The 46485-nt window shown below is 72.9% G+C and carries 32 protein-coding genes, 5 tRNA genes and 1 riboswitch (1 of these 38 cut by a window edge); of the genes, 19 read left to right on the top strand and 18 right to left on the bottom strand.

Features of this window, described 5'->3' with window-relative positions; genetic code table 11:
- Positions 1-237: 237 nt before the first annotated feature.
- Positions 238-798: a MarR family winged helix-turn-helix transcriptional regulator gene (locus OO62_RS16320; RefSeq protein WP_033268104.1), complete on the bottom strand. Its 561-nt coding sequence runs from the start codon at positions 796-798 to the stop codon at positions 238-240.
- Between the two features lie 198 nt (positions 799-996).
- On the opposite strand from OO62_RS16320, the gene OO62_RS16315 reads away from it, so the two are divergent.
- Positions 997-2295, top strand: coding sequence for an MFS transporter (locus OO62_RS16315; RefSeq protein ID WP_033268103.1), 1299 nt, complete (start codon positions 997-999; stop codon positions 2293-2295).
- Between the two features lie 79 nt (positions 2296-2374).
- On the opposite strand, the gene OO62_RS16310 is transcribed toward OO62_RS16315, so the two are convergent.
- Together OO62_RS16310 and OO62_RS16305 are read right to left on the bottom strand one after the other, a co-directional pair.
- Positions 2375-4195, bottom strand: a complete 1821-nt coding sequence (locus OO62_RS16310; protein WP_033268102.1) for an ATP-binding SpoIIE family protein phosphatase — start codon at positions 4193-4195, stop codon at positions 2375-2377.
- 312 nt (positions 4196-4507) lie between these two features.
- Positions 4508-5887 (bottom strand): NAD(P)/FAD-dependent oxidoreductase, encoded by a 1380-nt coding sequence (locus tag OO62_RS16305; RefSeq protein ID WP_078617194.1) that lies wholly within the window; start codon positions 5885-5887, stop codon positions 4508-4510.
- Positions 5888-6331: 444 nt separating this feature from the next.
- Here OO62_RS16305 and OO62_RS16300 point away from each other — a divergent pair, with 444 nt between their 5' ends.
- Together OO62_RS16300 and OO62_RS16295 are read left to right on the top strand one after the other, a co-directional pair.
- Positions 6332-7207, top strand: coding sequence for a TetR/AcrR family transcriptional regulator (locus OO62_RS16300; RefSeq protein WP_033268100.1), 876 nt, complete (start codon positions 6332-6334; stop codon positions 7205-7207).
- A 414-nt stretch (positions 7208-7621) separates the two neighbouring features.
- A complete protein-coding gene (locus tag OO62_RS16295) occupies positions 7622-9550 on the top strand; it encodes a sigma-70 family RNA polymerase sigma factor (RefSeq protein ID WP_051733257.1) in 1929 nt (642 codons plus the stop codon).
- A 199-nt stretch (positions 9551-9749) separates the two neighbouring features.
- Here OO62_RS16295 and OO62_RS16290 read toward each other — a convergent pair whose 3' ends face one another.
- Entirely contained in the window at positions 9750-11861 is a 2112-nt protein-coding gene (locus tag OO62_RS16290; protein WP_033268098.1) for an asparagine synthase-related protein, read from the bottom strand.
- 862 nt (positions 11862-12723) lie between these two features.
- Here OO62_RS16290 and OO62_RS16285 point away from each other — a divergent pair.
- Positions 12724-14172 carry an NsdA family TPR-like regulatory protein gene (locus OO62_RS16285; RefSeq protein ID WP_006604728.1) on the top strand — a complete coding sequence of 483 codons (1449 nt, stop codon included), beginning with the start codon at positions 12724-12726 and terminating at the stop codon, positions 14170-14172.
- A gap of 177 nt (positions 14173-14349) precedes the next feature.
- Positions 14350-15570, top strand: a complete 1221-nt coding sequence (gene lhgO, locus OO62_RS16280) for an L-2-hydroxyglutarate oxidase (RefSeq protein WP_033268097.1) — start codon at positions 14350-14352, stop codon at positions 15568-15570.
- A gap of 97 nt (positions 15571-15667) precedes the next feature.
- On the opposite strand, the gene OO62_RS16275 is transcribed toward lhgO, so the two are convergent.
- Positions 15668-17248, bottom strand: coding sequence for an outer membrane protein assembly factor BamB family protein (locus OO62_RS16275; RefSeq protein WP_099869786.1), 1581 nt, complete (start codon positions 17246-17248; stop codon positions 15668-15670).
- Positions 17249-17583: 335 nt separating this feature from the next.
- On the opposite strand from OO62_RS16275, the gene trmB reads away from it, so the two are divergent.
- The 4 genes from trmB (at position 17584) to OO62_RS16255 (ending at position 20764) form a co-directional block, all read left to right on the top strand.
- Positions 17584-18435: a tRNA (guanosine(46)-N7)-methyltransferase TrmB gene (gene trmB / locus OO62_RS16270; protein WP_033268095.1), complete on the top strand. Its 852-nt coding sequence runs from the start codon at positions 17584-17586 to the stop codon at positions 18433-18435.
- A gap of 35 nt (positions 18436-18470) precedes the next feature.
- Positions 18471-19847 carry a PrsW family intramembrane metalloprotease gene (locus OO62_RS16265; protein WP_033268094.1) on the top strand — a complete coding sequence of 459 codons (1377 nt, stop codon included), beginning with the start codon at positions 18471-18473 and terminating at the stop codon, positions 19845-19847.
- Between the two features lie 114 nt (positions 19848-19961).
- Positions 19962-20348, top strand: a complete 387-nt coding sequence (locus OO62_RS16260) for a very short patch repair endonuclease (RefSeq protein ID WP_033268093.1) — start codon at positions 19962-19964, stop codon at positions 20346-20348.
- 110 nt (positions 20349-20458) lie between these two features.
- Positions 20459-20764, top strand: a complete 306-nt coding sequence (locus OO62_RS16255; protein WP_033268092.1) for a hypothetical protein — start codon at positions 20459-20461, stop codon at positions 20762-20764.
- Positions 20765-20896: 132 nt separating this feature from the next.
- Here OO62_RS16255 and OO62_RS16250 read toward each other — a convergent pair whose 3' ends face one another.
- Positions 20897-21856, bottom strand: coding sequence for an aldo/keto reductase (locus OO62_RS16250; RefSeq protein ID WP_033268091.1), 960 nt, complete (start codon positions 21854-21856; stop codon positions 20897-20899).
- Positions 21857-21953: 97 nt separating this feature from the next.
- Positions 21954-23108, bottom strand: a complete 1155-nt coding sequence (locus OO62_RS16245; RefSeq protein ID WP_033268090.1) for a M23 family metallopeptidase — start codon at positions 23106-23108, stop codon at positions 21954-21956.
- A gap of 11 nt (positions 23109-23119) precedes the next feature.
- Positions 23120-23265, bottom strand: a riboswitch (cyclic di-AMP (ydaO/yuaA leader).
- 527 nt (positions 23266-23792) lie between these two features.
- On the opposite strand from OO62_RS16245, the gene OO62_RS16240 reads away from it, so the two are divergent.
- Entirely contained in the window at positions 23793-24818 is a 1026-nt protein-coding gene (locus tag OO62_RS16240) for a DUF2332 domain-containing protein (protein WP_033268089.1), read from the top strand.
- A 63-nt stretch (positions 24819-24881) separates the two neighbouring features.
- On the opposite strand, the gene OO62_RS16235 is transcribed toward OO62_RS16240, so the two are convergent.
- From OO62_RS16235 to OO62_RS16215, 5 genes are all read right to left on the bottom strand, one after another.
- Positions 24882-25964, bottom strand: a complete 1083-nt coding sequence (locus tag OO62_RS16235; RefSeq protein WP_033268088.1) for a PP2C family protein-serine/threonine phosphatase — start codon at positions 25962-25964, stop codon at positions 24882-24884.
- 470 nt (positions 25965-26434) lie between these two features.
- Positions 26435-26507 (bottom strand) — tRNA-Lys (locus tag OO62_RS16230).
- Between the two features lie 244 nt (positions 26508-26751).
- The gene (locus OO62_RS16225; protein WP_033268087.1) at positions 26752-28956 is read right to left on the bottom strand and encodes a DEAD/DEAH box helicase; all 2205 of its coding nucleotides are present in this window, start codon (positions 28954-28956) and stop codon (positions 26752-26754) included.
- A 238-nt stretch (positions 28957-29194) separates the two neighbouring features.
- Entirely contained in the window at positions 29195-29803 is a 609-nt protein-coding gene (locus OO62_RS16220) for a hypothetical protein (RefSeq protein ID WP_228332475.1), read from the bottom strand.
- Positions 29804-30018: 215 nt separating this feature from the next.
- Positions 30019-30369: a metallopeptidase family protein gene (locus OO62_RS16215; protein WP_033268085.1), complete on the bottom strand. Its 351-nt coding sequence runs from the start codon at positions 30367-30369 to the stop codon at positions 30019-30021.
- Positions 30370-30489: 120 nt separating this feature from the next.
- Between OO62_RS16215 and OO62_RS16210 the strand changes: the two genes are divergently transcribed.
- From OO62_RS16210 to OO62_RS16195, 4 genes are all read left to right on the top strand, one after another.
- Positions 30490-32163, top strand: a complete 1674-nt coding sequence (locus tag OO62_RS16210; RefSeq protein WP_033268084.1) for a metallophosphoesterase family protein — start codon at positions 30490-30492, stop codon at positions 32161-32163.
- Positions 32164-32245: 82 nt separating this feature from the next.
- Positions 32246-32318 (top strand) — tRNA-Glu (locus OO62_RS16205).
- A gap of 48 nt (positions 32319-32366) precedes the next feature.
- Positions 32367-32441 (top strand) — tRNA-Asp (locus OO62_RS16200).
- Positions 32442-32445: 4 nt separating this feature from the next.
- Positions 32446-32519, top strand: a tRNA-Phe gene (locus OO62_RS16195).
- A gap of 77 nt (positions 32520-32596) precedes the next feature.
- Here OO62_RS16195 and OO62_RS16190 read toward each other — a convergent pair.
- On the bottom strand, positions 32597-33733 hold the full coding sequence (locus OO62_RS16190; RefSeq protein WP_078617192.1) for an ABC-2 transporter permease: 1137 nt from the start codon (positions 33731-33733) through the stop codon (positions 32597-32599).
- A gap of 132 nt (positions 33734-33865) precedes the next feature.
- Between OO62_RS16190 and hrpA the strand changes: the two genes are divergently transcribed.
- From hrpA to OO62_RS16175, 3 genes are all read left to right on the top strand, one after another.
- A complete protein-coding gene (gene hrpA / locus OO62_RS16185) occupies positions 33866-37984 on the top strand; it encodes an ATP-dependent RNA helicase HrpA (protein WP_077192827.1) in 4119 nt (1372 codons plus the stop codon).
- A gap of 90 nt (positions 37985-38074) precedes the next feature.
- Positions 38075-38149, top strand: a tRNA-Asp gene (locus OO62_RS16180).
- A 197-nt stretch (positions 38150-38346) separates the two neighbouring features.
- A complete protein-coding gene (locus tag OO62_RS16175) occupies positions 38347-38580 on the top strand; it encodes a DUF6274 family protein (RefSeq protein ID WP_033268083.1) in 234 nt (77 codons plus the stop codon).
- Positions 38581-39111: 531 nt separating this feature from the next.
- Here OO62_RS16175 and bldC read toward each other — a convergent pair.
- Complete coding sequence (gene bldC, locus OO62_RS16170) at positions 39112-39318, bottom strand: developmental transcriptional regulator BldC (RefSeq protein WP_003949541.1); 207 nt, start codon at positions 39316-39318, stop codon at positions 39112-39114.
- 513 nt (positions 39319-39831) lie between these two features.
- Positions 39832-40668, bottom strand: a complete 837-nt coding sequence (locus OO62_RS16165; RefSeq protein WP_033268082.1) for a DUF8083 family protein — start codon at positions 40666-40668, stop codon at positions 39832-39834.
- A 205-nt stretch (positions 40669-40873) separates the two neighbouring features.
- Here OO62_RS16165 and OO62_RS16160 point away from each other — a divergent pair, with 205 nt between their 5' ends.
- A complete protein-coding gene (locus tag OO62_RS16160; protein WP_106974862.1) occupies positions 40874-41992 on the top strand; it encodes a Leu/Phe/Val dehydrogenase in 1119 nt (372 codons plus the stop codon).
- A 318-nt stretch (positions 41993-42310) separates the two neighbouring features.
- On the top strand, positions 42311-42559 hold the full coding sequence (locus tag OO62_RS16155; protein ID WP_033268080.1) for a DUF3073 domain-containing protein: 249 nt from the start codon (positions 42311-42313) through the stop codon (positions 42557-42559).
- A gap of 237 nt (positions 42560-42796) precedes the next feature.
- On the opposite strand, the gene purM is transcribed toward OO62_RS16155, so the two are convergent.
- The 3 genes from purM to OO62_RS16140 form a co-directional block, all read right to left on the bottom strand.
- Positions 42797-43867: a phosphoribosylformylglycinamidine cyclo-ligase gene (gene purM, locus OO62_RS16150; RefSeq protein WP_033268079.1), complete on the bottom strand. Its 1071-nt coding sequence runs from the start codon at positions 43865-43867 to the stop codon at positions 42797-42799.
- Between the two features lie 34 nt (positions 43868-43901).
- Complete coding sequence (purF, locus tag OO62_RS16145) at positions 43902-45461, bottom strand: amidophosphoribosyltransferase (protein WP_033268078.1); 1560 nt, start codon at positions 45459-45461, stop codon at positions 43902-43904.
- A 462-nt stretch (positions 45462-45923) separates the two neighbouring features.
- Positions 45924-46485 carry the 3' portion of a maleylpyruvate isomerase family mycothiol-dependent enzyme gene (locus tag OO62_RS16140; RefSeq protein ID WP_033268077.1) on the bottom strand. The gene runs 236 nt beyond the window's last position, so 562 of the gene's 798 nt are visible here — the last part of the coding sequence; its start codon lies off the right edge, out of view; the stop codon is at positions 45924-45926.

The following is a 46485-nucleotide window of genomic DNA, read 5'->3' as shown; positions in this document are numbered from 1 at the left end:
AGGGGGTTTGTTCGCGCCTTTCGGCGTGATCACTACGTTAGCGGAATTCCTCGTCGGCACATAATCGCGCCGCGGTCCGAATTTCGGCATGCCGAAATTGTTCCCGGTGAGGGGCCGTGCAGTAGTGGTGTGCCGCGAAGCGGCGGGATGGTTACCGCAGAACCGTTCCGGCGCTGTGGCAACTCGGAGGACACTACAGATCGGGGGAGGCGGTGTCAACCCGCCGTGTCAACCCTATTAGTCGAGGTCGCTCAGTCGCCCGCCGGCGTCCGGCTGGGCGTCCTCGACGCGGCGCAGCAGGCGGGTGAGCACCTGGCCGAGGAGCTGACGCTCGTCGCCGGAGAGGTCCTGGAGGAGGTCCTCTTCGAAGACCGTGGCCAGGCGCATCGCCTCGAGCCACTTCTCGCGGCCCTCGTCGGTCAGCTCGACGATCACGCGGACGCGGTTGTTCTCGTCGCGCTCGCGCGTCACGAGGCCCTCGTTCGCCATGCGGTCGATGCGGTGGGTCATGGCGGCCGGGGTGAGGCCGAGGCGTTTGGCGAGCTCGCCGGGGCCCAGGCGGTAGGGGGCGCCGGCGAGGACGAGGGCCTTGAGGACCTCCCATTCGGCATTGCTCATGCCGAGGGTGGCGGTCTGCCGTCCGTAGGCGACGTTCATGCGCCGGTTGAGGCGCTGAAGTGCGGAGACGACCTGCTCCACCTGGGGGTCGAGGTCCTGGAATTCGCGCTGGTAGGCCGCGATCTGTTCCTCGAGGCTCGGCTCGGCCGCGTCGGCGGCCGCATCGGAGGGCTCAGGCATGCGGCGCAGTATGACACGAAAGTGATTGGCGTTGAAGTTCTTCTCGGTGTAGTCTTTAGCTTCGAACTTTAGGGCTGAAGTCTTCAGGGTGAGACTGTCCGGACGTGAACCGTCCGGCGCGGGCTCGCCCTGATGTCTGTGCGGCTCACGGGGTTCGTCCTCCTTATTCGTCTGACGACCTGACCTAGGTAGGTGAGTGTGACCACCGCGATGGGCGCCGCGCTGCGCCGGATCCAGCTGGGGAACGCGCTGAGCGCGTTCGGCAACGGCTTCACGGTTCCGTATCTGTACGTCTACGTGGCGAAGGTGCGGGATCTCGGCGCGAGTACGGCCGGTGTGGTGCTGGCGATGCTGGCGGTGGCCGCACTGGTCGTCCTGCCGCTGACCGGTCGGGCCATTGACCGGCGCGGGCCCCTGCCGGTGGCCATCGCCGGTACGGTCTCCGCCGCCGTGGGCGCGCTGGGGATCGGCCTGTCCGCCACCGAGCCGCTGGTCATCGCGTCGGCTGTCGCGCTCGGCGCCGGTATAGCGGTCATCCAGCCGGCCCTGGCGACGATGATCGTGTGGTGCTCGACCACGCTGACCAGGTCGCGGGCGTTCGCCACCCAGTTCTTCCTGAACAACCTGGGGCTGGGTGTCGGCGGGCTGGTCGGCGGGCTGCTGGTCGACGAGTCGCACGCATCGAGCTTTGTGCGGCTGTTCGCCATCGAGGCGGTCATGTTCCTGGTCCTCGGGGCGGCGGTGGCGACCGTACGGCTGCCGAAGGTGCCGAAGGTCGAAGACGCGGTGCCGAGCGAGGAGCGGGCCAAGGGCGCCTGGCGGGCGATGTTCGCGGACCGGCGGATGGTCTGGCTGTGCGTGCTGGGGTTCGTGCTGTTCTTCGCCTGCTACGGGCAGTTCGAGTCGGGGCTCGCGGCGTATGCGACCGAGGTGACCCGGATTCCGCCGTCGAGCCTGGGTATCGCGCTCGCGGCCAACACGGCGGCGATCGTGGCGGCGCAGTTCGTGGTGCTCAAGCTGGTCGAGCGGCGGCGGCGCAGCCGGGTGATGGCGCTGGTCGGACTGATATGGACGGTGGCGTGGCTGGCCGCCGGGCTGTCCGGGCTGGTGCACGGGGCGCAGGCGATCGCGACGACGCTGCTGATCTCGACGTATGCGCTGTTCGGCATCGGGGAGTCGATGCTGTCGCCGACGGTGGCTCCGCTGGTGGCGGACCTGGCGCCGGCCTCGCTGATCGGTCAGTACAACTCGGCGTTCGCGCTGGTCAAGCAGCTGGCACTGGCGGTCGGGCCGGCCGTGGGTGCGTTGATGGTGGGGCACGGGATGTACGTGGCGTACATCGGGATGCTCGTGATCTGCGCGTTCGGCATCACGGTGCTGTCGCTGTGGCTGGGGCGGATGCTGCGGCCCGGTCAGGACAATCCGCACCGGGCCGTGGCGACGGTGCCCGCCGCGCGGGTGCCGGTCGAGGCCGAGACGGTGGCCTGCGGCGCCTGAGCCGGGGGCGTACAGGACAGCGGGCCGGGTCGGCGGGCGTTTCGCCCGCGGGCCCGGCCCGTCGTGTCAGGACCGCCGGTCATCCCCGGGGCAGGGCGAACTCGCACCACACCGCTTTTCCGCCTCCCGGGGTGCGGCGTGAGCCCCAGGCGGAGGCGATGGTGGCGACGATGGAGATGCCCCGGCCGGCCTCGTCGACCGGTTCGGCGCGGCGGCGGCGCGGGAGGTGGTCGTCGCCGTCGGTGACCTCGATGATCAGCCGGCGGTCGGTGCGGCGCAGCCGCAGCCGCATGGGCGGATGGCCGTGCTGAAGGGAATTGGCGACCAGTTCGCTGGCGGCCAGGACCCCGAGGTCGTGCAGCTCGGGTGAGAAGCGCCAGGAGGCGAGGACGCCGGAGGCGAAGGCGCGGGCGCGGGGGGCCGCTTCGGTGCCGCCGTGGAGTTCGAGGGCGGCGTTGTGGAAGAGCTCGGCGTCGTGCCCGGTGCGCTCGGGGTGCTGGAGGACGAGGATGGCGACGTCGTCGTCGTGCGTGGCCGTGATGCCCAGGGAGCGCAGCAGCCGGTCGCAGACGATGTCGGGGGCGCCTGCCGCGCCGGCGAAGGCGCGCTCCAGGGCCTCGACGCCGTCGTCGATGTCCTTGTCGCGGCGCTCGACCAGGCCGTCGGTGTAGAGGACGGCGCTGCTGCCGGGGCCGAGCGGGACGGAGCCGGAGGTGTGCAGCCAGCCGCCGGTGCCCAGGGGCGGTCCGGTGGGCTCGGCGGCGCGGCGGACCGAGCCGTCCGGGTCGCGTACGAGGATCGGCAGGTGGCCGGCCGAGGCGTAGACGAGCCGGCCCTCGTTGGGGTCGTGGACGGCGTAGACGCAGGTGGCGATCTGGCTGGCGTCGATCTCGGCGGCCAGGCCGTCCAGGAGCTGGAGGACCTCGTGGGGCGGGAGGTCGAGGCGGGCGTAGGCGCGGACCGCGGTGCGCAGCTGGCCCATGACGGCGGCGGCGCGCACCCCGCGGCCCATGACGTCGCCGATGACCAGGGCCGTACGGCCGGCGCCGAGGGTGATCACGTCGTACCAGTCGCCGCCGACCGCGGCGTCGGTGCCGCCGGGCTGGTAGGTGGCGGCGACGCGGAGGTCGTCGGGCTGCTCCAGTTCCTGGGGCAGCAGGGAGCGCTGGAGGGTGACGGCGGCCTCGCGCTGGCTGGCCTCGCTGGCGCGCAGTCGCTCGGCGGACTCGATCTGGTCGGTGACGTCGGCGCCGAAGACCAGGACGCCCTTGTGGGGCGCGACGCAGGCCACCTCGGGGTCGGGCGCCGGGCCGCTGGCGGCGACCTCGATGGGGGTGCAGGTGAAGGTGTAGTAGCCGTCGCGGGTGCGGTCGCCGCCGGCGCCGCCGGCGACCTTGCGGGACTTGACGGTGCGCGGCTTGCCGCTGCGCAGGACCTGGTCCATCAGGGGGAGCAGGCCGAGGGCGTCGAGCTCGGGGAGCGCCTCGCGGGCGGTCCGGCCGGCCGGGCGGGCGCCGAAGACGGTGGCGTAGGCGCCGTTGACGTACGCGAGGCGGTGCTCGGGGCCGTAGACGACCGCGACCAGCGCGGGGATGGTGCCGAGGATCTCGTGGACGGAGAGGGCGTCGACGGTGGGCGGCAGGGCCGCGGGCGTGGCCTCCTGGGAGGCGGCGGTGTCCTCGTGCTCGGCACGGGCCGCGGGGACGGAGCCGGTGGTGGTGGCGGCCGTCGGCGGGCTCGGCGTGCCGTCCACTGCCGCGGGCGCGGTGGCGGCTTCGGGCGCCGTCTCGGGCGGGCCGGACGGCGTGCCGGACGCGGGGCGGGGTGCGGCGCGGTCGGACCGCGCGGCGCCGCGCCGCTGCGTGCCGGGGAACTTGGCGCTCCAGCGCGTGAAGATCACGGAGGGGTACCTCTTACTTCGCGTTGTCGCGCGGGATCGGGCCGTCGGCGGGGCGGGACCTCCCGGCCGGCGGCCGGGGGAGGATCGACTGGGGGCACTCTCGGCGCCCTTTTGCGGAATGCAGCAAACGTCCTGAATCCTCGTGATTGTCACTCTTTGCAGATACGAGCCCACCCATGGTCACACGTCCAGTGTGGCCGACCGGACGGACATCCGTCAGACGCCAGGGAGCCGGCGGGGAGTTCCGCACTCCGCAAACTCCTGCCGCCACGGGGATGACGGCAGGTCAACTCCGGTGGCGGCTACGGCGCGTCAACTGGCCTCGTTGTGGCGCCCGGTGCCCGCGGCGAGTTCGAACTCGGCGCGCGGGTTCTCCAGCGATCCGAGCGAGACGATCTCGCGTTTGAACAGGCCGGCGAGGGTCCACTCGGCCAGCACCCGGGCCTTGCGGTTGAAGGTCGGCACCCGTCCGAGATGGTAGGCGCGGTGCATGAACCACGCCGGGTAGCCGCGCAGCTTGCGTCCGTAGATGTGCGCGACGCCCTTGTGGAGGCCGAGCGAGGCCACCGAACCGGCGTATTTGTGCGCGTAGTCCACGATCGGGCCGCCGCGCACCGCCGCCGCGATGTTCTCGGCGAGCACCTTGGACTGGCGTACGGCGTGCTGCGCGTTGGGCGCGCACAGGGCGCGGGGCTCGTCGGGTTTGGCGGGCGGCTCGGCCGTGACGTCGGGGACCGCCGCCGCGTCGCCCGCCGACCAGGCGTGTTCGACGCCGTCCACCTGGAGCGCGGCGGTGCACTTGAGGCGTCCGTGGCCGGTCAGCGGCAGTCCGCTCGCGGCCAGGATGGGGTGCGGTTTGACGCCGGCGGTCCACACCAGGGTGCGGGTGGGGAAGCGGGAGCCGTCGCTGAGCACCGCGACCCGCTTCTCGCAGGACTCCAGCCGGGTCTCCAGCCGTACGTCGATGTTGCGGCCGCGCAGCTCCCGTACGGCGTAGCGGCCCATGTCGGGGCCCACTTCGGGGAGGATCCGGTCGGTGGCCTCGACCAGAATCCACTTCATGTCCTCGGGTTTGACGTTGTGGTAGTAGCGGACGGCGTAGCGGGCCATGTCCTCCAGTTCGGCCAGCGCTTCCACACCGGCGTAGCCCCCGCCGACGAACACGAAGGTCAGCGCGGCGTCGCGGACCGCGGGGTCGCGGGTGGAGGAGGCGATGTCGAGCTGTTCGAGGACGTGGTTGCGCAGGCCGATGGCCTCTTCGACGGTCTTGAAGCCGATGCCGACGTCGGCGAGGCCCGGGACGGGCAGGGTGCGCGAGACCGAGCCCGGGGCGAGGACCAGTTCGTCGTAGGCCACCTCGATGGCGCCGTCGCCGGTCTCCTCGGCCGCCAGGGTGGTGATCGTCGCCCGGCGTTCGTCGTGGTCGATGGCGGTGACCTCGCCGACGACGACCTTGCACTGCGGCAGGACGCGGCGCAGCGGGACGACGACATGGCGCGGGGAGATGGAACCGGCCGCCGCCTCGGGCAGGAATGGCTGATACGTCATGTACGGCTCGGGGTCGACCACGATGACTTCGACGGTGCCCTGCCGCAGTTCCTGCTTCAGTTTCCGCTGGAGCCGCAGGGCGGTGTACATCCCCACGTAGCCACCGCCGACCACGAGAACGCGGGCCACGTTGTTCGAAGACACAGCCTTCACAGAGCTTCTCCTCGCGGTGTCGACCAGTCCCGGGACGGCACGATCCGCGGGCCGGCCGGCGGCGCGGCCACCATCGGGCGCTGCGCCCCCGGGAAAGCACAGCACTGTTCCATGACGCACCCCCGGGGCGCCTTTGTCCACAGGCTCGTCGAAAAGGATGGCCGGACGCGGCCCTGGGGACGGAACGGCACATTCCGCGTACGTCGGAGAAGCTGCGCTGGTCAGGGGCGGGCGGCCGGAGGGTGAGGGGGGCGTAATCCGGGCGGATCAGGCCGGTTGGGCCGATCGGGGGGCGCACTGTGCGGAAGGCCCCCTTCAATCTTGACCCGGGCTCAACTATGTTCGTATCTCGTTGGGGTGCACCCTCTCGTCGGTACGCCCCGACCGTCAGGGCGGGGAGTCTCCGGGGGGAGACGTCATTACCGGGGGATCAATATGCACATTCAGGGCTCTCAATGGCCGTCGGCCGTCGCTGTGGCACATGCCTCCGAAGGCAGCGGCACCAGTAACGGCAACGGCAGCAGCAACAACAGCGGAAACAGCAACGGGGGAAGTGCCGGCGGCGGTGCGGGCGCGGGCGGCCGGAGCACGCCGCTGCGGGTCGACGCACAGCGCAATCTGGAGCATGTGCTGCGGGCCGCGCGCGAGGTGTTCGGCGAGCTGGGCTACGGCGCGCCGATGGAGGACGTGGCCCGTCGGGCCCGGGTCGGGGTCGGCACGGTCTACCGCCGCTTCCCGAGCAAGGACATCCTGGTCCGCCGGATAGCGGAGGAGGAGACCTCGCGGCTGACGGACCAGGCGCGTACGGCGCTGGGCCAGGAGGACGACCCGTGGTCGGCGCTGTCGCGCTTCCTGCGGACGTCGGTGGCCTCGGGTGCCGGGCGGCTGCTGCCGCCGGGCATCCTGCGGGTGAGCGCGGGCACCGACCGGCCCGCACAGCCCGTGGCAGACGGACCGGAGCCGCCCCGGATACCGGAGGGCCTGGGCGAGGCCGCCCGGGTCCCGCAGCAGCGGGTGGCGCACGCCGATCTCCGGCTGGTCGACCGGCGGGACGAGCCGGCCGCCGACGGGGATCCGCAGGGCTCCGCCGAGGAGACGGCCGGCGCCGAGGCGCTGCTGGACGTCGTGGGGCGGCTGGTGGAGCGCGCCAGGGCGGCCGGTGCGCTGCGGCCCGATGTGACGGTCGCCGACGTCCTGTTGGTGATCGCCACGGGCGCGCCCGCGCTGCCCGACCCCACGCATCAGCAGGCGGCTTCCGCCCGGCTGCTGGAGATCCTGCTGGAGGGGCTGCGCTCGCGCCCGGCCCGGTGAGATCCGCCGGCCGGCGGCGTCCGGAGGGGCCCGGTCACCGGGTCCGCCGGACGGGCCGCGCGGGGCGGTGCGTTGCCGTGCCGCGTTCCGGCGCGGGGCGGTGCGTTGCCGTGCCGCGTTCCGGCGCGGGGCGGTGCGTTGCCGTGCCGCGGGTGGACGTCGAAAGGTGCCACCGGGCGTTTCGAGCGGGTGCCGAACGGTGCGGCCGGGAGCTGCGGGCGAGGTGGCCCGTACGGGTCGCGCGCGGCGTGTGGCCCGTTTGCGCATCATGGCCCGTACGGGTGAACGTCCGTGCGGCCGTCCACGGTTCCGCCTCGGATGAGTGGTTGACCGCAAGGCCCCTGAGGCGCCGCGGCCCCTTGTGGCACGCTGGCGCGATGTTCCGGTGTGACGGCGGCTTCGGGGGCCTCTGCGATGGGTGTTGACGGGCGGGACGAGCGGCACGAGCCACGCGAGCGCGACGGAGCGGGCGGGTCGGCCGGGTCGGCCGGGTCCGACGGGCGCGGCCCGCAGGGGCGCACCGGCGGTGGGCCCGCACAGGACAGGCACAGCGTGCCGCCGCAGCGCGCGTACGGCGCCGGCGCCCCGCCCACCGACTCCGGTGGTGGTGAACTCCCGCCGTCCGACGCCCAGTTGATCGCCGCACTGCGGGCCGGTGACGACACCGCGTACGAGGAGATGTACCGCCGGCACGCCGACGCGGTCCGGCGCTACGCCCGGCGCTGCTGCTGGGACGGGCACACCGCCGAGGACCTGACCGGTGAGGTCTTCGCCCGTACGCTCCAGGCGGTGCGCGGCGGCGCGGGCCCGGACACCGCGGTCCGCGCGTATCTGCTGACGACCGTCCGGCGGGTGGCCGCCTCCTGGGCGAGGACCGCGCGGCGCGAGCAACTGGTCGAGGACTTCGCGGTGTTCGCGCTGAACGCGGCCGGTGCTGCGCGGGACGACGACACCCTGGAGCTGGGCGCGGAGATCCGCGCCATGCACGAGGCCGAGCAGTCGATGGCCGTCCAGGCGTTCCGCAGCCTGCCGGAGCGGTATCAGACGGTGCTGTGGCACACCACCGTCGAGGACGAGTCGCCGAGTCAGGTCGCCCCGCTGCTGGGGCTGACCGCGAACGCCACCGCCGTCCTGGCGCACCGCGCCCGGGAGGGGCTCAAGCAGGCGTACCTGCAGGCTCACGTCAGCCAGGCGCTGACCGCCGGCGGGGACTGCGCCCGCTACGCCGACCGGCTCGGTGCGTATGCCCGGGGCGGGCTGCGGATGCGGGCCGAGCGGGGGCTGCGCAAGCATCTCGACGGGTGCGCCCGGTGCCGGACCGCCGCGCTGGAGGTCGAGGACGTCAATCAGCGGATCGGTGCGCTGCTGCCGGTCGCGGTCATCGGCTGGTTGGCCGCCGGGTACGCCGTCAAGACGGCCGCCGCGGTGGCCGGTGCGGCGGGTGCGGGTGCGGCGGCCGGTGCCGCGGCGGCCGCGGGAAGTGGCGGCGCCGGTGCGTCGGGCGGCAGCGGTGGTGCGCTCGTGGGCGAGGGGCTCGCCGCGCCGGTGAAGGTCGGTCTCGGCGTCGGGGCGGCGGTGGCGGCCGGCGCGGCGCTCGCGCTGGCCCTCACCGGCAGCCCCGGCCCGGCGCCGAAGCCGCAGGCCCGGCCCGCGCAGTCGGCGCCGCCGGCGCCGCGGAGTCCGTCGCGCGGCCCGGCGAAGCCGCTGCCGCCGGCGTCCGGTGCGGCGCCGGCCCCGAAGCCGACGCACACGCCGCGGCCGACGTCGACGCCCGCCCCGCCGGAGCCCGCGCCCAGGCCGAAGCCGAAGCCGACCCCGTCGCCCGCTCGCCCGACGCCGACGCCCACGCCGACGCCCACGCCGACGCCCCGGCCGCCCGAGCCCTCCCCGAGGCCGCCGCGGCCCGCTCCGACCACGTACCGGGTCGACGCACTCGACCACGACGTGACGGGCGACGGCAGCAAACCGGAGGTGCGGACCGCCGGGAGCAGCTGGCTGTGGCAGCGGCAGTCTCCGGAGATCGCCGGGACGACGTATGCGCACGGGGTGAGCGTGCACGCCCCGTCGTCCGTGCTCATCGATCTCAACCGGACGTGCACCGCGTACGACGCGCAAGCCGGCGTGGACGATCTCACCCTGGGGCTGGGTGCGCTGCGCTTCTCCGTCTACGCGGACGGGCAGCGGCTGTGGCGCTCGGGGGTGCTGCACGGCGGGGAGCGGGCGGCGCCGGTGCACGTCCCGTTGGCGGGACGCACGACGCTGCGGCTGGTGGTCGAGCCGGTCTCGCCGGTCGATGTGGTCGCGGTCGGGGACTGGGCGCAGGCGCGGATCAGCTGTCGGTGAGGGGCACCCCGGGCACCGAGGCACCGGCGGGCCCGGCGGGTGCGTGGCGTGCGGCGGCGTTCCCTGGGGGCGTGCGGTGTGTGCCCTCGGCGTGCGGGGCCGCGGAGTCGCCGTCGGATGCGCCGTTCAGCTGGGCGCGCGGCTCACCCGCCGTGCGCCGTCCTCCGCCCCCCGTCACACGACAGCTGCCGCGTCCCGCTCACGACAAGCGCGCCCGGGGGACCACTCCCGCGGCGACCGCCCGTTGGCGCGGTGCCTCGGCACCCGTCCAGCAGGTGCCGCGCCGCGCCACCAGGCGCCGCAACCACAGCTCCGTGGAGACCAGTTCGGCGAGCCCGTCCAACGGGAGCGGGGCGCCCTCGGCCGCGGCGCGCAGCGCCTTGCGGACCACCCGCGCCTCGATCAGCCCGGCGTCCGCCAGCAGCGGCGCGTCGAAGAGCCGCACCAGGTCGCCGACGGCGCCGCGCAGCCCGGCCCGTACCGCCGCGGTGTGGGTGAGGTGCGAGGTGGCGCCCCACCCGGGCGGCAGGTCCCGTACGCCCGCCCCGGCCAGTACGGAGCGCAGGACGGCGGCCCGTGCGCCCGGCTGCACCCGCAGGGTGTCCGGCAGCGCCCGGCAGGCCAGCACCACCTGGTTGTCGAGGAAGGGCGCGTGCAGCCGCTGGTTGCGGACCTCGGCGGCCTGCTCGAAGACGCGGTGGTCGGCGGCCTGCCGGGCCAGCGCCGCACGAGCCCGGCGCTCCCCGGGGCGGCCCCCCGCGGGCGAGCGGGTGGCGGCCTCGCCGAGCCGCACCGACACCTCGGCCAGCGCCTCCCCCGTGAGCCAGCGGGCCGCCGGCCCCGGCCGGCACCAGGCGAGCGCGGCCAGCGAGGCGTCCACGGCACCCCCGGTCGCCGGTTCGTCGGTGAACTGCCGCTCCAGCAGGCGCCGGGCCGCGTCGGCGATGCCCTCCGGGTACGGCGTACGGGCGAGTTTGCGGGCCGCGCGGTAGACCGTGAACGGCACCAGGACCGAGTGGGCGGACGGGCCGTCGGCCTTCGCCAACGCGGTGACCGGGCGCAGCAGATGGCGCCGGCGGCGGTCCATGAGGAGGTCGGCGAGCCGGGCCGGGTGGGCATCGAGGACCTGGCGGGCGCCGTGCCCGACGAAGTGGTCCGCGCTGCCGGCCAGCAGCCGCCGGCGGTGGCGGCCCGCCGTGGTGAGCGAGGGGCCCGGCTCGTCCGTGAGCGGGCCGCTGTCGAGGTCGGCGTACGGGAGGGCCTCCTCGCCGGCCGCGACGACGACGTGGTGCAGCCGCGGGTTGTCGGCGATGCTGCGGGCGCGCTCCAATTCGGCGTCGCGGTGGGCCTGCACACCGGCGGTGGCACGGTCGTTGAAGGTGACCGCCAGCAGGCGCTCGCCGTGGCCGCCCAGCCTTCCGGGCTGGCCGGGGAGACCGGCGGCCAGGAGGGCGAGGGTTCCCGAGGCGCTGCCTCCGGAGAGGTCGGCGCCGACGCCGGGGGCCGGCCCGCCCCGCGCGGCGCGCCGTTCGGCCGGCCCCATCCCGGGCACCGGGCCCGGGTCGAGACCGTCGAGCCCGTCCGGGTCGGGGGCGTGCCGGGGCCCGGCCAGCCGGGCGCGGACCGCCTCGACCAGGGCGTCGCGGACGCCGTCCACGGCTTGTTCCGGGGCGAGTTGGGGCGCGGCGACGGCGAGCGAGGTGGTCGGCTCGTAGGAGGTGACGTCGCGGGTGCCGCCGCGCAGCACCAGGGCGTGGCCGGGCGGGATCCGGCGGACGCCCTCGTACGGGGTGCCGGCGCCGAGTGCCTCGGGGACGTCCGGGCAGGCCAGCAGCGCGGCCAGGTGGCCGACGTCGAGGCTGGCCTCGATCAGGTCGGCCAGCGGGAGGGCGGCGGTGGCGTAGGCGGTGCCGCCGGCCCAGGGGGTGTGGAAGACGGGACGGGCGCCGGCCAGGTCTCCGGTGACGGTGATCCGGCGCCCCACCTGGACGACGGCGGTGTAGCTGCCCGGCCAGGCGGTGAGGTGGCGCAGGGCGCCGCCACGCGCCGCGAACAGCCCGACCCGCAGCTGGTCGTCGGTGGCCCCGCAGACCCCGAAGACGGCGAGCCGGGTCTCGGGGTCGGCCTGGACGACGCGGACCTCGTCCGGCCGCCAGTCGCCGACCGCCCACAGCGGATCCGGGTCGCCCCACAGGAGTTGGGCGCCCACGGGGAGCACGGCGCGGGCCTGTGCACCGGCCGCCGGCCCGGTGGCGGACGAGCCGGTAGCGACCCCTGTGGCGGCACTGCTCCACCCCACCAACCAGCGCATCGCCGCCTCCACCCGATTCCCCGCAGGGGCCAACGGCCGCCCCGTACAACGGATTGCCAAGCCGCCGCCAAGCTGTTGTGGCGACCATGCTGCCATGACCGTGGCGCGGCGGAGGCGTCGGAGCGGGCCTGTATACGGGCACTTCGCGGCGGGGACCGGTCCGGTAGGTGCCGCTGCCGGGCCGCGGGGCGTACCACGGGTGCGCCCTGAGGGCCCGCGAAGGCGGACCGGGTGCGGCGGCGGCGACCACGGTGCGGCGGCGAAGCGGGGCGGGCGCGGCACGGCGGACCACGGTGAATCCGGGCGGGCGCGGCACGGGGTGCCACGGCGGCGGGCCCTCGTCCCGTGCCGCGGGCCGGACGCGCCTCAGCCCCGGAAGGCCCCCCGTGTGGCCCCCGGGGCAGCTCCGGCTGCGCGGCGGCGGGAAATCATCACCCATCGATTTTCGGCCAAAGTCCGTGCCCTACAGTCGAGTTGACACATCCGGGCGTCACGTCAACCGGCGGGCACGACCGGTCCGCGACCGGCTCGCGCGACGGTCCGGGAGACGGGCTACGCCTCCCGGACCGGACCGTCACCCGCGGGGAATGAGGTGACGGTGTCCCCCAGCCCACTGGATCCAGTGCAGCGGGCCGACCCACGCAGAAGCCATGGAAGCGCTCCCCGTAGTGAGCGGCCAGCGCGCACGGACGGGCGCACGGGCACACGTACCCGGAGCACATGCCAACCCCCGCACCCCTGTTTGAACATGAATCCCGCCATCCGGGACACCGACCCTTAACGGTCGGGATCCGGCGAACTACTCTGGGTGGACGCATGCCCCGGGGTAGCGGGGCGGCTGTCGCTGTGTCGAGGGGTGCGCATGTCCAGGGATATACGCGGGCCGAACGAGAAGCTCGGCACCGTACTCGCCCTCGCGGGTATCAGCAATGCCGGACTGGCACGCCGGGTCAACGACCTCGGTGCGCAGCGCGGCCTGACGCTTCGCTATGACAAGACGTCGGTGGCGCGCTGGGTCTCCAAGGGCATGGTGCCCCAGGGCGCCGCGCCCCATCTGATCGCGTCCGCGATCGGCAGCAAACTGGGCCGGCCGGTGCCGCTGCACGAGATCGGGCTGGCCGACGCGGACCCGGCACCCGAGGTCGGCCTGGCGTTTCCCCGCGATGTGGGGGCCGCGGTGCGCTCGGCGACCGAGTTGTACCGGCTCGATCTGGCCGGACGGCGGGCCGGCGGGGGCGGCATCTGGCAGAGCCTGGCCGGATCCTTCGCCGTCAGCGCGTACGCCACTCCAGCCTCGCGCTGGCTGATATCCCCGGCCGACAGCTCGGTGGCGCGGGAGGCGGCCGAGGCCCGCGACAAGGACGCCGCGGCGGCCGGCGACGCCGGGATCCCGCAGCACGTCGGGCACAGCGACGTGAGCAAGCTGCGCGAGGCCGCGGAGGACGCCCGCCGATGGGACTCCAAGTACGGCGGCGGGGACTGGCGTTCATCGATGGTGCCGGAGTGCCTGCGGGTGGACGCGGCGCCGTTACTTCTCGCCTCGTACAGCGACGAGGTGGGGCGGGCGCTCTTCGGGGCGACGTCCGAACTCACCCGGCTGGCCGGGTGGATGGCCTTCGACACCGGCCAGCAGGAGGCGGCCCAGCGGTACTACATCCAGGCGCTGCGGCTCGCCCGTGCGGCCGCCGACGTCCCCCTGGGCGGGTACGTCCTCGCCTCGATGTCCCTCCAGGCCACCTACCGCGGCTTCGCCGACGAGGGCGTCGACCTCGCGCAGGCCGCCCTGGAGCGCAACCGCGGTCTCGCCACCGCCCGCACGATGAGCTTCTTCCGCCTGGTGGAGGCGCGGGCACAGGCCAAGGCCGGCGAGGCACGCGCCTGCGAGGTGGCGCTGAAGGCGTCCGAGGGCTGGCTGGAGCGCTCGCGCAGCGGCGATCCGGACCCGTCATGGCTGGACTTCTACTCCTACGAGCGGTTCGCCGCCGACGCCGCCGAGTGCTACCGGGACCTGCGGCTGCCGCGCCAGGTCCGCCGCTTCACCGAGCAGGCGCTGTCCCGCCCGACGGAGGAGTTCGTACGGTCCCACGGGCTGCGCCTGGTGGTGTCCGCGGTGGCCGAACTGGAGTCCGGCAATCTGGACGCGGCCTGCGCGGCGGGCACCCGCGCGGTCGAGGTGGCCGGCCGCATCTCCTCGGCCCGTACGACGGAGTACGTCCGCGATCTGCTGCACCGCCTGGAGCCGTACGGCGACGAGCCCCGGGTCGTGGAGCTGCGGGAGCGGGCGAGACCCTTGCTGGCGGCGCCGGCGTAGGGGCGCGGGGGCCGGGGGCGGCCGGGGCGGAGCCAAGGCCGCCCGGGCCACCTTGTCGTGCCGCCCTCGCCGGATTGTCAGTGCCGGCCGTCATGATGGGATACGTCGTCGGGATTCGGGATGATGCGCAGGTCCGCGCGACGGTCGGGCCTGCGGTCATGCGGTTGGGGAGGTGCAGTGGCGGCGTACGACTGCGACGTTCTGGTGATCGGTGCCGGCATCGTCGGGCTCTCCACGGCCCATGCGATCACGCGTGCCGCGCCGGGGACCCGCGTCGTGGTCCTGGAGAAGGAGTCCGGTCCGGCCCGCCATCAGACCGGGCGCAACAGCGGCGTGATCCACAGCGGCATCTACTACCCGCCCGGCTCGCTCAAGGCCCGCTTCGCCCTCCAGGGCTCGGCGGAAATGGTGAAGTTCTGCACCGAGCACGACATTCCCCATGAGGTCACCGGCAAGCTGATCGTCGCCACCGACCGCAGTGAGCTGCCGCGGCTGCACGGACTGATCCAGCGCGGCCGCGAGCACGGCCTGCCGGTCCGCGAGCTCGGCCCGGCCCAGATAGCCGAGTACGAACCCGAGGTGCGCGGCCTGGCCGCCATCCATGTCGGCACGACCGGCATCTGCGACTTCACCGCGGTCGCCCGCCAGTACGCCCGCCTCGCGCAGGACGCCGGCGCCCGGATCGTCCACGACGCCGAGGTGACCACGATCGGCCGCCGCCCCGGCCGGGTCGCGGTCCGTACCGCCGACGGCACGGTCCACCGCGCCCGCGCCCTGGTCAACTGCGCCGGCCTGCACTGCGACCGGATCGCCCGGCTGGCCGGCGACGCGCCGGGCATGCGCATCGTCCCGTTCCGCGGCGAGTACTTCACCCTCACCCCGGAGCGCGCCTCCCTCGTCCGCGGCCTGGTCTACCCGGTCCCCGACCCGGCCTTCCCGTTCCTCGGCGTCCATCTGACCCGCGGCATCGACGGCGCCGTCCACATCGGCCCCAACGCCGTCCCCGCGCTGGCCCGCGAGGGCTACGACTGGCGCACGGTCCACCCCGCCGAGCTGGCCGGCACCCTGGCCTACCCCGGCTCGTGGCGGATAGCCCGCCGCCACTGGCGCTACGGCGCCGGCGAACTCCACCGCTCCCTGTCCCGGCGGGCCTTCGCCGACGCGGTCCGCCGCCTCCTGCCCGCCGCCCGCGAGGAGGACCTCGTCCCCGCCCCGGCCGGTGTCCGCGCCCAGGCCGTCCTGCCCGACGGCACCCTCGTCGACGACTTCCTGATCGCCGACTCCCCCGGCATGATCCACGTCCTCAACGCCCCGTCCCCCGCAGCCACGGCCTCCCTGCCGATCGGCCGCGAGGTGGCCCGCAGGGTGCTCGGCATCCTGGGCCCGGGCCGCGCATGACCTCACGCGCCGGGGCCCTCACACGGGTGTGAGGGCCCCGGGACGGCGCCTGAAGGGGTCACCCCCCGGACGGCACGAACAGCCGTCGGCGCGGACGTCAGCCGACCGGCGCCTTGAATGCCTGCACGCTCGGCCGGTCGTCGCTCAGCCGCTCACCCTGGACGTAGAGGACGTTGTCGTTGCCGTTCCAGGCGAGCGACATGGCGTCGGGGGCGGGCAGGGAGTGCTGGGGGTCGTAGACCGCGCCCTTCACCTTCTCCTTGCCGTCCCGCACGCCGATCGAGAGCAGCAGCGGGTCGCGGGCGCTGGCGCCGCTGTCGGGGGAGTTGGTGACCGCGATCAGGCCGTCGGAGTCCACGCCGGCCGTGGCCACCGAGCCGCGCTTCTTCCACAGCAGCTTGCCGGTCCGCAGGTCCACGGCCGCCAGGCCCTTGTTGGCGCCGTACTGGGCCACCAGCACCTGCTCGTCCTCGTCGACGTAGGTGCTCCGCGAATCGAAGTCCAGGTCCTTCAGCTCCCCGTCGAGCTTGAACGAGTGATCCGGCCGCCCCTCCTTCGTATAGGTCTGGAGGAAGCGGCCGGGGTCGACCGAGCTGCCGTCCTGCATGACGAGCGTCAGCGGCAGGTCCGAGAGGATCTGCTCGATGGGGCGCTTCTCGCCCGTGACCTTGGAATGGATGCCGGGGTACTCCAGGTCCTGGAGCGCCAGCTGCGCCTTCGGCTTCTCGTCGGGGCAGTTGCTCATCACGGCCAGGTACTGGGGGCTCAGACCGACCGAGTTGGTGCACAGGTGCCCGCGCGACGTCAGCCGCCAGGCGGTGGCGCCGCCGGAGACGGAGAAGCCCGCGTAGGTCGTCCCGATCGTGACGGCGACGACCTTCTGGTTCACCACGACCCGCGGCCGGTGCTCGGCACCGCTGTCGTCCTGGAGGTTCTTCGACCAGAGCGTGCGGCCCGTGTCGGTGTCGACGACGGAGAGGTAGGAGCAGTCGTCGCCGCCCGCGTCGAAGACCACGGCGCCCACGCCGTCCTGACTGGGCTGCTTGGACATCGCGCAGACCTCGCCCGCGCCCTTGGGTGTCCTGACCGTCCACTTCTTCTTGCCGGTCTTGCGGTCGTAGGCCCGTACGCCCTCGCCGTCGCCGTAGATGACGTCGTCGTTGTTGAACCACATCGAGCGCAGACCGTTCTCGTCCTGGCCCTCGCGCTGGGACAGCGGTGACGGCGCCTCCCACAGACGCGGCATGGCGTTCGCGGGCCGGTCGGCGGCCGGGGCGGACGAGTCGTCGCCGGTGAGGACGAAGTACCCGCCCACACCGGTCGCGATCAGCACGACCAGCACGATCACGAGGATGAGCGGCACCGGAAGTCCGCCGCGTGCCGAGCCGGCGGGCTGCCCGGGGCCTCCGGCGTACGGGGGCACCACGGGTCCGCCGGGGAACGGCGGCTGCCCGGGGACCTGACCCGGCGCAGGGGCCTGCTGCTGGCCGAACGGCGGAGGCTGCTGGCCGAAGGCCGGGGGCTGCTGGCCGTAGGGCGGAGGCTGCTGGCCTCCCTGCGGTGCGGCGGGGTGGGCGTACCCCTGCTGGGGCGGCTGCTGCGGCCGGCCGCCGGGGGGCGGGTACGGTGCCGCGCCGGGCCCGGGCTGGGGGTGCTGCGGCGGAGCGGGCGGCGGCACGGCCTGCCCCGGGACCGTCGGGCCTCCGGGCGGCGGCACGGCGTGCCCCGGCGCAGGCGGGCCGCTGGGCGGCACCCCCGCGTCTCCCGGACCGACCGGCTGCGGCCCCTGCGGGTTCCCGGCGCTTCCCTCGCCACCCTGCGACACGATGAAACAGACCCCCTGGTTTGGTGTAGCCATGTCAAACCCGCATCGTATGCAGGCGGCTACACACCGCGCCAACCGAGCCTCCGAGCAGGGCTGACCGCGCCACCCCCCGGGCGCGGCCCGAGGTCCCGCGGGCCTCTCGCCGGTCCACGCGGCCCGGACCGCCGCCCCCGTAGAATCGACGCACTGTGTCCGAGAACTCCACCACCCCCGCCACCGCCACCGCGGAACCAGACGCTCCGGAAGCCGTCGCCTCGGTGGCTGCCCAGCCCGCCGACTCGTCCCAGCGGCGCGGCGGGCCCATGTTCCCCGACGGAACGGGGCCCGCGGCCGACCCTGCCGGGTCGCACCACGAGCGGCGGATCCGGTCCTTCCAGCCCCGCCGCAGCCGGGTCTCGCCCAGCCAGGCCGACGCCCTGCGGCGGCTCTGGCCGACGTGGGGGCGGGACATCGACGGGCTGTCCCGCATCGACCTCGACGCGTTCTTCGACGGGCTGCCGGTCGTCCTGGAGATCGGCTTCGGCATGGGCGAGGCCACCGCGCAGATGGCGGCGGCCGATCCGGCCACCGGCATCCTGGCCTGCGACGTCCACACCCCGGGCCAGGGCAATCTGCTCGGTCTCGCGGAGCGGAACGGCCTGTCCAACGTCCGGGTGGTCAACGGCGACGCGATCATCCTGCTGCGCGAGATGCTCGCTCCCGCGTCCCTGGCCGGCCTGCGCGTCTTCTTCCCGGACCCGTGGCCCAAGAAGCGGCACCACAAGCGGCGCCTCATCCAGCCGGAGTTCCTCACGCTGGCGACCAGCCGGCTCGCGCCCGGCGCGCTCGTCCACTGCGCGACCGACTGGGAGCCGTACGCCGAGCAGATGCTGGAGGTTCTCTCCGCCGAGCCGACCCTGGAGAACCTCCACTCCGGCTACGCGCCGCGTCCGGACTTCCGGCCCCTGACCAAGTTCGAGGGCCAGGGTCTGGAGAAGGGGCATGTCGTGCATGACCTGCTCTTCCGCCGCCGCGAGGAGCCGGGCGCCCCGGCCGCGTGACGCCCGGGGTGCCGGGGCCTCGTTAGGGTCGAGGGGTGTACCCGTCCGACCCGTCCCCGCACCCCTCCGCGCCCGCCCCTCCCCCGTACACACCCCCCGCGGACGCAGTCCCCCCGTACGGGCACGACGCCCACGGCACCTGCTGCCGCGGGCCTGAGCACGCCGCCGACCAGGGAATCTGCGCCCGCCGCCGGCACGCCGCCTCCCGGCGCCGTACGCTCCCCTGGCACAGCAGGACGGTCCGCGCCGTCGCGCTGATAAGCCTGCTGGCGCTCTCCGGCGTCGTCCTCATCGGCCTGATGCGCCGGGAGACCGGCACCGAGGGGCTCCTCGTCGGGCTCGGCCTGGCGGTCTTCCCGTTGCCGCTGCTCATCGCCGCGTTCTGCTGGCTGGACCGCATCGAGCCCGAGCCCTGGCGCAACCTCGCGTTCGCCTTCACCTGGGGCGCCTGTGCCGCGACCCTGGTCGCGCTGCTGGCCAACGGCTTCGCCACCGACTGGCTGGCCGCCAACATCGCCTCGCGCTCCCCCTCGGAGGCCGAGGCGTGGGGCGCGACCGCGATCGCCCCGGTCGTCGAGGAGACGGTCAAGGCCGCCGCCGTCCTGCTCCTCTACCGCTTCCGCCGGCGCGACTTCGACGGCATCACGGATGGCATCGTGGTCGCCGGGATCACCGCCACCGGTTTCGCCTTCACCGAGAACATCCTCTATCTGGGCAACGCCTTCGGCGAGGACCAGTCCCTGGGCCACTCCGGCCTGGACTCGCGCACCGCGGGCACCTTCTTCGTCCGCATCGTCGTGTCCCCCTTCGCGCACCCGCTCTTCACGATCCTCACCGGCCTCGCGATCGGCATCGTCGCCACCCGCTACCCGCGCCGCCGCCGCGCCCGGCTCGCCCTGGCCGCCCTGGGCCTGCTGACGGCGATCCTCCTGCACGCCATCTGGAACGCCGCCTCCTCCCTCGGCGACCCCGGCTTCCTCCTCGTCTACGGCCTCTTCATGGTCCCCGTCCTGCTCACCCTGACCTGGCTGGCGATCTGGGCCCGCAACCAGGAGCTCCTCTCCGTACGCGGCTACCTCGCCCCGTACGTCGCCACCGGCTGGCTCCACCCCACCGAGCCCACCGCGCTGTCCTCCCTCAAGACCCGCGCCCTGGCCCGCGACATGGCCCACCGCGCCCAGGGCCCCACCGCCGCCCGCGCCGTCGCCGAATACTCCGCCCTCGCCACCACCCTCTCCTTCCACCGCCGCCGCGCCCACCTCACCGGCCCCACCCCGGACTTCGCCACCCGAGAGCACCACCTGCTCCAACACCTGCGGCACTACCAGGCATGGGGCCGACCGGCGTTGGAGCGGGCGTTGGAGGCGGACGGCCAGACATCCGGGACGTCGGCGCCGCCTCCTCCGGCGTAAGGCGCCGGCAGCACGGCGCCTCGACCGGCTCGGCATGCCCTGACACCCCGCGAGGCCCTCCGGCACAATGGGTACGTGCCTGTCACACCCTCGTCCCCCGGTGTCTCCGCCCGTATGAGCGTCCAGGCCCGTCGGGACACCGTCCCCGAAGTGGCTGTCCGGCGCCTCCTGTACGCCTCAGGGCACCGCTACCGACTCCAGCGCCGCGTCCCCGGTTTCGCCCGCCGCACCATCGACATCGCCTTCCCGGGCCCCAAGGTCGCGGTCTTCCTCGACGGCTGCTTCTGGCACGGCTGCCCCGAACACGCCACCCGTCCCAAGGCCAATGCCGACTGGTGGCGCGCGAAGCTCGACGGCAACATCGCCCGCGACCGGGAGACGACCGCACACCTCGTGGAGCTCGGTTGGACGGTGCTGCGCTTCTGGGAGCACGAGGACCCGGTGGCCGTGGCGGACCGCATCGCGACGGTCGTCTCCTCCACCGCACGCCGCCGCCGCTGAGAACCTCACCTTCCGCCAGGACGACTCCGGCTCGCGGCCGTCGGCCGCGCCGACACCCGTGCCGAAAGCGTAGCCTCGGGGCAGTTGTCTCAGATGCGGAGGTTTCACTGATGGCCGGCGTACCGACAAGTGTGGTGGCGGCGACGGGGTTGCTGGGGGGCTACGGCGTGGCTCGTTGGACCAAGAAGCGGCCGTTGGGTGGGGTGGCGCTGGCGGCGGCGGGGGCTGTGGCGGCCAAGGGGTGGCAGAAGAAGGCCGGTACGAAGACGGCGGCGGCGTTGAGCGGGGTGTATGTGGCGGCGTTCGCGGGGTCGCATCCGCTGGCGAAGAAGATCGGGGCCTGGCCCTCGGTGTTCGCGGTGGCGAGCGGGGTCGCGCTGGCGTCCTGGGCGGCGGCTGATCGTCGGGGGAAGTGAGCCCGGCAGCGGTCCGAACGGCGGCTGGTCGTCGGCGGCCGGGGAAGTGAGGCCGGCTGCGGTCCGCGGCATTTGGTGCAGTAGGGCGGGGCACCCTCAGGGGTGCCCCGCCCTGTTGGTGTGCGGGTGCGGTCAGGCCGATGCCTCGGTCAGGAGGGCCAGTTCGGCGTCCGTGAGGGTCAGGTCGCCGAGGGCCAGGAGGGCCGGGAGCTGCGCCGTCGTGCGGGCGCTGGCGATGGGGGCGGCGACCGTGGGCCGGGCGGCCAGCCAGGCAAGGGCCACGGTGGCCGGCTCGGCCCCGTGGGCGGTGGCGACGGTGTCGAGGGCCTGGAGCACCCGGCGGCCGCGCTCGGTTTCCAGGTGCTTGGCGGCGGCCCCGGAGCGGACGCTGTCGACCGTGCTGTCCGGGCGGTACTTGCCGGTCAGGAAACCGGACGCGAGGGCGTAGTACGGCACCGCCACGACGCCGTGACGGGCGGCGACATCGGCGAGTTCGCCCTCGTAGGTGTCGCGGGAGACCAGGTTGTAGTGCGGCTGGAGGGCGACGTAGCGGGCCACGCCCTCGCGGGCGGAGAAGGCCAGCGACTCCTCCAGGCGCTGCGCGGAGATGTTGGAGGCGGCGATCTCGCGGACCTTGCCCGCCTTCACGAGGTCGTCGAGGGCGGTGAGGAACTCCGAGACCTCGACCGACTCGTCGTCGTAGTGGGTGTAGTAGAGGTCGATGTAGTCGGTGCGGAGGCGGGTGAGGGACTCGTCGACCGCGGACTTGATGGTGGCGGCGCTCAGACCCTTGTAGTCGGGGTGGGCACCGACCTTGGTGGCGATGACGACGTCGGCCCGGTTGCCCCGCGAGGCCAGCCAGTTGCCGATGACGGTCTCGGATTCGCCGCCCTTGTTGCCCGGGACCCAGGCCGAGTAGACGTCCGCGGTGTCGATGAAGTTGCCGCCGCCGGCGACGTACGCATCGAGCACGGCGAAGGACTCCGCCTCGTCAGCCGACCAGCCGAAGACGTTGCCCCCGAGGCAGAGCGGGGAGACGGAGAGCGAGCCGAGGGCGCGGTGGCCTTGTGGGGTGTGGTGTGTCGCGGTCATGCGTAGATGCAGCGTTGGGGGAGGGCGGGTTATTCCCCGGAGGGGTTCCCGGGAGCCCTCCCCCAGGCGGCGCGGCAGTTGCCCGTGCGCCGGTGTCTCAGACGTTGACGCCGTGGTCGCGCAGCCACGGCATCGGGTCTATCGGGGAGCCGGCGTCCGGGCGTACCTCCAGGTGGAGGTGGGGGCCGGTGACGTTGCCGGTGGCGCCGACGCGGCCGATGACGTCGCCGGTGCTGACCTTGCCGGAGGTCTTCACCATCGACGACAGGTGGCAGAACCAGAGCTCGGTGCCGTCGTCGAGGGTCAGGACGATGCGGTAGCCGTACGAGCCGGCCCAGCCGGCCTGGGTGATGGTGCCGGAGTGCACCGCCTTGACGGGCGTGCCGGTCGGCGCGGCGAAGTCCTGTCCGGTGTGGTCCGCCGCCCAGCGGTCGCCGGCCTGGCCGAAGCTGGCGGTGAGCGTGTAGGACGAGACCGGGGCGAGGAAGCTCTTCGCCAGTTCGGCGAGGCGTGCGGCCTCCGCCTTCTGACGGGCCGCCTCCTCGGCCTTCCGCTTGGCCTCCTGCTCCGCCGCCTTCTTGGCGGTCTCGGCCTGCTCCGCGGTCTTCTGGGCGGCCGCGGCCTCCACCGCGGCCTGCTTGACGGCGGCGCCCTCGGCGGCCTCGCGGGCCTCCTCCTCGGCGGCGCCCTGCTGGGCGTCGGCCTGCTGGAGGATGCGGCTGCGCAGCGCCTCGCCGGCGCCGTCGCCCGAACCGGAGGCGTCCGTGTGGGCAGTGCTGCGGCTGAGGGGCCCCGACTCGTCGGCGGCGGAGGGAGCGGCGGCCGACGTGGCGGAGTCGGCAGAGGTGGCGGAATGGCCACCGGAGTCGGATATGAGCGCGTCGACGCCCGGGAGGGACGCCGCGTCCGGCAGGCTGTCGGCGAGGTCGTGCACCATCCCGCCGACGTCCGGCATCGAGATCGGGACCGGCGGGCGGTCCTCGGCGCTGGCCATGCCTCCCGCGCCGACCGCCGCGATGACGCCGACGCCCAGGACCGTGCCGCTGCGGGCGAGTCCGCCGCCGCGCTGCTTGGCCACCCGGTGCTTACCGCGGACGGGCCGGACGGACCCCTCTGTGGGATCCCATTCCTCCCAGGGGCCGTCGCCGTCGAATTCCGCGTCCCCGCCCGCATAACCGGGGCCGGCAAAGGCTCCTCGGTCGTCGAGTTCGTACGCGGACGGAGCCTCAGGGGCAGGCTTGTTGGACGCCACGGAGGCGCACTCCTTTCCTTCCTTCTCGCCTACCGGGTTAGCTGACGGGTTCGGAGCAGGAAGGTCTCCTACGGGCGCCTTCTGGCGGAGGCGTCCGATTCACCCCAAGGTGGTGGTTCCCCGGTTCCCTTGGTGCAGTTCGAGGTGCTGGAAGTGCGTGAAGTGCGCGTGCGGGATTCGGCGTCGGCGCGCGGTGCCGCCACTACGGCGGCTGGGACGACCGCGCTGCGTTATCGGACAGTAATAGAGATCGTGGCTGTTTTCCAAGCCTTCCTGGGAATCCTTATGCGCTGCGCACAACGTTTGGCATGGACTTTTTCGGCCACCGTGGCCGTAATCCGGGCGAGTTGGCCGCCCGTCGCTAAACGATCTCCCGTTGATTGTGCGTCAGTTGTTATGCGGAGGGGTGCCCGCCGATTACGGAACGTGAGAGCGTAACGTCGGATCATGGTCGTCAACGCCGAGAGCACCGGAAACGTCGAGAGCCTCGCGAACGCCGGGCGCCACCGCACCGGAAGCGGAAGCGACGCCGGACGGGGCAGCGGCCCCGGACACGGACATGGCCCAGGACACGGATACGGCCCAGGACACGGCTACGGCCCCGGACACGGACGCGGGCACGGCGGCGGACCCGGCAGCGGTGGAGGGGCCCGCAGCGGTGGTGGGGCCGGCAGCGCGTGGGACGTGGCGCGGCGGTACCAGGAGTTCTCATGGCGGGAGGCCCGCGGACGGTCCGACGCCCACGAGGAGTTGAGCGCGCGCATCGGCGCGGACGCGGAGCTGTGCGATCTGCTGTCGGGCTCACTGCCGGCCGGCACCAAGCAGCAGCCGAACCTCCTGCTCGCCGCCGTCCGCTACCTCGACGGCCCGCACGCGGAGCTGGGTCCACGCGGCGAGTCGGCCTACGGGCGCTGGCGCGAGTGGACGATCCGGCACTGGGACGAGGTGCGCGCGGTGATCATGCAGCGCGCCACCCGGACCAATGAGCCCGGCCGCTGCGCCGCGTTGCTGCCGCTGCTCGCCCGGCTGCCGCAGCCGCTGGCCCTGCTGGAGGTCGGTGCCTCCGCCGGCCTGTGCCTGCACCCCGACCGCTACCGCTACGAGTACGAATACGGCAACGAGAGCGCGTACTGCCACGAGGTGGGCGAGCCCGGGAGCCCGGTGGTCCTCGGGTGCCGTACGGACTGGGCCGCAGGGGAACTTCCCGACCGGCTGCCCGAGGTGGTCTGGCGGGCCGGGATCGATCTCGACCCGCTCGATCCGGTCGGCGAGCCCGCGGACCTGCGGTGGCTGCGGGCGCTGGTCTGGCCGGGCGAGGAGGAGCGTGCGGCACGGCTGTCCGCGGCCGTCGACGCCGTACGGGCGGTGCCGCGGCCGCGGATCGTACGCGGCGATCTGGTCGAGGAGCTGCCGGCGCTGGCTGCCGAGGCGCCGCCCGGGGCGACCCTGGTCATCTTCCACAGCGCGGTGCTGACCTACCTTCCGCCCGCCCGCCGCGAGGAGTTCGCGCATCTCGTGCGGGGACTGCTCGGCGGACGGGCCGGCGGCGGGCACTGGATCGCGAACGAGCACCACTCCGCCCTGCCGTGGATCACCGTGCCGGAACCCCGCTCGCCACAGCCCGACGACACCCTTCAGCTGACCCTCGCCCTGGACGGCCGCCCGGTCGCCCGCACCGGCCCGCACGGGCAGAGCCTGCACCGGCTGTAGGAGGGCCCCGGGGGGCAAGGGAAAGAACGCCGGCCCGCCCACCGCGGCGGCACACCCGCGCCGCTACGCCCCCATCGGCCGCTGCACCGCCAGCAGGGCCATGTCATCCGCCGGCGCCCTGCCCGTATGCCGGCCGACCTCCTCGACGAGCGTGTCCAGGAGGCTGTCCGGCCCGGGGAAACGGCGTCCGCGCAGCCGGGCGGACGCGTCGTAGAAACGGCCGCGGAGGTCGCGCGCCTCGGTCACCCCGTCGGTGAAGAGGAGCAGCAGCGAGCCGGCCGGGAAGAACGTCTCGTCCGCCCGGTCCGGCCAGCTCGCCACCTCGCTCATCCCCAGGGGCAGCGACGGTGACGCGGGGGCCAGCTCGCGCAGCCCGCCGTCCGGGGTGAGCATCAGGGGCGCCGGATGGCCGCGGTTGAGCACCCGCAGCACGGACTGTCCGTCGGACGGGATCTCGGCCAGTACGGCCGTGGTGAACCCCTCGTACTGATCGAGTCCCTCGCGCCGCCCGCCCTCCCGCTGCAACGCCCGCTCCAGCCGGGCCGCCACGCCCTCCAGGCCGGCCTCCTGCTCCGCCGCCTCACGAAAGGCGCCGATGACGACGACCGCGGCCTCCACCGCTTCCAGGCCCTTGCCGCGCACGTCGCCCACGAGCAGCCGGACGCCGTGCGGGGTGTCCTGCACCGCGTAGAGGTCGCCGCCGATCCGGGCGTCCGCCCGCGCGCCGACGTAGCGGGCGGCGACCGCCAGCCCCGCGACCCGCCCGGGCGGCAGCGGCAGCAGGGCGCGCTGGGCAGCCTCCGACACATCCCGTACGGACGCCAGACGGTCATCGCTCAGCCGGACGACCCGGTTGATGCCGAGGGCGAGCAGCGCGACGACGAAGACGGTGGCGACCTCGGTCACCGACTCGTGGTAGTCCAGGGCCGCGCTGCGATAGGCGACCACCCAGATCTCACCGACCATCGCCGCCAGCGCGGTGAGCACGGTGACCCGCAGCGTGCAGAGCGGCGCGGCGACCAGCGGGGCGGCGGAGAAGAAGGGGGCGGCGGTGTAGCTGGGCGGTGTCCCGATGTCGAAGGCGAGGCCGCCGACGATCAGTACGGCGGGCAGCCAGCGGGCCAGGCGCCGTGCCACCGGGGGCATCCGGGCACGGCGCGCCCGTCGCTCCCCGTCGCCCGTAGGGGGCCCCTCGCCGCCTTGCCGCATCCGCTCCGGCCTCTCCCGCTCCACCCGTCGGACGAACACGTCGGCGGACACACACCTCGACGGACACACACCGTCGGCCGACGCGTACCGCCGCCTGCCGCACACCGTCGTGCCGGCCGCACCGACGTCCCCAGGCTTTCGGCTGCCGGATTCCCCGGCGACTCTTCAGGGGCCGGACGGGTCACGACGGAGACGCGCGGGCCGGCAGCCGGGACACGGCCCGGCAGCGGTGGAGACCGCCGCGCCACTCAATTCCCGCGCCCGCCCGGCATCTGACCCGGCGAAGGCCGGGCGTCCGCCGCACGGGCCCGGCGTGCAGCGGCCCGGAACGACGAAGCGCCCCGGCCGGTGCGTACCGGTCGAGGCGCCGCTCCGCAGGCCAAGGATCTGTCCTGCGAAGGATTCGGTGGGCCATCAGGGGCTCGAACCCTGAACCAATGGATTAAAAGTCCACTGCTCTGCCAATTGAGCTAATGGCCCGCACCGAGCAGCATAGCCGGAGGATCGGCCGCAGCCCGAAGGCATTAGGGATCGGGCCGGTCGGAAGGGTCGCGCACGGCCGCCGGCAGGCGTTGCGGCGGGGTTGCGCGCCCCTGCCACTCCGGCTGCCGCCGCCCCCAACGCACAGGGCCCGTACGGCACTTGCGTGCGTACGGGCCCTGGAGTCAGCCCTTCGGATCAGGGCTGCGGATCAGCTTGTGGCTGCCGCGGACGGTGCCGGCGGTCAGCCGTTGCGCTTCCAGCGGGGCTTGTCGTCGCGGCGGCCGTAGGAGCCGGCCGGAGCGCCACGGTGGTCGTCGCGGCGGCCGTACGGGCGGTCGCCGCCACCGGAGCGGTGACCACCGGAGGCCGGACGGCCACCGGAGCGGTCGTCACGGTTGAACGGACGGTCGCCGCCACCGGAGCGGTAGCCACCGGAGGCCGGACGGCCACCGCGGTCGTCACGGTTGAACGGACGGCTGGGGCGGTCACCGCGGTCGCGGTTGAAGCCACCACCGGCACCGCGGTCGTCACGACGGTCACGGTTGAAGCCACCACCGGCACCACGGTCGTCCCGGCGGTCACGGTTGAAACCGCCACCGGCACCACGGTCGTCACGACGGTCACGGCTGAAGCCGCCACGGTCGTCACGACGGTCGCGGTTGAAACCGCCACGGTCGTCACGGCGGTCACGGTTGAAGCCACCGCGGTCGCCACGGTCACCGCGGTCGTCCCGACGGTCGCGGTTGAAGCCACCCCGGTCATCACGGCGGTCACGGTTGAAGCCACCACGGTCGCCACGGTCACGATTGAAGCCACCGCGGTCGCCACGGTCACCGCGGTCGTCGCGGTCGTCGCGGCGGTCCCGGCGCTCGAAGTTGCCCCGGTCGTCACGGCGGTCGTCGGAGGCGGCGGCCTGCGCCGGCACCGAGGCTTCCGCGGCGGTCTCCGCCTCGGTGGCCTCGGCCGCGGCGGCGATCGCCTCGTCCGGGTCCTCGCCGCGCTCGCGGGCGGCGCGGGCGGTCAGCCGGTCGGCCTCCTCGCGCAGCTCGGTGGCGCGGCGCTGCAGCCGCTCCAGCTCACGGGTGAGCTCGGCCACCTCGCGCTCGGCCTGCTTGGCGGCGTTGTTGGCGCCGTCGGCCTGGACCTCGGTGAGCGAACGGGCGCCGGTGATCCGGGCCACGTCCTCATCGAACGCGCCGGAGCCGCCGACGATGTGCCGCGAGGCGTCCACGCCGGCGTCCTCCATCAGGCGGAAGATCTGGCGGCGCTGGTGCGGCAGCGAGAGCGAGACGACGGTGCCGGACTGGCCGGCGCGGGCGGTACGGCCGGAACGGTGCAGGTAGTCCTTGTGGTCACCGGCCGGGTCGACGTTCAGGACCAGGTCGATGCCGTCGACGTGGATACCGCGGGCGGCGACGTCGGTGGCGACCAGCGCGTTGACGTAGCCGTCCTTGAAGTCGGCGAGGACGCGGGTGCGGGCGCCCTGGGTCATGCCGCCGTGCAGCGCGTCGGCCTTCACGCCGGACTCGACCAGCTGCTCGGCGATGCGGTCCGCGCCCAGCTGGGTGCGGACGAAGATGATCGTGCGGCCCTTGCGGGCGGCGATGGCGGCGGTAACCGGCGCCTTGTCCTTCGGCTTCACGACCAGCACGTGGTGGGTCATGGTGGTGACGTTGCCCTGGGCGCTGTCGACCTCGTGGCTGACCGGGTTGGTCAGGTAGCGCTTGACCAGGGTGCCGATCTCGTTCTCCATCGTGGCGGAGAACAGCATCCGCTGACCGCCCGCGGGCACCTGGTCGAGCAGCTCGGTGACCTCGGGCAGGAAGCCCAGGTCGGACATCTGGTCGGCCTCGTCGAGGACCGCGACCTGGACGTCCTCCAGGGAGCAGGCGCCACGGTTGATGATGTCGCGCAGCCGGCCCGGGGTGGCGACGAGGACGTCGACGCCGCGCTCCAGGGCGTAGATCTGGTTGCCCATGGACGTACCGCCGCAGACGACCTTCATCTTGAGGCCGAGGACGTCGCCGTAGGGCTGGAGGGCGTCCGCGACCTGCATCGCGAGCTCACGGGTCGGGGTGAGGATGACCGCGCGCGGCTTCTTCTTGGCGGTGTGGCCGCCGGCGAGGCGGGCCAGGGTCGGCAGACCGAAGGAGAGGGTCTTGCCGGAGCCGGTGCGGCCGCGGCCGAGGATGTCCTTGCCGGCCAGCGCGTCCGGGATGGTCGCGGCCTGGATCGGGAAGGGGGTGGTGACGCCGTTCTGCGCCAGCTTGCGGACGACGCCCTCGGGCAGTCCGAGGTCGGCGAAGGTGACGGTGTCCGTCGTGGCGTCGGTGTCGGCGTCGGCGTCGGACTCGACCGCGGCTGCGGCCGAGGTCACCTCGGCGGCCGTCTGCTCGTCCTGCTCGTCGAATGCGGGCATGACGGACTGCTCAGTGGAAATGGACATGCGAAATGCGAAACCTTCCGGAGTCTCGGCACGCGCCCAAACTCCGTGTGTTTCACAACGACCGCCTCAATGCGGTCAGCCACGGCAAGGGAGAGAACGCGCCACGCGGCGCGCTTCTTTTCTGGCGCCGGGCAAATGGGATCAAACGATCTACCACCATACGCACTCGGCCCCCCGGATGGCAAATGACCTCCCGGCCACCGCGTTCCCACCCCTCCCCGACGAGCGTACGCGCCCTTCAGGCCCCGTTCTCCTCGCCGGGGTACCCGGGCTCCCCCGGCTCCATCAGCGACGCCATCGGCGAGACCGACGACGGCCCGGAGGCATGGGCGCTCGGCGGCGGCGCGGGCGTGCTCGGCGGCGGGGTCGGCGGTTCGGGCGGGGTGCTGGGCGCGGGCGAGGGGGGCGGCGGGGTCGGCCGGTCGGGGTGCGACGGCGAGGGCTTCGCGGTGCCGGGCCCGCCGCCGGAGCCGCCGTGGCCGCCCGCGCCGGGCTCCGGGCCGGACGGCTGCACCGGGCGGGTGGGCGTACCGGGCTCGGACGGCGTGGCCGAGGTCCCGGCGGACGGCGCGTCCTTCTTCCCCTTCCCGCCGGCCGGGTGCGCCCCGCCGTTGCGCCCCAGCCGGTGCGGACCGACGCCGCGGCCGTCCACGGTCACCCCGCCGGGGCCGGGCGCCGCACCCTTCCCGTCGTGCTGTGCGGCACTGCCGGGCCGCTTCGGCTGCGGCGCATCGCTGACGCTCATGCAGCCGGCCAGGGACGCGGCCAGCGCGGAGACGGTGACGGCGACGGTCAGGACCCGGGAGCGCACCGCCCCTGGCGGCGGCTGCGGCGGGGCAGCGGACACCGGGGCAGGGGGTGGCATCGGGGACGAGTGACGACAGGGGCGCGGGCGCACGGCGGGACCTCCGGATCCGGAGCGCAGGGACAGCGGCACGGACGCCTTGCCCAACTCCCGTCCACCGCTTGAGGACACGCGCCCCGCCGGGCCGATCGCGTACGCCGGGCCCGCGGCCCCGCGCGAAAACCCCGCGCCCTCGCCCACCGGCCGCGCGGCGCGCCCTACCCGTAGCCCAGCGCGTGCAGCCGCTCGTCGTCGATGCCGAAGTGGTGCGCGATCTCGTGAACGACCGTCACCTCGGTCTCCGCGACCACGTCCTCGCGCGTGGCGCACATCCGCAACGTCGGCCCCCGGTAGACGGTGATCCGGTCCGGCAGTGCGCCCGCGTACCACTCGCCGCGGTCGGTCAGCGGGGTGCCCTCGTACAGCCCGAGCAGCTCGGGGTCGGCGGCCGGGGGCTCGTCCTCGACGAAGACCGCCACGTTGTCCATCAGCCGGGTCAGCTCCGGTGGGATCCGGTCCAGCGCCTCGGCGACCAGTTCCTCGAACTCCTCGCGCGTCATTTCCAGCACACCACCATTCTCCGCTACCGGGTCCCGGATCCGATGGTCGCGGACCGGCCGCCGCCCCGCAGCGCAACCGGATCCGTTGCCCCCGGCGTAACGACCGCCCCGCCCGGGCATACGCGACCAATGGCCCGCGTCGAGCGCTCCCGGACACCACAGCCCGACATACCGCGAAGCCCCCTGCGCCAGCTGCTCCGTACCCGCCTCGACGGCGTACGCGCGCTGCCCGCGGCCGTCCGCCGCGGCTACCGCGCCCGCCGTACGCCCCCGACCGCCGTCCTCGTCGAACCGCCGCACCCCTGGGTCCGGGCGCTCGGCCTGACGGCCGTCACCCTCCTCGGCGCCTGGCTGGGCCTGCTGCTCCTCGGCACCTTCCGCGCCCCCGTCGGCCCGATGGACACCAGCATGACGCTGCGCCCCTCACTGACCGGCGGCACCAGGATCAACGTCTCGCCGCTCGGCGACCTGGAACTGCGCAGCCATGACGCGCCCGTACGGCTCGACGTGGACGTCGACCGGCTCGATCCGGTCCGCTCCCAGGCCCTGGTCGACCACCCCGAGCGGTTCGCCGGGCTGCAGGACGAGGTCACCCATGACGTCACCCGGGGCGCGCTGGGCCTGGCGCTGCAGTCCTGCGTCGCGGTGGCGTCCGGCGCCACCGCGCTGGGCCTGGCCGTCTACCGCCGCCCGCGCCGCGCGCTGGCCGCCGGCGGCCTGGCGCTCACCCTGCTCGGCGCCTCCGCGACCGCCGCGTACGCCACCTGGAACCCGAAGTCGGTCCTGGAGCCGAAGTTCTCCGGCCTGCTCTCCTCGGCCCCGTCCGTGGTCGGCAACGCCCGCAGCATCGTCAGCGAATTCAACGTCTACCAGAAGGAGTTGGCGCGCCTGGTCACCAACGTCACCAAGCTCTACGACGCCACGTCGACGCTGCCCGCGTACCAGCCCGACCCCACCACCCTGCGCGTCCTGCACGTCTCCGACATCCACCTCAACCCCGGCAGCTGGCGGATCATCGCCTCGCTGGTGAAGCAGTACCGGATCAACGTGATCATCGACACCGGCGACACCATGGACCACGGCTCGGCCGCCGAGAACCACTTCCTGGACCCGGCCTCCACCCTGGGCGCCCCCTACGTCTGGGTGCGCGGCAACCACGACTCGCGCACCACGCAGAAATACCTGACCGGCCGCAGGAACGTCACCGTCCTCGACAACGGCAGGGTCACCCGGGTCGCCGGCGTACGCATCGCGGGCATCGGCGATCCGCAGTTCACCCCGGACCGCTCGGTCGTGGCGGCCGGCGACCCGGCCGAGCGCACCGCCGGCGGGCACCTCGCCGACGTGCTGCGCACCGAGCGGCTGGCCGGGACCCCGGTCGACATCGCGCTGGCCCACAACCCGACCGCCGTGACCGAGACGGACGGCCTGGTCCCGCTGGCCCTGGCCGGCCACATCCACCACCGGGAGAACACCACGCTGCCCCGGGGCACCCGGCTGATGGTCGAGGGCTCGACCGGCGGCGGCGGGCTGCGCGCGGTGCAGAACAAGAAGCCCGCGCCGGTCCAGGCTTCGGTGCTCTATCTGGACCGCGCGACCAAGCGGCTGCAGGCGTGGGACGAGATCACCCTCGGCGGGCTGGGGCTCTCCCGGGCGGAGGTCAGCCGCCACCTCCCCCGCGAGAACCAGCCCGGCGCCACGCCGGCGCCGTCCCGTCCGCGTCACCCGTCCGCGCCGCCCTCCGGCCCCTCGTCCGGCGCGGTTTCGCCGCCTGCCAGGAGCCCTTCCGGCAGCCCCGGGTAAACCGTTTTGGCGAACGGTCCTCCCATCCCATATGCTTCTCACGTCCCCGACGGCGCCGGTAACGACGCCAAGGTGGCCACCAGCCCTCATCGTCTAGTGGCCCAGGACGCCGCCCTTTCAAGGCGGTAGCACGGGTTCGAATCCCGTTGGGGGCACGCATCACCGTGTGCGAGACTGGCTCAGGCCGCTTTCGCGCAATGCAAGGTCCTGTGGAGCAGTTTGGAGTGCTCGCCACCCTGTCAAGGTGGAGGCCGCGGGTTCAAATCCCGTCAGGACCGCTGCGGCTGGGTAGCTCAGTTGGTACGAGCGATCGCCTGAAAAGCGATAGGTCGCCGGTTCGACCCCGGCCCCAGCCACACCCATTGGGAGAAGGCCCCGATTCACTGAATCGGGGCCTTCTTCGTTGTTGATCCGCGGCTCCGGTCGGCGCGCCTCAGCCGTCCGCCGCGTGGGCCCCCGCGAGCTCGCGGCCGCCGGGGTGGCGGTGGCGCCAGCCCCAGAAGACGGCGCAGGAGACCGCCGACCAGCCGGCCAGCACCAGGAAGGGGAAGGCGTGCTGGTGGCCGCCGAAGTAGACGGCGGTGTGCTGGGCGTTGACCGAGGCGCCCGGCGGCAGCCAGCGGCCGATGTGGCCGAGTGCGGACGGCAGCAGCGGCCAGGAGACCGCGCCGCCCGAGGACGGGTTGCCCAGCAGCACCATCAGCCCCCAGGTGGGGAGCATCGCCCAGCGCCCCATCAGGGTGTTGAACATGGTGAAGACCATGCCGGAGGTGAACATGGTCAGCGCGAGGATCAGCCAGGACTCCAGGAAGGGCAGCCGCAGCGCGCCCAGCCACCAGTCGACCACCGCCGCGATGGCGAAGGCGCCGAGCAGCGCGTAGACCACGGTGAAGACGATCCGCTCGGCCGGGTTGAGGGCGCGGGCGTGCACGCTGAGCTGGATGGCGCCGACGAAGCCGATGATCACGGCGGCCAGCGAGATGTAGAACAGCGCGAGGCCGCGCGGGTCGCCCTGCTGAAGCGGCTTGATGTCCCGGAGGATGACCTCCACACCGGTCGCCTTGCCGACCTTCGCACCGGCCTCGGCCAGCAGCTGGGCCACCGTCGCCCCCGAGGCTCCGGAGACGTCCAGTTCCACGCGGTTGCCGCGGTCGCGCAGGATCGCGAACTCCTCCTGCTCGTCGACGGCCCGCCGGGCCTGGCCGTACGTGGCGTAGCCGGTCAGCCGGAGCGAGGCGTTCAGCGCCTTCTCCATCCCGAGGACGAACGCCTTCTCCTGCGGGGCGCGGGGGGAGCCGACCACGGCGGTGGGGATGTGCCGCGGGGTCGGGTTGGCCATGGCGTAGGTGTACGAGCCGGCGAACAGGCCGGCCGCCGCGGCGAGGATGAGGACCAGCACGCAGGCGGGGAAGAACGGTGACTCCTTGAAGGCCGCCCACTTCTCCGCGGTGGTCCCGGTCCGTCCGTGGGCACCGTGCGGGGCGGCGGCGCCGGGGTCGTCGCGCGGGCCGGGGTCGCCGTTCCGGCCCTGGTCGTCGCGCGGGCCGGGGTCGCCGCGATGATCAGACATACGGACACGCTAAAACACCGATGTCGGACATACCCGGGCAGGGACCCTGGCGGCGCGCCCCGGCATCCGCGGGCCGGCCGCGCGGCAAATGGTTCGCCAGTCGTTCGGCCGAGGTGAGATCCTGGGGGACGTATGTCCAGTCAGCCTGCCTCCGCCCTGCCCGACGGCACTGCTCACGCCGCGTCCGGCGCCACCGCTCCCACCCTTCCCGCCCTGCTGGAGCGCCTGCCCGAGCTGATGCTGCGCGATCAGCAGCGGCTGGGCCGGCGGCTCGACGGCGCCCGCCGGATCCGCAAGCCCGAGGCCCGGGCCGCGGTGCTCGCCGAGATCGCGCAGGGCCTCGACGAGGCCGAGCTGCGGGTGGCGCAGCGGCGCGCCGCGGTACCGGAGATCACGTATCCGGAAGAGCTGCCGGTCAGCCAGAAGAAGGACGACATCCTCGCCGCGATCCGCGACCACCAGGTCGTGATCGTCGCCGGTGAGACCGGTTCCGGGAAGACCACGCAGATCCCCAAGATCTGCCTGGAGCTCGGCCGGGGCGTGCGCGGCCTGATCGGGCACACCCAGCCGCGCCGGATCGCCGCCCGTACGGTCGCCGAGCGGGTCGCCGAGGAGCTGAGGACCCCGCTGGGCGAGGCGGTCGGCTGGAAGGTCCGCTTCACCGACCAGGTCGGCGGGGACACCCTCGTCAAGCTGATGACGGACGGCATCCTGCTCGCCGAGATCCAGACGGACCGCGAGCTGCGCCAGTACGACACGCTCATCATCGACGAGGCGCACGAGCGCAGTCTCAACATCGACTTCATCCTCGGCTACCTGGCGCAGCTGCTGCCCCGGCGCCCGGACCTGAAGATCGTGATCACCTCCGCGACCATCGACCCGGAGCGGTTCGCCCGGCACTTCGGCTCCTTCGCCACGGTCGGGGACGCCCCGGCCGCCGCGCCGGACGACGGCGACGAGCGGCCCGGCGCGCCGATCGTCGAGGTCTCCGGGCGTACGTACCCGGTCGAGGTGCGCTACCGCCCCCTGCTGGAGGAGGGCGGGCAGGACGCGGACCGCGACCAGATCACCGCGATCTGCGACGCGGTGGACGAGCTCCAGGCCGAGGGGCCCGGCGACATCCTGGTCTTTCTCTCCGGCGAGCGGGAGATCCGGGACACCGCGGACGCGCTCAACAAGAAGCAGCTGCCGCGCACCGAAGTGCTCCCGCTGTACGCCCGTCTGTCGCACGCCGAGCAGCACCGGGTCTTCCAGCGCCACACGGGCCGGCGCATCGTGCTCGCCACGAACGTCGCCGAGACCTCGCTGACCGTCCCCGGCATCCGGTACGTCATCGACCCGGGCATGGCCCGGATCTCGCGCTACAGCTACCGCACCAAGGTCCAGCGGCTGCCCATCGAGCCGATCTCGCAGGCCAGCGCCAACCAGCGCAAGGGCCGCTGCGGCCGTACGAGCGACGGCATCTGCATCCGGCTCTACTCCGAGGACGACTTCCTCTCCCGCCCCGAGTTCACCGACGCGGAGATCCTCCGTACGAACCTCGCCTCGGTCATCCTCCAGATGACCGCGGCCGGCCTCGGCGAGATCGAGAAGTTCCCGTTCATCGACCCGCCGGACCGCCGCAACATCAAGGACGGCGTCGACCTGCTCAGCGAGCTGGGCGCGCTGGACACCAAGCAGAAGGACCCCCGCAAGCGGCTGACGCCGATGGGCCGCAAGCTCTCCCAGCTGCCGGTCGACCCGCGGCTGGCGCGGATGGTGCTGGAGGCGGACCGGAACGGCTGCGTCCGTGAGGTCATGGTGATCGCGGCGGCGCTGTCCATCCAGGACCCCCGCGAGCGGCCCTCCGACAAGCAGCAGCAGGCCGATCAGCAGCACGCCCGCTTCCGCGACGAGTCCAGCGACTTCCTGGCGTTCCTGAACCTGTGGCGGTACATCCGCGAGCAGCAGAAGGAGCTGTCCTCGTCGGCCTTCCGCCGGATGTGCCGCAGCGAGTTCCTCAACTACCTCCGCATACGCGAGTGGCAGGACATCTACTCCCAGCTGCGGACGGTCGCCAAGTCCATGGGCATCCACCTCAACGAGGAGGACGCGGCGCCGGACCACGTACACACCTCCCTGCTTTCTGGTTTGCTTTCGCACATCGGACTGAAGAATGCCGGGCTGGAGGGCACGAAGGAGGGGGGCGGCAAGAACGAGTATCTCGGCGCCCGCAGCGCCAAGTTCGCGGTCTTCCCCGGCTCCGCGCTCTTCAAGAAGCCACCGCGCTGGGTGATGTCGGCGGAGCTGGTCGAGACCTCCCGCCTGTGGGCGCGGGTGAACGCCAAGATCGAGCCCGAGTGGATCGAGCCGCTCGCCCAGCACCTGGTCAAGCGGACGTACAGCGAGCCGCACTGGGAACAGAAGATGGCCGCGGTGATGGCGTACGAGCGGGTGACGCTCTACGGCGTCCCGATCGTCGCCCAGCGCAAGGTCAACTACGGCCGGATCGACCCGGAGACCTCCCGGGACCTGTTCATCCGCAACGCCCTGGTCGAGGGCGACTGGCGCACCCATCACCAGTTCTTCCATGACAACCGCAAACTCCTCGGCGAGGTCGAGGAGTTGGAGCACCGCGCCCGGCGCCGCGACATCCTCGTGGACGACGAGACGCTCTTCGACTTCTACGACCAGCGCATCCCGGCCGAGGTGGTCTCCGGGGCGCACTTCGACTCCTGGTGGAAGAAGCAGCGCCACGAGGAGCCGGAGCTGCTGAACTTCGAGCACTCCATGCTCATCAACGAGTCCGCGGAGGCTGTCACCAAGGACGACTACCCGGACTCCTGGCGGCAGGGAAAGCTGAAGTTCAAGGTCACCTACCAGTTCGAGCCGGGCGCGGACGCGGACGGCGTGACCGTCCACATCCCGCTCCAGGTGCTCAACCAGGTCTCCTCCGAGGGCTTCGACTGGCAGATCCCGGGCCTGCGCGAGCAGCTGGTGACGGAGCTGATCCGCTCGCTGCCCAAGCCGATCCGGCGCAACTACGTCCCGGCGCCGAACTTCGCGGCCCGCTTCCTGGACTCGACGGTGCCCCTGCAGGGCTCGTTGACGGCTTCGCTGGCCGCGGGACTGCAGCGGATGGTCGGCGTCCCGGTCGCGGCCGCGGACTTCGACACCGGCAGGATCCCCGACCACCTCAAGATCACCTTCCGGGTGGTCGACGAGCGGCGCCGCAAGCTCGCCGAGGCCAAGGACCTGGAGGCGCTGCGGCTCCAGCTCAAGCCGAAGACCCGGGCGGCGATCTCCAAGGCGTTCGAGGAGGCCGCCGGGCGTCCCGCCAGGGACGGCAAGGGCGGCCGGACGGGCGCCGACGACGCACAGCCGCCGGCCGGCCCGGAGCAGCGGACGGGGCTGACGTCCTGGACGATCGGCACGCTGCCGCGCACCTTCGAGACCCGCCGGGCGGGCCAGCCGCTGAAGGCGTACCCGGCGCTGGTCGACGAGGGCAGCAGCGTCGCCGTACGGCTCTTCGACACCGAGGCCGAGCAGCTGACCGCCATGTGGGCGGGCACCCGTCGCCTCATCCTGCTCAACATCCCCTCCAACCCCGCCAAGTTCGCCCAGGACAAGCTGAGCAACCAGCAGAAGCTCGCGCTGTCGCGTAATCCGCACGGCTCGATCGCGGCGCTCTTCGAGGACTGCGTGACCGCCGCCGCCGACCGACTGATCGCGGCCCGGGGCGGCCCGGCGTGGGACGAGGAGTCCTTCCGGAAGCTGTTCGACGCCGTCCGGGCCGACCTGGTGGACGTCACGCTGCGCACCATCCAGCAGGCGCAGGAGGTGCTGGCCGCCTGGCAGGCGTGCGAGCGCCGGCTGAAGGAGACCACCTTCCCCTCGCTGCTGCCGTCCCTTGCGGACGTCAAGGAGCAGCTGGCGGCGCTCATCAAGCCGGGCTTCGTGACGGCGCACGGCGCCAAGCGGCTGCCGGACCTGATGCGCTATCTGGTGGCGGCCGACCGCCGGCTCCAGCAGCTGCCCACCAACGCCGAGCGGGACCGCACCCGGATGGCGAAGGTGAAGGAGATGCAGGACGAATTCGCCTGGCTGCTGGAGCAGTTCCCGCCCGGCCGCCCGGTGCCGGCCGCGGCCCTGGACATCCGCTGGATGATCGAGGAGCTGCGGGTGAGCTACTTCGCGCACGCCCTGGGCACCGCGTATCCGGTCTCCGACAAGCGCATCGTGAAGGCGGTGGACGCCGCGGTCCCCCGGTGACGGACGGCCCCCGGCATCGAGTTCGACCGCACCCCCTGACCTGCTGTAGAGTCTTGCTCGCAGCCCGCCGCAAGCGGGAGGCAAACGCAAGGTCCTGTGGAGCAGTTTGGAGTGCTCGCCACCCTGTCAAGGTGGAGGCCGCGGGTTCAAATCCCGTCAGGACCGCTTTTTTACGGCCCGCATCGCTCGTCGATGCGGGCCGTAGTGCGTTCCGGCCCGCCGTCCGGATAGCCGCCCGGACCAGCCGCGTCCCGGCCGCCCGCCGACTGCGGGCAGTGATCGTCGCGCTGCCGGCCGTATTGACTGCGGGCTGCGCCCCCGGTACTCACATGGAAAGGCGTGGGGGCCGGGGAGGGATCGCGATGACGACTGCGGTACGGCACGAGACCAAGGCACTGCTACGGGCCCATCTGGCGGCCGCGGCGGGCTACCGCCATCTGACCCGGCACTGCCCGGTCTGCCATCAGCTGCTGCGGCTCGCCATGGAGCCGCACACGGCCCCTTCGGAAGCCCCGGCGCACGCGCCCGCTCCGGCGCCCGCTCCGGCCGCCTGTGAGCCGTCCGCGGCCGAGGACGAAAGTCCCGCCCCCAGGTGACGGAAGACGCCTGTGCCACGGCCCGCGCGGTGAAAGGCTGAGCGGTGTCAACGGGGAAAGTTCACTACCCCAGTGGACGTATCGGGTTCAAGCGGTGCGCCGTGTGACGGGAGTCACCGAACTGGTTTCCCGAAGCGGGGAACTTACACCTCCCCTACAACCAGTCAATTTAATATGTGCAATTGCACCCCCCTCGAATGACTCCGGGAGGAGACCGTCGGGTCCGCTCGGGAAGGCCCCTGCAGGCCCCCTGACGGCGCCCTGGGAGCCGCCGGGGACGCCGGCGGCGTCAGCCCGGGGCGACCGCCCTGACGAGCCCGGGAGCGGCCGCACACAAAAAGAGATCGCGCTGGACCCGGCGGAGTCCAGCGCGATCGATGACGTACCCGGGTGGAGCGGGTGTGGGGCCTGTTGGGGCAGGCGCCGCGTCGTATGAAGCTGTGTGCAGCGGGGTGGAGCAGGTCGAGCTGGTGCTGCAAAGCGGGCGTTCTCGGGTTGGGGGCCCCGAAAACAGCCTGGTTATGCGGTTGTTCAGGCCTCGCTGCGCTGCTGCGGAATGCCCGCGAGCAGTGCGCGGACCTCAGCCTCGCGGTAACGCCGGTGTCCTCCGAGCGTGCGGATGGACGTGAGCTTGCCTGCCTTGGCCCAACGGGTGACCGTCTTCGGGTCCACGCGGAACATCGTGGCAACCTCGGCAGGGGTCAGCAGCGGCTCGGCGTCAGGGGTGCGAGCGGTCATGAGCGGCCTCCTCGGGAGAACCGAACCATCACGGTTCTTTCCTCTAAATTCTGCACCTTGACCCGCGTTGCCCGAAATGGCGGACGCGGGCCGAGTCGGTTATAGGACGAACGGCTTGTCCTCGGCACTACAACTACACCATCTGTCCAGCCACGTCGGCCAAACCGATGGAATTGCCCTCTCAGGTGTTCAACCTCGGCGGAAGCCGATGGACCGTGCCATAGCGGACAGTCACTCGACCGTGACGATCAGTCACAACGCGACCAGTCCCCACGAGACCCCTCAAGGAGCGCAATACCGATCTATCCGCCCTTAGTTGGACGGAAGGAGCCCCGGTCGGGCTCCTTGTCCTATTTTGGCACGAGGGTGTGCCTTGCTAGCAAGACCCGAAGTCAGTGCTTTAGGTCACGCTTGAGGCAATCGCCCGGTTAAGGACCTACGTCCCTTACCGCCCAACCACCGGAAGGCGAACAGGACGCCACCGCGCCTCGAACCTTCGGCAACCGGGGGCCCTCAGCTGGCGAACTGCCGCTCACGCACCGCACGCCAGCGCTGCGAAAGCTTCTCGTACGCCACGCCGGCCCGCTCGCCGTCCCCGTCGCGCAGCGCCGCCAGCCCCTCCGCCACCTCGGCGGCGGAACGGTCCTCGGCGAGCTGCTCCTCGGGCACCGCGTGCACCAGCCCTCCGTAGTCCAGCTCCACGAGCGAGCGCGGATGGAATTCCTCGAGCCAGCGCCCCACATCTACCAGGCCGTCGATCAGCGGTCCCTCTTCCAGGGCGTCCCGCAGCGTGCGCAGTCCCCGCGCGACCCGGCGCCTGGCCTGGACCATCGGCGTCCGGTAACGCAGCAGAGGCCCCTGGTCACCCTTCGCGTACTCCCGCTCGTCGTCGTCGAAGAGGACGAACCAGCGGACCGGGACGTGCCAGGCCGCGCCGCGGATCCAGGGCCGGGCGTCCGGGTTGCGCTCGCGCCATTGCTCGTAATCGGTCGCCGCCTGCCGGCGCACCACCGGGGGCAGCGCCGCGTCCAGCACCGACGCCGGCAGCAGCTCCTCCAGGCCCTCCAGGGCCTGCCAGCCGCGCAGCCGGGTCCGCCACGGACAGACGCAGGTCACCTCGTTCACCACGGCGACGAAGGCGTCCGCGCTCTCGTGCACCGGAACCGGCACCGGCGGGGTCGGCAGCAGGTCGGCCAGCGCCCGGCGCTGCTCGTCCTGGGCGGTGGGGGTGTCGTCCCGTTTGGCGTAGCGGGCCCAGTGGGAGCGCTCCGGCTCGGGGAACGCTGCCAGCGGCTCATAGACCCGCAGATACGCCATGTACGGGACCCTCACCGACGACGCCACGGCCACGCCCGCTCCTCCAAAGGGAAGTCCCCTGCCGAAGGTCCCGGACGCGTTCCGGGGCCTCGGCCGGCCTGCGATACGACCAGATCGTCCCACGTCCGTCCCCCGGGAGAGGGTGATCCTCGGCACCTGCCGGATCAACCGGCCCGGCAGGTCTTACGCTCTTTTCAACCGGCCCTCCCCACCCGTAGGAGGGCATCCTTCGCGACTTATGGGAGTCACCACAGTGACTGACGTACGTCCGGCCCCCGCCGGCACCGACGGCGGCGTTCTGCACACCCTCTTCCGGTCCGAGCAGGGCGGCCATGAGCAGGTCGTTCTCTGCCAGGACCGGGCCAGTGGCCTCAAGGCGGTGATCGCCGTCCACAGCACCGCGCTGGGCCCCGCGCTGGGCGGCACCCGCTTCCACGCGTACGCCTCCGAGGAGGAGGCCGTGCTGGACGCGCTCAATCTGTCGCGCGGCATGTCCTACAAGAACGCCCTCGCGGGTCTGGAACACGGCGGCGGCAAGGCCGTGATCATCGGCGACCCCCACCTGGTCAAGACCGAGGAACTCCTGCTCGCCTACGGCCGGTTCGTGGCCTCCCTCGGGGGCCGCTACGTCACCGCCTGCGACGTCGGCACGTACGTCGCCGACATGGACGTCGTCGCCCGTACGAACAAGTGGACCACCGGCCGGTCCCCCGCGAACGGCGGCGCCGGCGACTCCTCGGTGCTGACCGCCTACGGCGTCTTCCAGGGCATGCGCGCCTCGGCCCAGCACGCCTGGGGCGACCCGACGCTGCGCGGCCGCAAGGTGGGTATCGCGGGCGTGGGCAAGGTGGGGCACCTCCTCGTCGAGCACCTCCTCAAGGACGGCGCCGAGGTCGTGATCACCGACGTCCGCACCGAGTCGGTGGCCCGGGTCGTCGCCGACCACCCGCAGGTCACCGTGGTCGCGGACACCGAGACGCTGATCCGCACCGAGGGCCTGGACGTCTACGCGCCGTGTGCGCTGGGCGGTGCGCTGAGCGACGACTCGGTGCCGGTGCTGACCGCGAAGGTGGTGTGCGGCGCGGCCAACAACCAGCTCGCGCACCCCGGCGTCGAGAAGGACCTGTCCGACCGCGGCATCCTCTACGCGCCCGACTACGTCGTGAACGCCGGTGGCGTGATCCAGGTCGCCGACGAGCTGCACGGCTTCGACTTCGACCGCTGCAAGACCAAGGCGGCGAAGATCTTCGACACCACGCTGGCGATATTCGCTCGTGCGAAGGCCGACGGCATTCCGCCTGCCGCGGCCGCCGACCGCCTGGCCGAAGCGCGCATGGCGGAGGCACGGCACGCCTGACCGAGCGCGGAGATCCGGTCTTGCCGGCCGGAAACACTGCCTTGCGCGACCCGCCACGGGCGGCGGGGGAGACATCCCTCACCACCCGTCGGCGGGTCGCCGTACAGGACAGGTTAAAATCGCAGTTGACCAGCGGGGACGGGGCGCCTTGCCGGTCGTGCCGAGCGGCGGGTGATGCGGGCGACGTACCGTATGGCCGCGGAAGCAGGTACCGTTAAAGCCCTACGGGCCGGTCTCTCTGTCGAGAGCCCGCTCTGATCCATGAACGCGTGTCAAGACTCTGGGGCCATCGGGCCCCGTCATCGAGGGGGTCGACCCATGGGGCGCGGCCGGGCCAAGGCCAAGCAGACAAAGGTCGCCCGCCAGCTGAAGTACAGCAGCGGTGGGACGGATCTCTCACGACTGGCCGACGAGCTGGGTGCAACGCAGTCGAACCAGCAGCCTCCGAACGGGGAGCCGTTCGAGGATGACGAGGACGACCCGTACGCACGGTACGCAGAGCTGTACAACAAGGACGATGACGACGAGGACGACGGCGACTCGTCCCAGCAGCGTCGTCGCGCCTGACCGTTCTGCGCGCTCACGGCACCCATAACAGCATTACGGACCCGGTCCTGGCTCTTGCCCGGACCGGGTTCTGTGCTGCCCGGAAGTCCGCACGCGTCCGGTGATCCGACGGTGGGGTGGTGATCGTCGGGACGGCGGCCGCGCCGGCGGGTGCCGGGGCGACCGCGGGTACTCCCCCGGCGGATGCCGGGGGCACGCTCACCCATGGCCCGTGCGGGGCCATGGGGGCTCGTCCGTTCAGCTCGCGTAGTCACCGGTCAGGGTCACAGCCTCGGCGTGAGCGCCGCGCTCGACGATCTCACCGCTGACCCAGGCGTCCACGCCGCGGTCCGCCAGCGTGGTCAGGGCGACCTCCACCGACTGCTGCGGGACGACGGCGACCATGCCGACCCCCATGTTCAGGGTCTTCTCCAGCTCCAGGCGCTCGACCGAGCCGGCCTTGCCGACCAGGTCGAAGACCGGGCCGGGCGTCCAGGTGGAGCGGTCGACCGTGGCGTGCAGGCCGTCCGGGACGACCCGGGCGAGGTTGTTGGCCAGACCGCCGCCGGTGATGTGCGAGAAGGCGTGCACCTCGGTCGTGCGGGTCAGCGCCAGGCAGTCCAGCGAGTAGATCTTGGTGGGCTCCAGGAGCTCCTCGCCGAGCGTGCGGCCGAACTCCGGAACCTCCTGGTCCAGGGCCATGCCGGCGCGGTCGAAGAGCACGTGGCGGACGAGTGAGTACCCGTTCGAGTGAAGTCCGGAGGACGCCATCGCGATCACCGCGTCGCCCGTTCGGATACGGTCCGCGCCCAGCACCCGGTCCGCCTCGACGACGCCCGTGCCGGCGCCGGCGACATCGAACTCGTCCGCACCCAGCAGCCCCGGGTGTTCCGCGGTCTCGCCGCCGACCAGCGCACAGCCCGCCAGCACACAGCCCTCGGCGATGCCCTTGACGATCGCGGCGACCCGCTCCGGGTAGACCTTGCCGACGCAGATGTAGTCGGTCATGAACAGCGGCTCGGCACCGCAGACGACCAGGTCGTCGACGACCATGCCGACGAGGTCGTGGCCGATGCTGTCGTAGACGCCCATCTTGCGGGCGATGTCGACCTTCGTGCCGACGCCGTCGGTGGCCGAGGCCAGCAGCGGACGCTCGTAGCGCTTGAGGGCGGAGGCGTCGAAGAGACCGGCGAAGCCGCCGAGGCCGCCGACGACCTCGGGGCGGGTGGCCTTCTTCACCCACTCCTTCATCAGGTCCACGGCGCGGTCGCCGGCTTCGATGTCGACGCCCGCGCTCGCGTAGCTGGCACCAGTGTCTGCAGTGGACATGGCAGAGAACTTTCGTGTCGTGTGTGTACGAGCTCTACGGGCGACGCAGCGCGTCGGCGCCGCCGACCCCGGCCGTGAGCGTCTGGACGCCGTCCACGTCGGACGTCGTCGGGGCCGCGGCCTCCGTCTCCAGGAGGTGCTTGCCCAGCAGCTCCGGGTCGGGCAGCTCCATCGGGTACTCGCCGTCGAAGCAGGCGCGGCAGAGATTCGGCTTGGCGATGGTGGTCGCCTCGATCATGCCGTCGATGGAGATGTACGCCAGCGAATCGGCGCCCAGCGACTTGCCGATCTCCTCCACGCTCAGCCCGTTGGCGATCAGCTCCGCGCGGGTGGCGAAGTCGATGCCGAAGAAGCACGGCCACTTGATCGGCGGCGACGAGATCCGGATGTGGACCTCGGCGGCGCCGGCCTCGCGCAGCATCCGGACCAGCGCGCGCTGGGTGTTGCCGCGGACGATCGAGTCGTCGACGACCACCAGGCGCTTGCCGCGGATGACTTCCTTGAGCGGGTTGAGCTTGAGGCGGATGCCGAGCTGGCGAATGGTCTGCGAGGGCTGGATGAAGGTCCGGCCCACGTAGGAGTTCTTGACCAGGCCCGAGCCGTAGGGGATGCCACTGGCCTCGGCGTACCCGACGGCCGCCGGGGTACCGGACTCCGGCGTCGCTATCACCAGGTCCGCGTCCGCGGGCGCCTCGGCGGCCAGCTTGCGGCCCATCTCCACGCGGGAGAGGTAGACGTTGCGGCCGGCGATGTCGGTGTCCGGGCGGGCGAGGTAGACGTACTCGAAGACGCAGCCCTTGGGGCGGGCCTCGGCGAAGCGGCTGCTGCGCAGTCCGTCCTCGTCGATGGCGACCATCTCACCGGGCTCGATCTCCCGGATGAAGCTGGCACCGCAGATGTCGAGGGCGGCGGTCTCGGAGGCGACCACCCAGCCGCGCTCCAGCCGGCCGAGGACCAGCGGGCGGATGCCCTGCGGGTCGCGGGCGGCGTAGAGCGTGTGCTCGTCCATGAAGCAGAGCGAGAAGGCGCCCTTGACCTTCGGCAGGACGCGCGGGGCGGCCTCCTCGACGGTCAGCGGCTTGCCGTCCTCGTCGACCTGCCCGGCCAGCAGGGCCGTCACCAGGTCGGTGTCGTTGGTCGCCGCGACCTGGGTCGCCCGGCCGCCCTCGCGGGGCAGCGCAGCGACCATCTCGGCCAGCTCGGCGGTGTTGACGAGGTTGCCGTTGTGGCCGAGCGCGATCGAGCCGTGCGCGGTGGCACGGAACGTCGGCTGGGCGTTCTCCCACACCGAGGCACCGGTGGTGGAGTAGCGGGCATGGCCCACGGCGATGTGGCCCTGCAGGGAGCCGAGGGAAGTCTCGTCGAAGACCTGGGAAACCAGGCCCATGTCCTTGAAGACGAGGATTTGGGAGCCGTTGCTCACTGCGATGCCCGCGGACTCCTGTCCACGGTGCTGCAGCGCGTACAGCCCGAAATAGGTGAGTTTGGCGACCTCTTCACCCGGAGCCCAGACACCGAAGACGCCGCAAGCGTCCTGGGGGCCCTTCTCACCGGGGAGCAGGTCGTGGTTGAGTCGTCCGTCACCACGTGGCACGCCCCCGAGTCTAGGGCAGGTCGCGCATTCATCCGAACCGGGGATGCCCGCGAATCTGGATGAGTGCATGAATGGCGCAGGAAGCCTGCTTGACGTGGCCACGGCTATTCGGCCGCGATGTCCGCCCCCGCAGAGCCCACATCCCTTGGCGCGCCTGGCACGTCACCGGCCGGCCCGCCTCGCCCGGCACCTCCGACGGCGCCGCGACGTCGACCGCGCCGGCCTCGCCGATGCCCTCTGCCACTGCGCATCAGCGGCGTAGCTACGGGTAACGGCGAGCCCGCCGGGATCTTGCGGCCACCCCTCTGAGCTGGCCTTTCATCGCTCCCTCGGAGCTTCCCGCCGCCCGCCCGGAATGTCGCTTCCGCGCCGTACGTGCCGAATGCCGTACGCCGGCGCCGGAGTTCCGGTGTGAGATACACGACGCCGCTCCGCGCGGCGCCGTCCCGGGGCGGCCCGGGCTCAGCTCATCACCGGGAGGTAGCCGCTGAGGTCGGCCCGCTCGCCGCCTGCCTGGACGGTCGCCGCAGCCAGCTCGGCGGCCCAGGTCGTACGGCCGGTGGCCAGCCGGATCCAGGTGAGCGGGTCGGTCTCGACGACGTTCGGCGGGGTGCCGCGGGTGTGCCTGGGGCCCTCGACGCACTGCACCACGGCGAACGGCGGGACGCGGACCTCGACCGACCCGCCGGGCGCCTTGACCGCCAGCGCGTCGGCCAGCAGCCGGGTGGTGGCGGCCAGCGCCTGGCGGTCGTACGGGATCTTCGTGCCGGTCGCCGCCGCCAGGTCGTCGCCGTGCACGACGAGTTCGAGGCAGCGGGTGACCAGATAGTCACCGAGCCGCATCGCACCGGGCCGTACGGCCAGCAGGCGGTCGTCGGGCTGCTCGGCCAGGATCCGCTCGAACTCGTCGGCGGTGCGGGTCAGCAGCTCCGCCGGATCGTCGCCGGCGGCCAGCTCACGAGTGCGCTCGTCGACCGCGGCGGCGAACGGCGCGGACGCGAACGGATACTCCTGCAGGGTGGCC

Source organism: Streptomyces lydicus, from assembly GCF_000717345.1.
In the GTDB taxonomy this organism is placed as follows: domain Bacteria; phylum Actinomycetota; class Actinomycetes; order Streptomycetales; family Streptomycetaceae; genus Streptomyces; species Streptomyces lydicus.
The sequence above is the reverse complement of the archived record's forward strand: the minus strand, read 5'-3'. Positions and strand labels throughout refer to the sequence as shown.

What these genes read in the sequence shown, in the direction of transcription:
- OO62_RS16320 (WP_033268104.1), bottom strand. Translation starts at nt 798, where the DNA reads ATGCCTGAGCCCTCCGATGCGGCCGCCGACGCGGCCGAGCCGAGCCTC.
- OO62_RS16300 (WP_033268100.1), top strand. Translation starts at nt 6,332, where the DNA reads ATGCACATTCAGGGCTCTCAATGGCCGTCGGCCGTCGCTGTGGCACAT.
- OO62_RS16295 (WP_051733257.1), top strand. Translation starts at nt 7,622, where the DNA reads ATGGGTGTTGACGGGCGGGACGAGCGGCACGAGCCACGCGAGCGCGAC.
- OO62_RS16290 (WP_033268098.1), bottom strand. Translation starts at nt 11,861, where the DNA reads ATGCGCTGGTTGGTGGGGTGGAGCAGTGCCGCCACAGGGGTCGCTACC.
- OO62_RS16285 (WP_006604728.1), top strand. Translation starts at nt 12,724, where the DNA reads ATGTCCAGGGATATACGCGGGCCGAACGAGAAGCTCGGCACCGTACTC.
- OO62_RS16260 (WP_033268093.1), top strand. Translation starts at nt 19,962, where the DNA reads ATGAGCGTCCAGGCCCGTCGGGACACCGTCCCCGAAGTGGCTGTCCGG.
- OO62_RS16255 (WP_033268092.1), top strand. Translation starts at nt 20,459, where the DNA reads ATGGCCGGCGTACCGACAAGTGTGGTGGCGGCGACGGGGTTGCTGGGG.
- OO62_RS16250 (WP_033268091.1), bottom strand. Translation starts at nt 21,856, where the DNA reads ATGACCGCGACACACCACACCCCACAAGGCCACCGCGCCCTCGGCTCG.
- OO62_RS16235 (WP_033268088.1), bottom strand. Translation starts at nt 25,964, where the DNA reads ATGCCCCCGGTGGCACGGCGCCTGGCCCGCTGGCTGCCCGCCGTACTG.
- OO62_RS16225 (WP_033268087.1), bottom strand. Translation starts at nt 28,956, where the DNA reads ATGTCCATTTCCACTGAGCAGTCCGTCATGCCCGCATTCGACGAGCAG.
- OO62_RS16210 (WP_033268084.1), top strand. Translation starts at nt 30,490, where the DNA reads ATGGCCCGCGTCGAGCGCTCCCGGACACCACAGCCCGACATACCGCGA.
- OO62_RS16190 (WP_078617192.1), bottom strand. Translation starts at nt 33,733, where the DNA reads ATGTCTGATCATCGCGGCGACCCCGGCCCGCGCGACGACCAGGGCCGG.
- hrpA (WP_077192827.1), top strand. Translation starts at nt 33,866, where the DNA reads ATGTCCAGTCAGCCTGCCTCCGCCCTGCCCGACGGCACTGCTCACGCC.
- OO62_RS16175 (WP_033268083.1), top strand. Translation starts at nt 38,347, where the DNA reads ATGACGACTGCGGTACGGCACGAGACCAAGGCACTGCTACGGGCCCAT.
- bldC (WP_003949541.1), bottom strand. Translation starts at nt 39,318, where the DNA reads ATGACCGCTCGCACCCCTGACGCCGAGCCGCTGCTGACCCCTGCCGAG.
- OO62_RS16160 (WP_106974862.1), top strand. Translation starts at nt 40,874, where the DNA reads ATGGGAGTCACCACAGTGACTGACGTACGTCCGGCCCCCGCCGGCACC.
- OO62_RS16155 (WP_033268080.1), top strand. Translation starts at nt 42,311, where the DNA reads ATGGGGCGCGGCCGGGCCAAGGCCAAGCAGACAAAGGTCGCCCGCCAG.
- purM (WP_033268079.1), bottom strand. Translation starts at nt 43,867, where the DNA reads ATGTCCACTGCAGACACTGGTGCCAGCTACGCGAGCGCGGGCGTCGAC.